Below are 51,057 nucleotides of genomic sequence, written 5' to 3'. Positions count from 1 at the left end.
ACCACCGACAAAGACACCCAGCACCTCAAGCTCACCGAACACCAGACCTACCCCAACGGCCTCCAGAAGCAGATCTTCGACGTCATCCACTGAGCACCGAGCCGGGCGATCCCCTGCGGACGCGGCGCGGCGCGCTCAGCGTGTACGGATGATCACCACAGGTAGGCGCGGTGTTCGGATATCGGACACCGCTCTCACCATGCGAGCGAGTTATCCAGACTTGCCCGCATGCCTCCCACGACTACCGCCCCCTCCCGGCCACCGGAGACCCCGGAACCGGAGCTCTCCAAGGGGCTCAAGCAGCGGCACCTGTCGATGATCGCCCTCGGCGGTGTCATCGGTGCCGGACTCTTCGTCGGCTCCGGCGCTGGCATCGCCGCCGCCGGTCCCTCGATCGTCCTCGCCTACACGGCATCCGGCCTGCTGGTGATGCTGGTCATGCGGATGCTCGGCGAGATGTCGGCGGCCCGTCCGGCCTCCGGCTCCTTCTCCGTCTACGCCGAGCGCGCGATCGGCCCGTGGGCGGGGTTCACCGCCGGATGGTCGTTCTGGCTGATGCTGTGCATGGGCGTCGGCCTGGAGGGCCTCGGCGCCGCGCACATCATGACGGGCTGGCTGCCCGGCACGCCGGAGTGGGCCTGGGTCGCGCTGTTCATGGCGGTGTTCTGCGGCTCGAACCTGGCTGCGGTGAAGAACTTCGGTGAGTTCGAGTTCTGGTTCGCCGCGCTGAAGGTCGGTGCCATCAGCCTCTTCCTGGTGATCGGCGGGCTCGCCATCACCGGTGTGCTGCCCGGTACGGACTCCCCCGGCGCCGGGAACCTCACCGGCGTCGGCGGGTTCATGCCCAACGGCACGGAAGGGCTCATCATCGGCCTGCTGGCCTCGGTCCTCGCGTACGGCGGCCTGGAGACCGTCACGATCGCCGCCGCCGAGTCCGAGAACCCGGTCCAGGGCGTCGCGGGCGCCGTGCGCACCGCCATGTGGCGGATCGCGATCTTCTACATCGGCTCGATGCTGGTCATCGTGACGCTGGTGCCGTGGAACGACAAGGAGGTCGTGGAGAAGGGCCCCTACGTCGCGACCCTCGACCAGCTCGGCATCCCCGGTGCCGGGCAGATCATGAACGTGGTCGTGCTGATCGCGCTGCTGTCCGCGATGAACGCCAACATCTACGGTTCCTCGCGCATGGCACGCTCGCTGGTCTCCCGAGGACAGGGCCCGGCCGCGCTCGGCCGCATCTCGTCCGGCGTGCCGCGCCGCGCGGTCGTCGCGTCGTCGGCCTTCGGGTTCTTCTGCGTGCTGCTCAGCTACTGGCGGCCCGACGACATCTTCCAGTGGCTCCTGAACATGATCGGCGCGGTGATCCTCGTCGTCTGGATGTTCACCGCCGTCTCCCAGCTGATCCTGCGCCGCCGCACCGAACGCGACGAGCCCGAGAAGCTGACGGTGCGGATGTGGTGCTATCCGGTCCTCACGTGGGTGGCGCTGGCCGGTATGACGGCCGTGTTCGTCCTGATGGCGGTGGAGCCGAGCACGCGGGCCCAGCTCGCCTGGACGAGCGGTCTGACCATCGCGCTCGCGGCGGTCGGGTACGTGCGCCAGCGGACGGCGGCGGGCCGGAAGGCCGGGGTCTCCGGCTCGGTCTAGGAGTGGCATGGGCGGGCGGCCGTGGGTCGTTCGCCCGTTCGCCCGGCACCGGGCAGCCGTAATTCGTTCGCCCGGTGCCGGGCGCGCGCGTTATCGTCGGCCCCATGAACGTCACCGGCCCACGCACCACCGCGACCGCGCGAGCGACCAGCTCGCCGGCCGCCGCCTGACGTCTTCTCTTCCAACCATCGGCGACCGGAAACGGTCCGTCGATGGTTTTCTTGGCTCTCCCGCCCTGACTCCGGTGATCGCGCGGATCCGTTGTCCGGCGCCCCGCGCGCCCGCGAAGGAGCCAGCACCCCATGAACACCGAACGCGTCACCCGTACGTTCATCGAGTACTTCGAAGAGCGGGGGCACCGCCGGATCACCGGATCCACCCTGCTGCCGGAGCCCGGCGACCCCGTGCTGTTCACCACCTCCGGCATGCACCCCCTGACCCCCTATCTGGAGGGACGGCCGCATCCGCTCGGCAAACGCCTGGTCAACGTGCAGCGCTGCCTGCGCACCACGGACCTGGAGGAGGTCGGCGACCCCACCCATCTCACCGTCTTCGAGATGCTCGGCACCTGGTCCCTCGGCGACTACGAAGGCCCGCGGAGCCTGCGCTGGGGCTACGAGCTGTTCACCGAGGGGTTCGGCATCGATCCGGGCATGCTGCACGCCACGGTCTTCGGCGGTGACGAGCGGCTCGGGCCGGACACCGCTTCTCTGGAGGTGTGGCAGGACCTGGGCGTTCCCGTGGAGTTCACCGTCGAGGACAACTGGTGGGACAACGGCCCGACCGGCCCCTGCGGCCCCGACTCGGAGTTCTTCCTGTGGACCGGCGACACCCCGCCGCAGTCCACACCCACCCAGGACGACCGCTGGGTGGAGGTGTGGAACCACGTCATGATGCGCCACCGCCGCCTGGACGACGGCTCGCTCGTGCCGCTCCCCCAGCGCAACGTCGACACCGGTCTCGGCCTGGAGCGGCTCGCCTCGCTCCTCCAGGGCCGTCCCTCGGTCTTCGAGTGCGACGTCTTCGACCCGTGGCGCCGGCTCGTACCCGGGCTGTGGCCGCTGGACGAGTCCTCCCTGCGCATCGTCTGCGACCATCTCCGCTCGGCCATGGTGGTCATCGGCGACGGGGTTCGGCCCGGCAACACCGGCCGCGGCTACGTCCTGCGCCGCCTCGTGCGCCGCGCCCTCACCGTGCTGTGGCGCGACGACCCCTCACGCGGCATCGGCGACCTGCCGGACGAGCTGTTCCTGCACACCCGGGACCACTTCCGCCAGGAGACGGACCCGACCGACGTGCGCCGTGTGCTGCACGAGGAGGAGCGCCGGTTCAGGACGCTCCTGGAGCGCGGCCGCCAGGTACTGGCCAAGCCCCGTTTCCAGGGACGGCTGAGCGAGGAGGACCTCCACTACCTCCACGACACGCACGGCCTGCCGCGCGACCTCGTCCTGGGCCTGCGGGAGGGGTGACCCGCGGGCGGCCCGTCAGCCGAAGTCGTCGGGGACGATGCGGAGTTTGTGGGCGATGCGGGCGAGGGCCTTCTGGTCGGCGGTGTTGAGCGAGTCGAGGACCATGTGGCGCACGGCGCGCAGGTGTGTGGGCGCTGCGAGGTCCACGATGTCGAAGCCGGCGTCGGTGAGTTCGGCGAGGGTGTAGCGGCCGTCCGCCGGATCGGGTGTCCGTACGATCCAGCCACGCTGTTCACAGCGTTTGACGACGTTGGACAGGCGGGAGAGCGATCCGCTGGCGAGGAAGGCCAGTTCTCCCATCCGCATCGTGCGCCGCGGGGCCTCGGAGAGGTGGCTGAGCACGAGGTACTCGAACAGGGTGAGGCCGTGTTCCTGCCGCAGCGGCGACTCCAGCTTGCCGGGCAGCAGCAGGACAAGGGAGATCAGCCCCGTCCACGCCGCCTTCTCCTGCTCGTCGAGCCACCGCAGCTCTTCGCCGTCCTCGTGTTCGCCCGTGTCGCTCATGGACTCTCCCGTGCAGCTCATGGATCTTCCCGCCTCGCAGGCGACGTCCGCAGTTACTTTACGCGTGAAGTTACGTAAGGGAAAACGCACCCATATGGGCAGACCGAGGGAGCATCATGAGCACCGGCTTCGAGCCCGCACGGTCCGATCGCGTCATAAGTGATCGTTTTCCCTCTTCCCGTCACGCCGCACGGCGGGACTCGCCAAACTGCCCTTCGTCCCATGCGGTTGGTGATCGAAGACGGGGAGGACGATGGCCACGCGCAAGCCGCGTACCGGGAATCTGCCGGCCGAGACGACGGAGCTGATCGGGCGGCGGAGCGAACTGACGGAGATCCACCGGCTGCTCGCGGAGACGCGGCTCGTGGTGCTGACAGGGGTCGGCGGCGTGGGAAAGACACGGCTCGCGCTGCGGGCCGCGAGCGAGGCGCAGCCCTCCTTCCGGGACGGCGCCTGGTGGGTGGAGCTCTCCCCGGTGCGGCACGGCGTCCTGCTGGCGCACACCATCGCCGAGGCGCTGCCGCTGGTGGACCGCACGACGCGCCCGGTGCTGGACGTGGTGGTCGACTATCTGGCGGACCGCGAGACGCTGCTGGTCCTCGACACCTGTGAGCATCTGGTCGACGAGTGCGCGCTGATGGCCGAGTCGTTGCTCCGCGGGGCGCCGGGGCTGCGGATCCTGGTGACCAGCCGCCGCCCGCTGAACATGATCGCGGAGCAGCCGCTGACCGTCTCGCCGCTCCCCGTCACCGGCGGTCCCGCCGCCGAGGGCGCGCGGGAGTCGGACGCCGTCGCCCTCTTGGCCGCCCGCGCCGCCGAAGCGGTGCCCGGCTTCGGCGTCACCGACGCCAACCGGCCGGAGCTGGTGCGGCTGTGCCACCGACTGGACGGCCTGCCGCTCGCCATCGAGCTGGCCGCCGCCCGGCTGCGCGAGCTGTCGATGGCCGACCTCATCGACCGCCTGGAGGACCGGTACGCCGTCCTCGGCACCCTCGACGACGTGGTGGACGACGCCGCACCGCCCTGGCACCGGGCGCTGCGGACCGCGATCGGCTGGAGCCACGAGCTGTGCACCCCGGCGGAACGGCTGGTCTGGGCGCGGCTCTCCGTCTTCGCGGGCGGTTTCGACGCCGAGGCGGCCCGACAGGTGTGCGCCGACACGCACCTGCCGGGGCACGAGATCCCCGCCCTCCTGGAGGCGCTCACCGAGAAGTCCATCCTGAACTGGCAGCCGACCGCAGCCGGCGAGCGCTTCCGCATGCTCGACACCATCCGTGAGTATGGCGCGGGATGGCTGGGCGGCCTCGACGAGGAGGACGAGCTCCGCCGCAGGCACCTCGATCACTACCTGGGCCTCGCGCGGGCCTGCGGCGCCGCCTGGATCGGGCCGGACCAGTACACCTGGTACGACCGGGCCACCGCCGAGCACGGCAACTTCCGCGCCGCGCTGGAGTACGCCCTCGCCGCGCCGGACGACCCCCACGACCACGCCGCCCTCGAACTGGTCGGCGCCCTGTGGTTCTTCTGGTACGGATGCGGCTTCACCAAGGAGGGCCAGCACTACGTGAACCGGGCCCTGGGCGCCGACCCCGGCCCCAGTCGGCCACGCGTCCAGGCCCTGTACGTCGCCAGCCAGGTGCTGCTCTACCTCGGGGACCTGACCGGCCTCCAGGAGCGGGCCGCCGAATGTTCCGCCCTGGCCGCGCGGTTCGGCGAGACGGAGCGGGCACAGGCCGTGGCCGCCGAACTCCGGGTGGCGGCGATGCGCGGCGACCCGGCGCGAGTGGTGTCCCTGGTCGAGAAGCTGCTCGCCACCCCGTGGCGCCGTCGGCCGCTCACCTTCCTCCCGCTGTTCGCGCTGGTGATGGGCGCTCACGCGCACGTCACCGCGGGCCGTGTCGAGGCGGCCGTGGATCTGCTGGACGAACTGAGCGCCGTCTGCGAACGGCACGGCGAGCGCTGCATGCGGGCCTGGGGCGACCTCGTCCGCTCCCAGGCCGAGCTGGCCCGCGGACGGCCCCACACGGCCTGGGACCACGCCCGCGACGCGCTGCGGGTCAAGCACCGGCTGCGGGACGGCACGGGCAGCGGCATGGCCATCGACGTCCTGGCCCAGGCGATGGACGCCACCGGAAGCAGCCATCAGGCGGGCTGGCTGCTCGGCCTGGCGCAGCAGGTCTGGGACGACCTGGGGCGGCCGCAGGCGGGCATTCCCGCACTCATCTCCGCGCGCCGCGCCTGCGAGGCGCGGACCCGCGCCGCCCTCGGGGACTCCGCCTACGAGGCGGCCTTCCGCACCGGCTACGACACCGACCTCGACCTCGGAACCGCACGCGTGCTCGGCGACATGGCCCTCCTCCCGCCGCCGTCCCCCGCCTCCGCCGACTGAGGGCCGGAGCCCGCAGCCAGGAGCATGAGGGCGTCCTGGGCGCTGGAGCCCTCCTCGGTGGTGACGAGGACCAGGGACTGCTCGGGCGAACGGGCGGGGACGAGGATCTGCTGGGTGACGGTGAGCCCGCCGACCAGGGGATGCCGCAGCCGGTAGGCGTCCGCCTCGCACGGCCGGACCCGGTGGTCGCCCCACAGCGCGGCGAACTCGGGGGACGCCATGGACAGTTCGCTGACCAGTGACGCCAGGAGCGCGTCCTCGGGGTGGCGTCCGGCGACCTGGCGCAGGCTGCCCACCACCGCTCGGGCCTTGCGGTCCCAGTCCACGTACAGGTCTCTGGTGTGCGGGTCGAGGAACAGGATGCGGGTCAGGTTGGGCCGGTCCTCGGGGCGGTCGGGTGCGGCCGGGTCGAGGTGCCCGGCGAGCAGGGCGTGCGCCGGGGGGTTCCAGGCCAGTACGTCGGTGCGACGGCCGAGGAGGAGCGCCGGGGTGGGCCCCACCGATCGCAGCAGGTCACGGGTCAGGGGGTCGACGCGTTCGGCCGGCGGACGCCTCAGGGGCCGCCGCCGTCGCGCGGCGAGCGACCGCAGGTGCTCGTGCTCGTGTTCGTCCAGGCGCAGGGCGTCGGCGAGCGCGTCCAGGACACTGTCGGAGGCGTTGACCGACTCGCCCTGTTCGAGGCGCGTGTAGTACGAGACGCTGACGCCCGCCAGTTGAGAGAGCTCCTCGCGCCGCAGCCCCGTCACCCGCCGGGTGCCCGGCAGCTCGGGCAGGCCCACGTCCGCGGGTCTGACCCGTGCCCGCCGGGCCCGCAGGAACTCGCCGAGCTGCGTGGAAGCCACCATGGCGTCGAGTATGCCCGCGCCCCGGGTCCGCAGCCTGCCCCTGTCATGCCTAGGCACGGGCCGGGACTGGTCCTCGCCGCGCTCCGACGCGAGGTTGGCAGCACCTCAGCCACGTATCGGCCGCGCTTCACCGGGCCGGCGGACAGGAGCAGTCATGCAGCACATCGTTCTCGGCGACGTGTCGGTCACCCGGGTCGTCGAGTACTACGGATCGGTCGGGATGACGCCGGCCACCTTCTTCCCCGAGGCGCCACAGGAGGCGTGGCGGGAGCACGGGAACTGGTTGGAGCCGGACTTCGTCGACCCCGTCTCGAACGTCTGCGTAAGCGCGATCCAGACCTGGCTGCTGCGCAGCGAGGGCAGGACGATCCTCGTCGACACCGGGGTCGGCAATCACAAGGAACGTCCCTACTCGCCGGTCTGGAGCCGTCGCGACGGTGACTTCCTCGGTGCGCTCGCCCGGGCGGGCGTACGGCCGCAGGACGTCGATCTGGTGGTCAACACGCATCTGCACGTCGATCACGTGGGGTGGAACACACGCCTGGAGGGGCGCAGTTGGGTGCCGACCTTCCCCAACGCCACGTATCTGATGCCGCGGCGCGACTTCGACTTCTGGAATCCGGCGAACGGTTACGCGCCGCGGCTGGGGCGCGGCAACCAGAACGTGTTCGAGGACAGCGTGGCGCCGGTGCACGAGGCCGGCCGGACCCTGCTGTGGGACGACGGCCACACCATCGACGGCAACCTGCGGCTCGACCTCGCGCCGGGCCACACGCCGGGCTCCTCGGTGCTGACTCTGGCATCGGGCACGGACCGCGCGCTGTTCGTCGGCGATCTGCTCCATACGCCGCTGCAGTTCGTGGCGCCCGACACCAACAGCTGCTTCTGCGAGGACCCGGCCGAGGCCAGAGCCACCCGGCGCCGGCTGCTGGGCCGGGCCAGCGACACCAACTCGCTCGTGCTGCCCGCGCACCTCGGCGGCTCCGGCGGCGCGGAGGTCGTCCGGGACGGCGACACGTTCGCCATCGCCGCATGGGCACCGTTCGACCGCATCTGAGCGCGTACCGGCCACGCGCGCCCGCCTGCCCCTCCGCAAGAGAACTCGCCTGCCCCCACCCGCAGGAGAACTGGAGTACCCCGTGCCGTCCGATCTGATCGTGACCACCGCCGCGGGCGCCGTCCGCGGCGCGTCGACCGGTCCCGCCGACAGCGAGGTGCGGCGTTTCCTCGCCGTGCCCTACGCCGCGCCGCCCCGGGGCGCCGGACGCTTCGCTCCGCCCCGGCCCCCCGAGCGGTGGACGGGCGTGCGCGACGCCGTGTCCCCGGGGCCCGGCGCGCCGCAGCCGCGCAGGGCCGACGCCTTCGGCTCCCTCGACATGGAGCCGTATTTCGGTCCCGGCTGGGAGCGTGGCGAGGACCATCTCACGGTGAACGTCTGGGCTCCGCGTGCGGCCGGGCGCCGCCCGGTGATGGTGTTCGTGCACGGCGGCGGATTCGTGGCCGGCTCGGCCAACGCCGCCTTGTACGACGGCTCCGCGTTCGCCCGCGACGGTGTGGTCCTGGTGACGCTCAACTACCGCCTCGGCATCGCGGGCTTCCTGGACCTGCCGGACGCTCCCGCCAACCGCGGTCTGCTCGACGTCGTCGCCGCGCTGCGCTGGGTCCGCGCCAACATCGCGGCCTTCGGAGGCGATCCCGGCAACGTCACCTTGTTCGGTCAGTCCGCGGGGGCCACGATCATCGGCGCCGTCCTCGCCACGCCCGCGGCGGCGGGGCTCGTCCGGCGCGCGATCGTGCAGAGCGGCAACGGGCTCGGCGCGTTCTCCCCCGAGCAGGCCGCGCGGGTGACGCGCAGGGCCGCTTCGGTGCTGGGTGTCGCGCCGACGGCCGCCTCCTTCGCTGCCGTGCCCGATGACCGGCTCGTCGAGGTGCTGCCCGAACTGGGCGGTCTCGACCTGCGGACGGCCGACCGGCCGGACCCTCTCCTGGGGCTCAGCCCGTTCGGTCTCGTACTGGAACGGCAGCCGGCCGAGAGCCCTCTGGCGGACGTCGACCTGCTCGTCGGCACCAACACCGAGGAGGGGAACCTGTACCTCGCACCGCAGGGGAAGCCGACGAACCCGACCGCGTCGGCCGCCCTGGGTGACGCACTGTTCGGCGCGGGCAGCCGGCGGCTCGCCGAGGCGCACGGCCGCGCGCACGTCTACGAGTTCGCCTGGCGCTCCCCCGCCGTCGGGGGCCTGCTCGGCGCCGCGCACACGGTGGAGCTTCCGTTCGTGTTCGACCGGCTCGGCCTTCCGGCGCTGCGCGGGCCGCACGGGTTGCTCGGAACCGCCGAACCGCCCGGCGCGCTGGCCGAGGAGATGCATGCCGCGTGGGTCGCGTTCGCGCGGACCGGAGACCCCGGCTGGCCACCGTTCACCGGGAGCGGCGAACGGCAGTACGCCGCATCGCGTCAGCTCTTCTGCTGACCGAGCTTCTGGACGTACTCCTGCGCCTTGTCCACGGCCGTGTCGATCTTGTCGCTGTGCTTGCCGTCGGTCTTGCCGTCGACGAAGTCGCCCAGCTTCTCCAGTCCGCCGGAGACCTTGTCCCCGTGCTCCCCCGCGAGGTCTTCCGCCTTGTCCTTGAGGTTCTTCAGGGCGTCGAACATGCACCGACTCGCTTCCACGTTGAACTGATTCCTGCGCCTCGGACGGCGGTCCTCGCCACTGACGCACCATCCTTATTTGCGGCAAATACTATGTCACCGCGCGTAACTGACGAAACCGCACCAGGCGTCTGTCACGAGGAGGTGCCGCGGCCTCGGGGCGGAGGCCGCGGCACCGGTACGGGGCGGGCCTACTTGGCCGTCGTGTCCAGCGCCGCCAACGCCCTGGCCCAGCGCGCGTACTTGAGGTCGGCCAGGTCGGCGACGGTCTTCACCCCGAACGCCTCGTCGAGCAGTTCCCCGTCACGGTCCGAGACGCCCTTGAGCGCGGCCACCGGAGCGGCCAGAATCTCGGGCAGGCTCTTGTCCGCCCACGCCTTGTCCAGCACCTTGTCGAGGTCGATCGTCGCCATGCGTTCCTCCTGGGAATGACCACCGGACAGCCGGTCGCTCAAGCCGCCGCGGTACGGACATCGAGGAGCGAGCCATCGCGCTTCTACACGTTTGTAGAAGCTTAGAGCGGGGCGCCGCCTCCCGGCGGACCCTTCGGCCCAGCGGTCGCCAGATCGGCCGAAACCCGCTGGGCCACGTCGCGAACTCGCCCTTGACGTCGGGGTTTTGCGGAGTCTTTAACCCCGCTGACACCAGGGTTCACGCGTCCCGCCGCCGGAACGCGGCTGCGGCCGACAGGAGCAGCACCACCGTGTATCCGGCGACCAGGGCGAGTGACGGCCAGGGGCCCAGGCTGCCGACCGCCTCGGCGTTCGCGTCGGAGGTCTGGGTCAGCTTCTCCAGGGCGGCCGTGGGCGACAGGCCGGCGATCCACCGCCGCGCGTCCCCGAACAGCGGACCGAAGAGGGAGGGCAGCAGGAGCAGCCCGATCACGGTGGTGACGGCGCCCGCCGAGTGCCGTACGAGCGTGCCGATCGCGAGCCCGAGCAACGCCGCCACCGAGAACGACGCGGCGATCCCGAACAGGGCGGGCCAGGGCTCGCCGGTGGGGTACTTGCCGGCGGGCAGCAGCGCCCCGCCGACCGCGAACGCGAGCGTGCAGGACAGCAGGGCGAGGCCGTACGTGACGAGCGCGAGGACCGTCGCCTTGGCGGCGAGCACGGTGCCGCGGCGGGGGTTGGCGGCCAGCGTGGTGCGCAGGGTGCCGCTGCCGTACTCGCCGGTGACCACGAGCGCGCCGGTCACGGCGGCGAGCATCTGGGCGACGACGGTGAGGGTGAGACTGCCGCCGAGCACGGTGTCGTCGGCCTGGAGACTGCCGCTCGCCGCCACGAACACCGCGCCGAGGACGGGCACCAGAGCCGTGGCGACCGTCGTCCACACGGTGGAGCGCACGCTCCGGAACTTGATCCACTCGTAGTGGAACTGCTCCGGCAGGGCGGCGCGCGGGCTGCGGCCCGACGGCTGGACGAAGAGGCTGTCGCTCGGGCTCATCGCAGGGCCTCCTTGGTCATGGGGGTGGTGTATTCGGCGGCGTCCTGGGCGAGCGACGTGTAGACCTCCTCCAAGGAGGAGTGGGCGGGGGTCAGTTCGTGGACGGCGAGACCGTGCAGGCGGGCCAGGTCGCCGATCGCGACCGCGTCCGGCCCGGTCACGCGCCAGCCGCCGCGCGGGTCGAGCCGAACGTCCGCTCCCTTGGCCTCCAGCAGGGCCCGCAGCCTGTCCCCCTCGGGCGCCCGTACGTACGTGTGGGCGCGGGAGTGGGAGGCGATGAAGTCGCGGACCGTGGTGTCGGCGAGGAGACGTCCTCTGCCGATCACGACGAGGTGGTCGGCGGTCAGCTCCATCTCGCTCATCAGATGGCTGGAAAGGAAGACCGTGCGGCCCTGCGCGGCCAGGGACTTCATGAGGTCACGGATCCAGCGGATGCCTTCGGTGTCGAGTCCGTTGACGGGCTCGTCGAGAAGGAGGATCTCCGGGTCCCCGATCAACGCGGCGGCGATGCCCAGGCGTTGGCCCATGCCGAGCGAGAAGCCCTTGGTGCGTTTGCGGGCGGTGGCGGGCGGCAGCCCGACCAGGTCGAGGACCTCGTCGACGCGGCGGCGCGGCAGGCCGTTGCTCGCGGCGAGGCCGGCCAGGTGCTGGTAGGCGGTGCGGCCGCCGTGGACGCCCTTCGCGTCCAGCAGGGAGCCGACCGTGCACAGGGGTGCGCGCAGGTCGCCGTAGCGGCGGCCTGCCACGGTGACCCGTCCGCGTGTGGGCGCGTCCAGTCCGAGCACGAGCCGCATGGTGGTGGACTTGCCCGCGCCGTTGGGGCCGAGGAAGCCGGTCACCCGTCCCGGCCGCACGGTGAAGGAGAGTCCGTCGACGGCGGTCCTGCCGCCGTAGCGTTTGGTCAGTTCCGTTGCCTCGATCATGTCCCCGACGCTACGAACGCCGGGCGGATCGGACATCCGCCGACGGGAGTCGGCCGCTACTCCCCCGGGAGCAGGCCCGCCTGCCGCTGTCCGGGCCGTACGAGACCGGCCTCGTACGCGAGGACGACGAGCTGCGCGCGGTCGCGGACCCCGAGCTTCGTCATGGCACGGCTGACGTGTGTCTTCGCGGTCAGCGGACTCATGATCAGCCGCTTGCCGATCTCGTCGTTGCTCAGCCCCGCCGCGACCAGCGCCATGACCTCGCGCTCCCGCTCCGTCAGCGGCGTGAGCCGCTCGGCCCCGGCGGCCTCCGGCGCCTTGAGGCGCGCGAACTCCTCGACGACCGAGCGCGTCACCGCCGGCGCCAGCAGGCTCTGCCCGGCCGCGACCGTGCGGATCGCCTCGCGCAGCTCGTCCGGCTCCAGGTCCTTGATCAGGAAGCCCGCCGCGCCGTGCCGCAGCGCCTCGAAGACGTACTCGTCCACCTGGTAGGTGGTGAGCATGACAACCCGGACCCGGTCGAGGGTGCGGTCGGCGGCGATGCGGCGGGTGGCCTCGATGCCGTCGACGCCCGGCATGCGGATGTCCATCAGGACCACGTCGGGGCGGGTGGTGCGCACCGCCTCGACGGCCTGCGCGCCGTCGGCCGCCTCGGCGACCACCACGAGGTCGTCGGTGAGGTCCAGCAAGGCGCGGAAGCCCGCGCGGACGACCGTCTGGTCGTCGGCGAGCACGACCCGCACGGTCATGGTCGGCCTCCCTCATGGGGTGTCGTGCCGGTCGCTCCCGGTGCCGTACCGGCCCCGTCGGGTGTCGCGTCGACCGGCAGCTCGGCCCGCACCCGGAAGCCTCCGCCGGGCAGGGGGCCGTACTCGATGCTGCCACCGACGGCGGAGGCCCGCTCGCGCATGCCGAGCAGCCCGAACCCTCCCTCGTCGCCGGGGGCATCGCGCCCCCTCTCGTCGTTCGCCTCGCCGTCGTGGCCCTTGGCGTCCTGGCCCCTGCCGTCGTGACCTCTGCCGTCGTCGACCACCTCGACGCACAGGCGCCGCCCCCACAGGCCGACCGAGACGGCCGCGTGCCGCGCGTCCGCGTGCCGCACGACGTTCGTGAGGGCCTCCTGCACGATCCGGTAGGCGGCGAGGTCGACCATGCGCGGCAGGGCCGCCGCTTCCCGGACGTCCTGCCGCAGCACGACGTCGGTCCCGTTGCCCGTGAAACCGGCCACGAGGTCCGGGATCCGGCCGACACCCGGCGCCGGGGCGGTGGGATCGCCGCCCGGCTCGCGCAGCACGGTGACGGTGGCGCGCAGCTCGCGCACCGCCTCCTTGCCCGCGTCGCGCACCGTGCGCATCGCCTCGCGCGCCACGTCGGGCCTGCGGTCCAGCGCGTCCAGGGCGAGCCCTGCCTGCACCGTCATGGCCGCCACCGTGTGGGCCACCACGTCGTGGAGCTCGCGGGCGATGCGGGCGCGCTCCTCGTGCACACGGCGTGCCGCCTCGCGCTCCCGGTCGGCCTCCGCGCGCTCGGCCCGCGCCGCGTACGCGGCCAGCAACTGCCGCCGCGTACGCACCACTTCGCCCAGCAGCAGCGGGACGAGCGGCCACACCATCTCCAGGACGGGGAGCCCCTGCGGATTGACGACGTCCTTGCCCACCGCGAGGGCGACGGTCCCGGACGCGGCAGCGGCGATCAGCGCCACCCAGGCGGTACGGCGTCGGCTGCCCTGGACGGCGACGGTGTACAGCGCGACGATCACCGGCAGGTTCAGCAGCTCTCCGATGTGCCCGTACAGTGCCCAGCCCGCGCAGGCGGCGCCCGTCACCGACGCCACGGCGACGGGCCACCGCCTGCGCCCCATCAGCGCGCACAAGGAGAGGGCGAACAGCAGCCAGGACCACTGGTCCGCCTGCCGGTACCCGGGCTCGTTCACCGCCAGGTCGGCCCCCGCGAAGAGCCCGACGACCACCACGACCAGGAGGTCCGCCGACGGGGGCGGCAGCGTCCGCGCACGGGCCAGGAGGCGGTCGAAGGTCATCACGCCCTCACCGTAGGCGCCCCGCATCGGTCCCGCATACGACCACGGGAGTAGCTCGGCGCGGATCACACGGGAGGAGACCGTACGGCTCAGCGGCGGCCCTTGAGGCGCTCCACCCCCACGACGCCGAGCGCGGCGAGGCCGACCTGGATGGCCAGTTCGATCCAGTCGATGCCCTTGGTGTCGGCGACGTCGAGTGCGGCGGCGACGGCCGTGCCGACGAGTGCCGCCGCGATGCCGACCAGGATCGTCCACGCGACGCCGATGCGCTGGCGCCCCGGGATGACCAGGCGGCCCAGGATTCCGATCACTATGCCGATCACGATCGCGGTGAAGATGCCGGAGATCTCCATGCCGGTCCGCCTCTCCTTGTTTCGAATCGTCCGTCTGCTTCTGCGCTGCGTCCGATTGTTTCTACGCCTCTGTCGATCTACGTGTTCCCCGGCATCGGCGTCGCACTCTCCTCGGCGCCGGACGGACGGGGCGCGGCGAAGGCCGCGAGGCTGTCCTCCAGATCGTCGAGCGCCCGGCGCGCGACGGCGATCCGGACCCGCACCTCTTCCTCCGACACGGAAACGGGTGCGGGCGCGGGAGGCAGCGCCTCCCGCTCCTCCCGCTCCTCCATCGTGCGGGCCTCGTCGAGCGAGGTGATCACGACGCCGATGAGGACGTTGACCAGGACGAACGACGCGATGAGGACGTACGAGGCGTAGTAGAAGATGCTCCAGCGGGAGATCTCCAGGCCCGAACGCACCGCGTCGCCGAGTCCGTCGAGGGTCATCAGGAGGAACAGGGTGAGCACGGCGCGGCCGATGGAGCCGAAGTGCCCGGGGTCGGCGTCGCCGAAGAAGACCCAGCCCACCATCGCGTACACGTAGAGCAGCAGCCCGCCGACGAGCAGGAAGCTGACCGTTCCCGGCAGGCTGCGGCCCACCGCGACCAGGACGATGCGCAGTTGGGGCAGGAAGCGGGCGGCGCGCAGCACCCGGGCCAGGCGCAGCAGACGCAGCACGGTGGCGTTCTCCCGGACGACGGGCAGGAACGCGCACACCACGACGGCCAGGTCGAAGAGGTTCCACGGGTCGCGCCAGAAGTCGCGCGGACGGTCCGCGTGGGCGGCGACCCGGACGAGCATCTCCGCGGTGAAGACCGCCAGGAAGCAGTGCTCCAGCAGCTTCAGCTCGCCGTCGAAGCGGTCGGTGACACCGCTGTACGTCTCGACGCCGAGCACGGCGGCGTTGGTGAGGATCAGGGCGAAGACGGTGACGGCGAACCAGCGCGCCTCGACGACGGCACGGCATCGGGTGGCCAGGGCGGCGCGGCGGGTGCTCTCGGGTAACGGGATTGTGTTGCTGTTCACGGGACTTGGATCTTACGTGGGTGGCGTCCTCACCAGCCCGTTGCCGTCCGGCGGTGGACGAGGGAATCGAGGGGGCCCAGGGAACCGATGAGCGCAGGACCGTGGTCTTCTATGACGTGTCTTCCCTTCCACCACAGTTACAACAGCCCCCGCCCACCGGCCACATGATCGTGTGCGGCGACGACGCGCTCGCCGAGCGGCTGGCCGCGGAGCTCCACGCGGTCTACCGCGAGACGGTCACCGTCGTCGTGCCGTCCGCGCGGACGGGCGACACGGCGCGGGCGGGGTCGGCCGGCCGGGCCGCCACCGCCCTCCTCGGCCGGTTGCAGGCGGTCATGGCCAGGGCGACGCGTGCGGCCGCGGACGGGAACGCGCCGGCTCCGCGAGTCCTCGAAGCCGCGGCCCCCGACGAGGCGACCCTGGTCGAGGCGGGCGTGGGCGAGGCCGCCGCGCTCGCCCTCGTCCATGACGACGACGAGACGAACATCCATGCCGCGCTGGCCGCCCGCCGGCTCAACCCGCGCCTTCGCCTGGTGATCCGGCTCTACAACCGCAAGCTCGGCCAGCACATCGAGGAGCTGCTCGACCAGGCCTCCGCGGTCGCCGCGCCCGGACTCGGCCTGTCGGCGGCGGACACCTCCACCACCGTCCTGTCCGACGCCGACACCGCCGCCCCGGCCCTCGCGGCCACCGCGGTCGCGGGCACCAGCAAGGTCGTCCACGCCGACGGCCTCCTGCTGCGCGCCGTGGAACGCACCCCGCCGGCCCGGGGGCGGGTCGCCGACCCCGGACTGTGCACGCTCGCCCTGCTGTCGGCCACCACCAACGACCCGGCGGGCGCGGAGGGTTCGGACGACGACGACCAGGAAGAGGGGCCGCGGCTGCTGCCCGACGCCCGCACGGTCGCCGCCGCGACGGGCCGCGGCACCGTCGTCCTGGAGACCGTCTCGCACGCCGGGCCCGCACCGGCGCCGGGCCGTCTCACCCGGCGCGGCCTCCCGTTCGGCTCGTTCTTCTCGCCCCGCCTGCGCTGGTCGCTGGCCGGGCTCAGCGGCTGCGTCCTCGGCCTGGCGGTGGCGAACTGGCTGGCGGTGCCCGGCGCCCACCCCCTGCACGCCGGTTACCTCACGCTGCTCGACCTCTTCGCCATCGACGAACCCGCCCTCGCCGAACCCGCCTCCCGTCAGATCCTCCAACTCCTGTCCGGACTGGCCGGGTTGCTGTTCCTGCCCGTCCTTCTGGCGGCCGTCCTGGAGGCTCTGGGCACGTTCCGCAACGCGGCCGCCCTGCGTCGACCGCCGCGCGGCCTCTCCGGCCACGTCGTCCTCCTCGGCCTCGGCAAGATCGGCACCCGCGTGCTCGCCCGGCTGCGCGAGATGGACATCCCCGTGGTGTGCGTGGAGGAGGACCCCGACGCGCGCGGCGTCCCGCTCGCCCGTCGTCTGCGCGTGCCCACGGTCATCGGGGACGTCACCGACGAGGGCGTCCTGGAATCCGCGAAGGTGCACCGCGCCCACGCCCTGATGGCGCTGACGAACAGTGACACCACCAACCTCGAAGCGGCTCTGTACGCACGCTCCCTCAAGCCCGGCCTCCGTGCCGTGCTGCGCCTGTACGACGACGCGTTCGCCACCGCGGTCTACCGGACCCTGCGGGCCGCCCATCCGGCGGCACTCACCCGCAGCCGCAGCGTCTCCACGCTCGCCGCGCCCGCGTTCGCCGTCGCGATGATGGGCCGTCACGTCCTCGGTGCGATCCCCGTGGAGCGCCGGGTCCTGCTCTTCGCCGCCCTCGATGTCGCGGGTCATCCGCAGCTGGACGGCCGCACCATCGAGGAGTCGTTCCGCGCCGGTTCCTGGCGCGTGCTCGCCCTCGACTGCGCGGCTCCGGACGACCGCCAGCCCGACCTGGCCTTCGCTCCGGCCGAGGACGGCGACGAGCACCCCGCCGGCCTGGTGTGGGACCTGCACCCGGGCTATGTCCTGCGCCCGGAGGACCGGGTCGTCCTGGCCGCCACCCGCCAAGGCCTCGCCGAGCTCCTCGGGCGACGGCCCCGCGTACGGACCGGCGCTTCAGGGGCGTAGGCCGTCCCGGAGACGTGGCGCCCGCCCTGTGGCGCTAGGGGGCCGGCGGCACGTAGAAGTTCGTGGTGGCCGCCGTCATCGCCACGGCGGTCTCCGCGGGTGTGCCGTAGGCCTCGTTCGCCCGTCCCCAGGCCTCGCTGCTCGCGGTCAGGTAGGCCCGCGCCTCCTCGGACTCGCTCCACGCCTGCGTCGCCTCGCGGTCGAACGCCGCGCCCTCGGCGAGGTACTTCTCGAGCCCGACCAGGCCCAGGTCCCACCCCACACCGGTGGCTCCGGGGCCGTAGGTGTCCCAGAACGTCGGGTCGACGACGGCCACGTGCTCCAGCTCGAAGAGGGTGCGCTCCTCGCCCTCGGGCGTCAGACGCACCTCGACCTCGCTGAGATCGCCCTCCTTGGGCTCCCCGAGGATCCAGCTGACCCGCAGCAGTCGCGGCGGCTCGCAGCGCAGCACCTCGCCGCCCGCGTTGCCGTCCAGCTGGTAGTGGCCGCCGGGCTTCAGCTCGCCCGTGACGGGCAGGAACCAGCGGCCGAGGCGCTCCGCGTCGGTGCAGGCCTCCCAGACGTCGTGGACACCGGCGTCGTAGACGCGGCGCATGACGATGCCGCGTCCGGTGCCCTTGGGGGTCTCGGCGTCCCGCACCTGGCGGTGCATGGCGTTGATCCGGTCCACGATGTCACCCATCGGAGGTCTCCTCGCTCTCGCTTCTGGCAGTACGACGCTCCGTACCGCGGTCACCGCCCCCTTGCGTGCCGTCGCGCGGCCGCCGCGTGCTCTCGTGCGGCCGCCTGGCACGCTTGCCGCGGGCCAGTTCCGTGCCCAGCGCGTCGAGGCGCTGTTCCCAGAAGCCGCGGAAGCGCTCCAGCCAGACGTCCACCTCGCGCAGCGGCGCCGCGTCGACGGCGTACAGCCGCCGCGCCCCCTCCGCGCGCACCGTCGCGAAGCCGCTCTCGCGCAGCACCCGCAAGTGCTGGGAGACGGCGGGCTGGGAGATCGCGAACTCCTCGCGGATCACGGCGGTCACCACCCCGGAGGTCTGCTCGCCCTCGGCCAGCAGTTCCAGGATGCGCCGCCGGACGGGATCGCCCAGCACATCGAATGCGTGCACGCCCTCAGCATGCCAGCGACCCCTTATATAAGTCAACACTTATATAAGGGGTCGGCCTGCCGCCGGAGAGGTCACCCGGCGATCAGACGCCTGTGCGCTCCACCGGAATCCACAGCTCGGCGTCCGCCCGCGCCCCGTCCGGCGACAGGCGGGTGCTCAGGATCTCCGGACCCGGACGGCTCTGGTACGGGTTCGACGGGAACCACTGCGTGAACACGTCCCGCCACAGGTACTGGAGCGCCTGCGGGAACGGGCCGGAGTTCTCGAAGACGGCCCAGGTGCCCGCCGGAACGGTGAGGGCGTCCAGGTCCTCGGGGACCGCCGCCCGGGTGACCACCCCGTGGTAGTAGTCGAGTTCGGTGCCCTCCGCCCGGCTCGGGTCGAGGTCGTCGCTCACCGCGACGATCCCCTTGGGCTCCTGGTCGGACAGATCGGTGATGCGTCGCAACGTCTCCTTGTCGATGCTCCGGATGAAGTCGGCGATCGCGGGGTTCATCCCTTCGTGGACGAGCGGAACGCGGGCCTTCTTGCCGGCCACACGGAACTCCTCCTTCTCCACGACCCGGTATCGCATGCTGCTGCTCCCTTCGACGATGAGACGGAAGGACATGCGTGGCTGGGAGTGCAGAGCGGCGCCGGTGCGCCGGGCCTCGCCCGGCCCCACGCCGTGCATGGCGCGGAACGCACGTGCGAACGCCTCGCCCGAGGTGTAGCCGTAGCGCACCGCGATCTCCAGCAGCGTCCGCTCGCCGGCCAGCACCTCGGCGCCCGCGACGGTCAGCCGCCTGCGCCGGATGTACTCCGAGAGCGGGACCCCGGCCAGCGCGGAGAACATCCGCCGGAAGTGGTACTCCGACGTCACCGCGATCCGCGCCAGCTCGGCCACCTCGATCCGCCGGTCCAGATGCGACTCGATGTGTTCCAGGGCCCGGTTCAGCTGCTCCAGCACTCCTGCCTCCTTCCCTTGTGTCCATCACGTTAGGAAGGGACCACTGTGCCGGACCCGACATCCTGTGCCCGTTGTGGTCGGGGGTCAGGCGCCGCCGAGTTCCCTCTCGCAGTCCTGCCGCGCCGCGGCGCTCAGCCAGGGGCCGAGCTTGGTGAACAGGCTCCTCAGGTCGGCGCCCCACCGCTCGCGGAAGGCGCTGTCGACACCGGCGATGTCCAGCTCGTTCGCCGCCGTCAGCTCCGCGAAGTCCCGGAGCCGGGACGGGGCGGGGAGCCACGTGCGGCCGGTGAAGCGGTCGTGGAAGCGGATCGCGGGCCCGGCGCACGCCGCCCGGCGGTCGGCGGTCGTGGTGGCGATGCTCGCGTACGTGGGGCGGCGGTCGCAGCTCGCGTAGAGGAACACGAGCGCCTCGGCCTCCGGCCCGATGGCGTCGCGCAGTCGGCTCCGGTCGGCGGGGTGCAGCAGCACGGGTGCGAAGCCGCCGGTGCCGTACGTCGCGTGGCACAGGCCCGCGCGTTGCAGCGCCGGGCGGGCACCCCAGCCGGCGAGCCGGTCCCGGACCCGGTCGAGGTGGGCCAGGAGGGTTCCGCCGGGGTGGTCGAGCCGCGCCGCTCCCAGCTCGGTCAGGAGGCGGCGTGCCGTCTGGTCCGGGGTGTCGGTGGGCTGGTCCGGGGCGTCGATCGGCTGGTCCGGGGTGTCGATCGGCTGGTCCGGGGGGTGGTTCGGCTGGTCCGGAGTGGCGGTCGGCGCCATCGGCGCAGCTCCTTCGTGGAGGGCCTGTCGGGGGCGCGCCCCCTGGGGTTCATGGGTGCCTTTCGGGCTCGCGCTCCGGGGAGAGGTCGGCACCCGGCGTACGCCCGACGCGCCGTCCGGAGCGGGACGCCGGGCCCTGCCGGGTTGCCGCCCCGGGCCCGAGGGGATCGTCCCGCCCGCCCAACCGCCAAGTCAATCCTCGGGTTTACTGCCCTCCCCCAAGCCTGGACTAGGACCATCCCGACTCGCGTGACTCCACGGCCGGTACGAAGGGGCGGTTGAGGTGAGCCGTCGCGAGGACCGCACGGGAGCGGCGGGCCTCCGCGAGCAGGCGCTCCCTGCTCCGCCGGGCGGCCTCCTTGTCCCGCTCGAAGCCGTAGGACACGGCCGGGTTCACGAGCTGCACCGCGTGGACGAGCACGTCACCCGTGACCATGATCCGCCGCGCACCGCCCTCGACGAGGACCGACTGGTGTCCGGGCGTGTGGCCGGGCGTCGGCACGAGCGTGACGGCACCGCCGTGCCCTCGCCCCGGACCAGTGCCGCCGGGCCCGCCCAAGAGCCGTGCCCGGCCGTCGACTTCGTGCAGCAGCCCGGCCGCGCGCAGGGGCCGGACGACGTACGACATCGCGCTGTCGTTCTCCCCCAGCGCGGCGATCTCCACACGCTGGACGACGTGCCGGGCCGCCGGGAACATCGGCGTCCCGTCCGGCCCGACGGCCCAGCCGTAGTGGTCCTCGTGCAGATGGGTCAGGACGACCGAGTCCACGTCGGCCGCGTCGATGCCCGCTGTCCCGAGCACCTCCGGCAGCCGGCCCGGCACGGGCGCCCACCCCGACGCGGGGCTGCCGACGGGCCCGATCCCGGTGTCGACGAGCGTGACGCGCCCACCGGGCCTGCGGATCGCATGGCAGTGGAAGTCCAGCTCCCAGGTGTCGCCCGGTCCGAACGCGGCCGGGTCGATCCGTTCGGCCCGCCGCCAGTCCGCCGCCGTCGCTCCGGCGAAGTGGTCCTGCCGCCTGCCGGGGAACGGCCCGTGCGCGTCCAGGAGCGCCAGCACCTCGAACGCCCCGGCCCGCCGCGCGACCACTCCCGACGTCCGGCCGCCCGCCGCGCGTGCCGCGCCGCCGTCCGCCAGGACCTGTCCCCATCCCGCGAGGGCGGCGGCCCCCGCGACACCCCGCAGCACATGCCGTCGTTCCAGCCCGCTCATCGGTGTCCTCCTCGTCCTGCCGCCATGGGTTCTCCGCACGAGAGACTGCCGGGCAACGCCCCTGCGCGGCTTGTACGTTCTTGCTCGGCCCGCCTTGCCGGAGGCAAGACGCCGAACGCGCCAGTCGGGGCCGGAAGGGACGCACATGCCGGTCGACCGCAGGACCCTGCTCCGCACCGACGACCTCCTGCTGGCCGACGTCCTGTGCGCCGCCGCGCCGCGCGGCTGGACACCGGTCCGCCCCGCGACGGTGTTCGGACTCGTCATGGTGCGTCGCGGCCTGGTGCGCGGGCGGGTCCAGGGGGTGGAGCAGCTCCTCGACCCGGCCAGCGTGTACGTGGAACGCCTGGGCAGCGAGCAGCAGTTCGCGCATCCGTGCGGTGACGACGTCTACACGGAGATCGTCCTGTCCGAGCCGCAGGTCGCCGCTCTCCTGGGCGGTGACCCGACGGTCCCCGAGGGCCTGGTGTTCACCACACCCGAACTCGCCCTGTCCCACCGGCTGTTGCTCAGCCGAGCGCGTACGGGGGCCGATGCCTTCGAAGTGGCCGAACGCACCACCGCGGTCGCCGCCCGCATCCTCGCCCAGCTGGCCCCGGCCCGCGTCGCGAGCGGGCTCCCCCGTTCGGTCCGGGCGCGGCGCCGTCTGGTCGACGACGCCCGCGCCGCGCTGGGTACCGACGGCGCCCCCGGCCTCGGCTCCCTCGCCCGCGCCGTCGGCTGTTCACCGCACCACCTCAGCCGCGTCTTCCGTACGGAGACCGGCACCACCCTCACCCGTTACCGCACCGGGCTCCGTGTCACCCGTGCCCTGGACCGCCTCGCCGAAGGCGAACGCGACCTGGCCCTCCTCGCCCACGACCTGGGCTTCAGCGACCAGTCCCACCTCACCCACGCCCTCCGCCGCGCGACCGGGCATCCTCCGGGCCGCCTGCGCGCCCTGCTGCGCGACCCGCGGTAGTTCCTGCCCCACCGCCTCTGTTCTTCTGCCGCCTCCGCCCGCACAATCACCTCCGTACCCGCGCGTAACCCCCGTGTCGTGTCAGCGTCGTGCCGGATGAGGTGATGGCCGTGTCGATGGCCGGAACAGCCCGTGCCCGTGTGGGCGCGCAACTGCTCGTAGCCCTGCTCGTGGCGGCGATGACGGCACTCGTCGCGCCCGCCCCCTCCTCCGCGGCCCCGCGCGCCGCGCACACCCCGGTCGTCTTCGTGCACGGCTACAACGCCGACCCGGGCGTGTGGGGTTCGCTGCGCGAGGACATGAAGGCCGCCGGCTACACCGACGACGAACTCTTCTCCTGGGGGTACGACACCGACGCGTCGGTGAACGAGACGCTCTCCGGACAGCTCGCCGCGTACGTCGCCGAGGTGCGCGTCCGCACCGGCGCCGACCGTGTCGACCTGGTGGCGCACTCCTTCGGCAGCCTGGTCACGCGCTGGTACGTGAAGTTCGGCGGCGGCGCGCCCTTCGTGTCCCACTGGGCCTCGATCGCCGGGCCCAACCACGGCACCGCCACGGCCTGGGCGTGTGCGGCCTGGTCGCAGGGGTGCCGTGACATGACTCCGGGTTCGTACGTCGCCAAGCAGCTGGCCGCGGGCGACGAGACGCCGGGCACGGTGTCGTACGCGACGTGGTGGTCGAACTGCGACGAGGTCATCAACCCGGACAGCAGCGTCCCGCTCACCGGGGCGACCAACCATCCGGCAGGCTGCGTCGCGCACAACGACCTGCTGACGGACGACGGGGTGTCAGAGGGCGTGCGGGCCTTCCTGGCGTCCTGACCCGCCCGTCCGCGGGACCCGACCGCACCCCTCCGGGTGCCGGCCGTCGGGCGCGGGGGCCCGGAGGTTGCCTCAGAAGATCGAAAGGCCCGTGTGCGTCGTGAAGCGGTCGAGCGCGGCGACGCCCGCGACCGAGTTGCCCCGCTGGTCGAGGCCGGGGCTCCAGACGCAGATCGTGCAGTGGCCCGGGACGACCGCGATGATGCCGCCGCCGACACCGCTCTTGCCGGGCAGCCCCACGCGGTGGGCGAAGTCGCCGGCCGCGTCGTAGGTGCCGCACGTCAGCATCACGGCGTTGACCTGCTTGGCGCGGCTGCGCGAGAGCAGCGTCGAGCCGTCGGCCCTTATCCCGTGCCGCGCCAGGAACCCGGCGGCCAGCGCGAGGTCGGCGCAGGACGCGGCGACGGAGCACTGGCGGATGTACTGGTCGAGGAGTTCGGGCACCGGGTTGGAGATGTTGCCGTACGACGCCATGAAGTGGGCCAGTGCGGCGTTGCGGTCACCGTGGGCGGCCTCGGAGGCGGCGATCTGCCGGTCGAAGGTGAGTCCCGGGTTGCCGGACTCGGCGCGCAGGAAGTCGCGCAGGGCGCCGGAGGCGTCGCCGGTCAGGGAGTGGAGGCGGTCGGTGACGACGAGCGCGCCCGCGTTGATGAACGGATTGCGCGGGATGCCGTGCTCGTACTCCAGCTGCACCAGGGAGTTGAAGGGGTTGCCGGAGGGCTCGCGGCCGACGTGCTCCCAGAGCTCGTCGTCCTCCAGGGAGAGCGCGAGGGCGAGGGTGAAGACCTTGGTGATGGACTGGGTCGAGAAGGGGTGCTGCCAGTCGCCGACGCCGTACACCGTCCCGTCGAGTTCCGCGACGGCCATCGCGAAGCGGTTCGGGTCGGCGCAGGCGAGTGCGGGGATGTAGTCGGCGGGGCGCCCGCGTCCCGGGGTGGCCGCGATCTCGGTGGCGATGCGGTCCAGGACCGGCTGGAAGGTGGTGGACACGCTGACTCGCTTTGACTTCGTACGGTGATGCTTGTGCCACACCCTAACGCCCTGTAGGCGCGGCTCGGCCGCACCCGGCGCGGCGTCGGCCCCGTGTCCGGCCGTCAGCCCCGTGTCAGCGGCCTGGGGGACCCTGATCCGCGATGACTCGCCAGGGATTCGTAAGATCAGGGGAGAGTATGCGGACATCCCGACCCAGGACGGCCGCCGGTACGCGAGCGCCTTGCCACCAGCGGGGACGCCGTGCCGACTCCTGCCCTCCTGCCGCCGCCGTCCGGGTCTCCCGCCGGCTCCTCACCGGAACACCTCTGTCTTGAGCACCGACGAAGCCGTCGAGGCGCCGCCCGCGCCTGTCCGCACCAGCCAGCGCTCCCGTCCCCGCTCCCGGGTCCTCGGCCGTCTCGCGGGGAGCGCGCCCGCCCCGCCGCCGCCCGGCACCATCCTGCACAACGCCGGTGTCGCCACCGCCGTCATGCTGGCCCTGGCCGCCATCGGCTCCCTGATCCACGAGCCCCTCCTGATACCGCCGCTGGCCGCGTCCGCCGCGATCATCTACGGCGTCCCCCAGTTGCCGCTCGCCCAGCCGCGCAGCGTGATGGCGGGTCACATGCTGTGCGCCGCCGTCGGATTCGGGGTCCTCGCCGTCCTGGGCAGTTCGTCCTGGGCCGCCGCGCTGGCGGCGGGGATCGGTCTGGCCGTGATGACGGCGGCGCGCGCCGCGCACTCACCGGCGGCGGCGACGTCCGTGGTCATCGTCCTGCACTCCCCGCACCCCGCGACGTTCGTCCCCCTCCTCGCGGGCTCCGCCGCCCTGCTGGTACTCGGCGGCTGCGCCTCCGCGTACGTCCGCCGGGGCGCGGCGCGTTATCCCGTGTACTGGTGGTGAGGCGCGGTCTCCGGCACGGAGCGGCACGATCTCGCGGAGACCGGCCGCGTGTGCGGGAGTTCCGCCTGCCGGGACAGGATGACGGATCCGGATGACCGATCGGGATGACCGATCCGCGGACCTATGCGTACAGAAGTGCGATCCTGTGATCATGACGACACCCCGACGCAGCCAGGCCCAGCGGGACGAGATCACCGTGGAGATCGGGTACGCGCTCTTCAGCGCGGCCTTCCTCGCCCTGCTCGTCTTCGGCGTGGTCGCCGGGCCTGTGGCCGTGTGGTCCCTGCCCCATGAGGTCGACAAGGTCCTCGTCATGGCGGGAGCCTCGCTGGCCGGAGCGCTCGCGCTGGTCCGTGTCGTTCATGTGCTCCGGCGATTCGCGAGGCAGCAGCGGGCCGCGCTCACCCCTCCCCGTGAGCTGCCGGGCGGGTCCGCTCGCTGAGGTCTCCCGCCGACGGGCGGTCGACGCGCCCTCGGCATCTCCGGCTGGGGGACAGCGCCGCCCTCCGCGGCCGTCATTGCTCCACAGCGTCAGGACGTACGACACGGAGTGGTGGATCCGCCGCGCCCTTCACGCGACCTTCAGCCGATGAGACCGCGCAGCGTCGGCACGCTCACCCCTGCCCCGGTGAGCCCCGCGAGGACCGCGCCCGCCGCCGTGGCGCCCGAGAGGAACGTCAGTCCTCCGACGACGAGGCCGATGACCGTGGCCATCAGGAGAACGACGGCGGTGTGCACCGTCAGGAAGGGGCCTGAAGAACTCACGTGACTCTTCTCCTGGTCGTTCCGAAGGTCGTGACGCCCCGCTCATACGTCGCCGACGCCCGCCCGCCCCACGGCCCGCGCCCCTCTCCCGGCACCCCGCGCCGGTCCCGGAGAAATCCCGGAACCCACCCGTGGGGTCCCGGGGCGCGCCGAACGTACAAGGGGACATGCGCGCAAGCGAGGACGCCGGAGCCGGGCGCCGCCGGACACCGGGGACCGCGGCCGGAGGGGACGACCATGCGGGGCGAGGATGAGACCACGGGCGGGGCGTCCGCGGCCGCGCGCGCCCGGCGCCGGTCACCCCGCCCCGACCCCGGCGAACGGCACAAGGACCGGCTCGGCGCGCCCGTCTCCTCGGGGGCGCTGGGCGCGATGGATGCCCGGCACGGCCGGGAGGCGCGCCGTTTCCAGGAGGACGTCGAACGGTGCGCGGCCGACGCGGAGTTGGTGCGGATGCTGCGCGCGGACGACTTCGCCGGGCCCCGCTACGACCGCTTCGAGGAGGAACTCGCACGCTACGGAATCTCCGTACTGCGCGGCTGGCTGCACTCAGGTTTCGTGTTCACGCTCGTCGCCGCGCGCGGATTCGGGCTCAGCCCGCGGGAGAGCGAGCTCAGCGAACTGGCCAGGGACAGCGACCTGCGGGAGGAGCTGGCGACGATGACCGTGGCCCGCACCCTGCCCCGCTTCCGCCGCCAGGCACTGGAGCAGGGCGGCTGGCGCCCCGACGGGGGCGCGGGCATCGCCACGTACTTCATGGGGGCGTGCGCGTACGAGTTCCCCAACGAGTACCGGCGCCACCGCAGCGACGAGGAGCGCTGGCGCCGGGGCATGGACCGGGCCGAGGCCACGGCCGGGACCGCCGCGGTGGCCGGTGTCTCCGCCGAGGTCCTCGGCAGACTGCAGGTCCTGGAGGACCTCACCGACATCGACGACCCGCGCATGCGGGCGGCCGTCGCACTGACCCTGGACGGCTACGCACAGGACGAGATCAGGCAGATCCTCGGCGCGCCGTCCGTGCGCGCCGTCGAGGGACTGCTCTACCGATGGAGGGCGAGAGCCAAGCGCGACGAGCGGAAAAGGGGTGAGCGCCATGGGTGACCTCGACGAGGAGTTCGACGCACTGCTCGCGCGGTCGTCCCTCGGCACCGAGGGCGCCGGGCGGCTGCGGGACCGCACCCCGCTGGACACGGCCCGCGCGGTCCGCAGGATCGCGGACCTGCGCTACCTGATCGCGAGCCCGGCAGCTGGCAGGGACGAACGGCGCGAAGCCGTCCGTGAACTGCGGGCGCTGCTCAAGGATCTGGGGCACGACGCGCGGGGCCTCGTACCCACGACCGTGCCGCCCTCCTCGGCGCACGAGGACGCCGCGCCGCGCCCCGATTCCCCGGACGACCAGACGGTCCGGGCCTCCACCGAGGCCGCCGCGGACGGGACCGGAGCCGTGACGCTCTGGCATGTTTTCCTGACCGTCGCCGGTCCCCCGCTGCCGACAGCCGACGTCCGCCGCACCCTCGAACGGTTCGCGGCCGCCCACCCCTTCGCCCTGACCGCCCGCTACGCCGCCGACCACGCCGAAGTGCGCTACTGGGAAGAGGCCCACGACCTGCGGGACGCGGCAGCGACCGCGCTGCGGCTCTGGCAGGGGCACGGCGCCTCCACAGAGCTGACCGGCTGGATCGTGACCGGACTCGAGATCATCGACCGCGCCACCTACCACCAGCGCACGGCCTCGGGCGCCGCGCTCCACCGCCCCGAAGCCGGCGGCTACGGGAAGGAGCCCGCCGTCTCGGGCACCGGCCAGGACATGCTGCGCGAACGCCGTGGCCGCCGGCCCGGGTCGTGAGGAGGATGCCGTACGGGTGGGCACGGTCCGCACGGCGGGCGCACTGCCGCGCCGGCTAGGCGTCGTCCGCCGCGGCGGCGTCGAAACGCTGGAGCCGCTCCCGCAGCGTGCCCGCGAACTCCTCCGCCCGTGCCAGCTGGGTCCGCAGATTGACCACGCGCTCCTGCGCGGCGTCCTCGAAAGCCCGCACGCGTCGCACGAGTTGGTCGCGCTCCCCCTCGGAGACGTCCTCGCCCGAGTCGAGGACATCCGTCGCCGCGAGCAGTTCCCGCATCTCCTCCAGGGTGAAGCCGAGGGGCTTCATGCGGCGGATCACCATCAGGCGGGCCACGTCGGCCTCGGTGTAGAGGCGGAAGCCGCCCTGGGAGCGGGCGGAGGGGACGACCAGTCCGCTCTCCTCGTAGTGCCGAATGGTGCGCAGGGAGAGTTCGGTGCGCGCGGCGACTTCGCCGATCTGCATGTGCTTGTCGTCCACGCCCCTGGCCTGGCCCTTCTCGTCCTCGCGGGCCGGTGTACGCACGACCCGTCGAACTCTACCCTTACGTTAGGGTAGAGTTGCTCCTGTTCGGGTGCCCTGAGGGCTCCCTCCTTCGTCACGCCGCGGCCGATGGCCGCGGCGAGTCACCGATTCTTGCAGGAGAGGAGCGTGCACGAGACCATGACGCCCGAGGCCATCGCCTGTCCGCCGTGACGCGGGACGCCATCCCGCGCCGTCTCATCCGCCGCCACGCCCCGACCCACCCCAGGGCGCTTCCCAGCACGACAGGTCTCTGCTCTCTTGCCCTCCTCCGTCTTTTCGACCGCTTCCCGACTGAGCGGCCTGCGCCCCGACTGGCTGTCCGATCCGAAGATCTGGCGCACCGAGGTCCTCGGCGGGCTCGTGGTCGCGATCGCGCTCATCCCCGAGGCGATCTCGTTCTCGATCATCGCCGGGGTGGACCCGGCGATCGGTCTGTTCGCGTCGTTCACGATGGCCGTCACGATCGCCGTCGTCGGCGGGCGACCCGCGATGATCTCCGCGGCGACCGGCGCGGTGGCCCTGGTCATCGCACCGCTCAACCGCGAGCACGGCCTCGGTTATCTCGTCGCCGCGGTCATCCTGGCCGGTGTCTTCCAGATCGCGCTCGGCGCCCTCGGGGTGGCCAGGCTGATGCGGTTCGTGCCGCGCAGCGTCATGGTCGGCTTCGTCAACTCCCTGGCCGTCCTCATCTTCATGGCGCAGGTGCCGGAGATGCGGGACGTACCGTGGCCCGTCTACCCGCTGATCGCCGGCGGGCTCGCCCTCATGGTGCTCTTCCCCCAGATCACCAAGGCGGTCCCGGCTCCGCTCGTCTCGATCGCCGCCCTGACCGTGCTGACGGTCGCGGCCGGCATCGCGGTGCCGACCGTGGGAGACAAGGGAGATCTGCCGTCGGCGCTGCCCGTGCCGGGCCTGCCGGACGTGCCGTTCACCATGGACACGCTCACCACCATCGCGCCGTACGCACTCGCCATGGCACTGGTCGGACTGATGGAGTCCCTGATGACCGCGAAGCTCGTGGACGACATCACCGACACCCGCTCCTCCAAGACCCGCGAGTCCATCGGCCAGGGCATCGCCAACATCGTCACCGGCTTCTTCGGCGGCATGGGCGGCTGCGCCATGATCGGCCAGACGATGATCAACGTACGCGTCTCCGGCGCCCGTACCCGTCTGTCGACCTTCCTCGCGGGCGCGTTCCTGATGGTGCTGTGCGTCGTCTTCGGCCCGGTCGTCTCCGACATCCCGATGGCCGCGCTGGTCGCCGTGATGGTGATGGTGTCGTTCGCGACCTTCGACTGGCACTCCATCGCGCCCGCCACGCTCCGGCGCATGCCCGCGGGCGAGATCGCCGTCATGGCGATCACCGTCGCCGTCGTGATCGCCACGCACAACCTGGCCATCGGCGTGGTCGTCGGCACCGTCACCGCCATGGTCGTCTTCGCCAAGCGGGTCGCCCACCTCACCCATGTCACCGCGGTCACCGACCCCGAGGGCACCGAGATCGTCTACGTCGTCACCGGAGAACTCTTCTTCGCCTCCTCCAACGACCTCGTCGGTCAATTCAGTTATGCCACCGACCCGGACAAGGTCGTCATCGACCTGAGCGCGGCCCATATCTGGGACGCCTCTTCCGTCGCGGTACTGGACGCCATCGAGAAGAAGTACGCAGAACGCGGAAAAGAGGTCCGCATCATCGGCCTGAACGATCCGAGTGCGCGGATTCACGAGCAGTTGACCGGTGAACTCAGCGGCAGTCATTGATCTGTCCATACTTTGCCACAGCAATTTCACACGAGCCCGACGTAACGCCTTTCAGCTCTTGAGCTTCAGGTTTCTCGCGTCACCATTCGAGACGGCCCGGGGCGAACGAGTCACGCCGTTCTCCCGCGGCTCCCGATCCCAGTCCCCGAGAAAGTCGATCTCGGCGGTCAGCCGAACGCCCGTATGCCGATGCACGCGCCTGCGAACGATGTCCACGGCCGCCGCGAAACCGGCGGCCGTGGCGCTTCCCGCCGGCTCTTCCACGACCAGGGTGTAGTGCAGGGAGGACACCCGCACACCCGCGACGATCGAGCGGCCCAGGTCGAATCCCGCCTCGCGGATGAGCCAGCTCGCGCTGACCCTGGTCGAGCCGTCCGGGAAACGGTTCACCGGCGCGTCGCGCGTGCGCAGTTCGGCGGCCCGGGCCGGGGAGATCTCCGGGCTGAGGAAGACGCTGCCCACCGAGCGTTCGCCGCGCGGCGCGCACTCCAGCACCATGCCTTTGCCGCGGCGGACCGCGTGGACGGCCCGGGCGGCCTCAGCCGGCGGGACCCGCGCGCCGAGGTCCACGCCGAGTTCGGCGGCGACCTGCCGGTATTCGATCGGTGCGCCGAGCGCGGAGCGGCGCAGGGCGAAGACCAGACTGAGCAGGGTCCAGCGTCCGGAACCCTTGAACCGGCTCGTGCGATGGCCGAGCCCGCACTCCGCAGCCGACAACGTGACCCTGCGGCGGCCGTGCCAGTCCCAGGCCCGCACGGCGACGAGGATGCCGGAGGTCTCCTGGCCGTACGCACCGACGTTCTGCACCGGCATGGCCCCCACCGTGCCCGGGATGCCGGTGAGCATCTCCATGCCCGTGAGGCCCTCGGCGATGGTGGTGCCGACCAGGTCGGCCAGTGAGTGCCCGGCCTCCACCTCGACCAGCACCCTCTCCTCGTCGGCGCGTCCGAGGGGGCGTATGCCGCGCGTGGCCATGCGCAGGACCGGGGTGGAGCAGCCGGAGTCGTGCACGAGGGTGTTGCTGCCCGCGCCAAGAGTCGCTGGTGGACACCCTCCCTCGGCCGCCATGGACTCGGCGAACTCCGTGAAGTCCGCGGGGTCGGTCAGCTCGACCAGCGTCGCGGCCGGCCCGCCGAGCCCCAGGGTGGTCAGGGGGGCGAGCGGTGCGTCATGGGTGACGTGCATGCGATCGGGTGCTCCTTGTCTGCCGCGTGGACCGGATTCTCCTGCGGCCCACGGGGCCGAGTACGGGGACTCAGCTCGCGCAGCGCAGACCGCTCGGCCCGAGCAAGTAGTCCATGCGCTCCAGTACCTGACGCGCCGACGCGCTGTCCTGATGGAGCCGCAGGCGTCGGCGCAGACCTGCCAGCCGCACCCGGGCCCGGATCGAGGTGAGGTTCTCGGCCAGGTCCAGCGCGGCCGTCACCGCCTCGGCCGCACCGTCGAGCTCCTCGCGCGCCAGCCGCGCCTCGGCCAGCGACGCCGAGTGGAGCAGCCGGTTGCGCGGCTGGGCCTCGCCGAGCATCTCCAGTCCGCACTGGAGATGCCACTCCGCGCGGTCGGGCCTGCCGAGTTCGAGCCACGCCCGGCCCGCGTCGGCCACCATGACGGCCGGCGTCAGCCAGTACGCCCAGGGCGTGTCGTCGTCCCCGGCGCCCTGGCTGAGCTCCGCCGCCTGCTCGAGATGGTGCTGACAGCTCGTCTGGTCGCCGACGGCCGCATGGGCCCGCGCCTCACGGGTGGCGAGCAGCGCCTGCCGGATGCCGGCGGGCGCGCCTGCCGTGCCCTTGCGGGCCATGCGGATCAGACGGAGCGCGTCGTGGCCCTGTCCGGACCACAGGGCCCGATAGCTCATACAGGACACGATGTACGCGCCCAGTTCCCGGTCGCCGGCGCTCCGGGCCGCCCGCAGCGCCTCCAGGAAGTGCCGTCTGCTCTCCCCTTCGAGGCCCAGGTCCGCGGCCAGCCACCCGGCGAGCTGGCCCAGTTCGGCGATCGCCCGGTGAAGCCGGACTCCGACCTGCGCGTCGTAGGCGTATTCGACGGCGAGGCGCTGCGCCCACCTCAGGTCCTGGACGGTCCAGTCCAGGACCATCCGGCCGCCGCGGTCGTCGTCCATCTGCCGCAGCTGCCGGATGCGCAGGGCCAGCAGGTCGATGTCGACGGGCGCGACCTCTTCCCCACGAGAGCGCGAAGGAGCGGTGACCTCGTCGGCCACCAGCCAGTCGACCGCCCCCGACACCAGGGCCTGATCCGTCAAGGGAGGCTCCCGCGGGCGGGCGGGTGTCCGTGCGGAGGGCGTCGCACGCGCGGCACGTGCTCCCGTCGCGAAGTGCCGGGGCCAGAGCGCCTCCACCGAGACGCCCTCGCTCAGTCTCGCCGAGAGGATCTTCGCGACCACGTGCGGGAGTTGGCGCCGGGGGCACGAGCCGCGCAACCAGTTGTACGGCGCCTTCTCGCTGATCGTCCCCGGCCCGCACACGTGGTTGATCTCGCGGGCGAGCCGTTCCGGCGACCAGCCCAGGCGGGACAGGCAAGCGGCTAAAACCGACGCATCTCTCATCGACTGGCGACCTTGATCTCAGCAATGTCCAACGGAACACCGACGGGCGAAGACAGCGGCGCCGATGCCGTGCGCGCAGGCCATCAGAGAAAACCTCCCCATGAAGAATGAACTGCCCATGAATAATTTCTGCAAATCTGTGATCAGGAACACACGGGATCTACATGCGATGTCCTATTCGGGTACCTGACGAAGCTTCTCGCAGATGTTCCACCGAGAGCCACCGACCTTCCCGTCCCGATGTTGCATCAAACGTCAACTGACCGAACTGACCATGCTCACCCAACTGACGCAGCTGACGTCCGACATGACTTTCTCGGGCGATCGTTCCTGTGCTGAAGTTGTCCACCGCGCCGGAAGAACCCCCACTGACTGTCAGGCCTCTTCGGCCGATCGCATGAGGAGTTCCATGGAAGTCGAAGTACTCGGACACGTGTCGCTGTCGGCCGGCGGGAAGCGCGTCACCCCCAGCGCCGCCAAGACCAAGCAGGTCCTGACCCTTCTGCTGGTCAATGCGAACCACTTGGTCACCACGCCCACCCTCATCGAGGAGCTCTGGGACGAGCGGCCGCCGGCCACCGCCCTGAGCACGCTGCAGACTTATGTGTTCCAGTTGCGCAGGCTGCTCGCCCATCTGCTGCCGAAGGAGTCCCCCAAGGAGATCCTGACGACCACGCCGAACGGCTACGCGATCCACGTCCGGCCCTGCGATCTGGATCTGCACCGCTACGAGAACCTCGTGAGCGATGGCCGGCGGGCGTTCTCGGCGGGTGAACACGAGAGGGCCGTCGACCGTCTGCGGGCCGCCGAGCGGCTCTTCCAGGGCCCGGCGCTGGCGGACATCCGCCCCGGACGCCACCTGGAGGCGGAGATCGTCCGGCTGGAAGCGGCGCGGCTCGGCGCGCTCGAGACACGCATCGAGGCGGAGCTGGCCCTGGGCCGGCACCATGAACTCCTCGGCGAACTGCACGGACTGGCCTCGCGGCACGCCCAGCACGAGAGTTTCCACCGCCAGCTCATGCTGGCCCTCTACCGGTGCGGCCAGCGCCCCGGTGCGCTCAATGCCTTCAACCGGCTGCGCCGCAGGCTCGTCGAGGACCTGGGGCTCGAACCCTCCGCCGAGCTCCAGCAGTTGCAGCGGGCGATCCTCGCCGCCGACCCGGAGCTCTCCCGTACGGGTGAGCACTCGCCGCAGGCCGTGGCGGGCGGGGTCCGCCTGTCCGGGGCGTCCTGACCCGGCACCTCGGTGACCGGCCCGAGCGGGGTGGGCGGGCCCGGGCCCCGCTCACCCGCGTCAGCCCTTCGGCAGGTCCTCGCGGTGAACCTGGCGGCGCCTGATGAGGAGCCGCCCGCCCACACGCACGAACGTGTCCTCGCACGTGCAGAACAGCTCCAGTTCGGACACGCCGCCCTTCGGGGTCCTGACGAGCTGGGCGTAGGACCTGGCGACGACGGTGCCGTCCGACGCCTCCTCCACGTGCAGCGTGCTCAGGCAGTGTCGCCTCAGCACCCCGTCCGCCACCAGCTTGTCCGCGGCCGCGGCGGCTCCGGCCTCGATCTCGGCCCGGCCGACGTGCGGCTCGGGCCGGGCGTTGGTCAGGGACACCGCGTCCTCGGTGAAGTCACTCGTCCAGTCCGCCACACGGCACTCGTCCATGGCCCGCATGTGGCGGCCGTAGAACTGCTGGATCTCCACGTACAGCATGAGGGATTCCGTGCCGCCGGGCAGGCTCTCGACCGATGTCATGCTTTCTCGTCCTCCCGTCGAATTCTGCTCCCGAACCTTCCCGCAGAGGCTGGCACCGACCGGTCCAGCGGCGGTAAAGAGCGGATCTCGCGCACATTCGAGGCCCACTTGCTCCGCCCTCGACCGCGCCGTGGTGCAGTGTGCAGCCGAAAGGTCCGCTGCACATCAGGAAACCGAGGTGACGGAGGCATTCTCGTGAACCATTCCCATGCCGGGGGCGCGGTCTTGTTCGACCGCGCGCGATCCGGTTCACGGCCGCGGTGGAGAACCATCGGCGAGCTGCTGGGGGACGCCGCCGAGCGTTATGGCGACTGGGAGTTCCTCCGCTTTCCCGAGAGATCCATCAGTTTCGCCGAGGCCGACGGATACGCGAGCCGGCTGGCCCGGGTCCTGCGGGCGCACGGGGTGGGCCGAGGCGACCGCGTCGCCCTCATGATGGGGAACGTGCCCGAGTGGCCGCTGAGCTGGCTCGCCGTCACCAGGGCGGGAGCCATCGCGGTGCCGGTCAACGCGCGCAGTGGCTCCGCCGATCTCGCGTACGTCCTCAAGGACTCCGGCAGCGTCCTCGCTCTGGCCTCCCAGGAATGCGTCGAAGGCGTACGGAAGGCCGCCGTCGATGTCGGCTCCCTCAAGGAAGTGCATACGCTTGACGCTCTGGCCGAGGAGTTGGCGGAAGCCTCTTCCTTCGATCCGGGAATTCCCGTGGGGCCGTCGGACATCGCCAATTTCCAGTACACGTCGGGCACCACGGGGTTTCCCAAGGCGTGCCTGCTGTCCCACGATTATTGGCTCAGGACCGCCTGGCTGATCGCGGTCGGCGCCGAACTCCACGCGGACGACGTCGTGCTGACCGCGCAGGCCTTCTCCTACATGGATCCGCAATGGAATGCGGTGATGTGCCTCATGGGCGGTGTCCCTCTTGTCGTGCTGCCCAGATTCTCCGCTTCCGGATTCTGGAATTCGGTGCGCGAAAGCGGCGCGACGCTGACCTACGTACTGGGAACCATGCCTCTGCTGATGTTCAAGCAGGCCCGGCATGCGGGAGACAGCGACCACTCGATGCGGCTCGTGCTCTGCTCGGGCATCGCCCCCGACCGGCACCGCGCCTTCGAGGAGCGCTGGGGAGCGCCGTGGCGGGAGGTCTACGGCTCGACCGAGAGCGGGCTCGACCTGATCGTCGCGCCCGGTGCCGCCGACACGGTGGGCAGCGGCGCCATGGGCCATCCCCCCGAGGGCAAGGACGTCCTCGTCGTCGACGAACGGGGAGCAGCTCTCCCGCACGGGGAGACAGGGGAGATCGTGGTCCGCGGGGAGCCGATGATGGACGGCTACTGGAACCACCCGGAAACCACGGCCCACGCCTTCAGAGGCGGCTGGTACCACACGGGAGACCTCGGCCACCGCGACGCCGCGGGCCGCATCCATCACGCGGGGCGCCTCAAGGACATGATCCGGCGGGGCGGCGAGAACATCTCCTGCGTCGAGGTGGAGAGCGTGCTGGAGAGCCACACCGCCGTCCTCGCCGCCGCCGTCGTCGCGATTCCGGACGAGCTGTTCGAGGAGCTGCCGAAGGCGTTCGTGCGGCTTCGCCCGGGCCACTCCCCCGGGACCGACGTGGCCCGCAGTGTGCTCGACCATGCCCGTCGGCTCCTGGCCCGGTTCAAGGTGCCGGCGTATCTGGAATTCGTCGACTCGTTCCCGATGACGCCCTCGGCGCGGATCCAGAAGCGGAAGCTGGTGGAGCCGGAGAGGGATCAGCGCACGGGGTCCTTCGACGCGGCGCGCGGCACCTGGGCATGACCCGGCGGACAGACGAGAGAGGGGAGATCACCATGGACGTCCTGGAGTCCCGATCCGGGCACATCGACGTGTCCGTGCGCGACGAGGTGGCTGTCGTCACGCTCGACCGGCCGGACCGGCTCAACGCGCTCACCGCGGACATGCGCCGTGAACTGGCCGCTGTGCTGCGCCGCTTCGGGGACGGCGCTCTCGTGCGGGGCATCGTCCTCACGGGCAAGGGGCGGGCCTTCTGCGCCGGGGAGGATCTGCGCGAGGCCGCCGCGGCCCCCGCGAACGGGCTGGTCGCCGAGGCCGAGCTGTTCCACGACATCACCCGCGCGGCACTGGAGACGCGGATCCCCACCGTCGCCGCCCTCAACGGAGTCGCCGTCGGCGGCGCGGGCGAGCTGACGCTCTGCTTCGACTACCGCCTGGGCACCACTGATGCCGCCTACTTCCTGCCGGAGAACGACCTCGGTCTGACCGTCTCCAACGCGGCGAGCGTCCTGCTGCCCCGGCTGATCGGCAACCGTTCCCTGCGGCTCGTCCTGGAAAGCACCAGGCTCGACGCCCGGCAGGCCCTGGACATCGGCCTCCTCGACGAGATCGTGGCCCCCTCGGCGCTCCTCCCGGCCGCGCTCCGCCTGATCCACCGATGGACGCGGCCCGGCGCGGCGACCGCCGAACACCTCGCCCTCCTGCGCCCGCGACGGGAGGTCGTCGAGGCAGCCATGGCCCGCGAGACCGAGGCGGTGCGGCGGACCGAGGAGACCGGTGGCGCGCGAGCGGGCATCGACCGGTTCCTGGCACGGCGCGGCGCCGAGCGCTAGCCGGCCCGATCCGTCCCGGGAAACCCACGCGTCACGGGCGTCGGCCGCGGGAGGACGGCCGACGCCCGTGACGTGTCCAGAGGACGGATCAGTCGGTCACCTCGACGACCAGGGCGGCGGCGGTGTCACCGGCCGCGCACCCCGCGAACAGTCCGAGGCCCCCGCCCCGCATCCGCAGCTCCTCGACCAGCTCGGCGAGGGAACGCATGCCCGTCGGTCCCTGTGGATGGCCGAAGACGAGACTGCAGCCGTAGGCGTTCATCGACTCCCAAGGCACCCCCGTCTCCCGGGCGAAGTACAGGTCATTGACCGCGAAGGGGTTGTGCGTGGTGACCGCGGCGACGGACCCGATGTCCAGGTCCGCGGCCTGCAGCGCGGCGCGCGCCGCCGGCACCAGGGCCCGCGGCATGTGCACGGGAGCCACCCGGGCGAATCCGGCGGCCAGCAGACGTACGTGGCCCCGCCCGCCGGACAGTTCCCTGGCCCGCGCACCCGTGGTGACGAGCGCGCCCGCCGCCCCGTCCGCGGGGTGGGTCTGCGAGGCCGCGGTGTGGGCCCCGCCCGGCCGGACCGTCGGCAGGCGGCCGGCGCGCACGGGCTCCACCGCCCGCACCCCTTCGTCCGCCGTCAGGAGGACCGGACCGCCGTCTCCTTCCGGGACGACGACGTCGACCATGTACCGGCGCTGGAAGGCCCGGTCGTCGGCCAGCGACCGCTCGTACTGCTGGGAGCGCAGCACGGCGAGCTCGTCGGTGTCGCCACGCGTGAATCCGCACTCCGCCGCCACGTTCTCCGCGGTGGCCAGCATGTCCTCGCCGGTGCTGGGGTCGCGGGCGAAGCTGTCCCGCACCCAGTCCTCGTGGACCGGCTCCCGATCGGGCGCCGACGGGTTGGGCCACTCCAGCCTCGGCCCGTTGCTCGTGCGGTCCGTCACCACCACGAGCTGCGGTCCCGCGCCGCTCTCCACGAAGCCCGCGGCCTGGTGCAGGGCCGCCACGGATGTCGCGCAGGCCTGGCTGATCATGGGGCCGGAGGCCGCGGGCATGCCGAGACGGGTGGCGACGGTCGGGCCGCCGTAGAAGATGGCGGGCTGCGGCACCGTCCAGCCGAGCACCAGACCGTCCACCTCACCGCGGTCGACGTGCCGTGCGTCCAGTGCCCGGTCCGTGACGGCCACGGCGACGTCGAGGCTGGAGTGCCCGGCGAGTGTGCCGCCCCACCGCGCGAAGGGCGACGACCAGATCCCGCCCAGCGGGACCGACACGTCGCGGTAGACCACACCGAAGGCCATGTGCCCGCCTCAGCTGTCGAGGGTCCGCGAGGAGCGGCCACCCGGGTCGGGGTCCTGGCCCTTGGCCGCTTTCGCCACGAACAGCGCGACACTGCCCCGGACCTCGATCCAGTGCCAGTCGAAGTACCGCTCCAGGGCGTCGTGCAGCATCGGCACGCTGTCCCGTTCGTTGTGGAAGGAGCCCTGGCGCTGGTACAGCCGGTTGAAGGCACCCGAGACTGGGGTGTGGCGCACACCGCGGGTCAGTACGGTGCTGCCGAACAGCACACCGCCGGGCGCCAGCGCCTGCCGGAGGTGCCGGAACACCAGTTGCTTGCCCTCGGGGGGATTCGGCACGCAGTGCAGCACGTAGTTGAACGCGATCGAGTCGAACCCGGGACCGCCGAGGTCCGGGAGCGGTTCGAGCACGTCGGCGCGCACGGTCCGCGGCGCGAAGCGGCTCAGCCGGTGTGCGACGAACCGCAGCGGGTCGGGGTTGAGGTCGAGCAGCGTGATGTCCGGTGACGCCGTCGGGAACCGGCAGTGGTCGAGGTAGTAGCCCGATCCGGGTCCCACCTCCAGGTGCGACGAGCTCACCCAGGAGTTGTAGTGGCCGATGAGACGGGCCTTGGGGCAGCGCCACAGCAGCCGGTTCGACGCCTTCACCACCACGGCGTCGTAGAGTTTGAGGCGCCTTTCCTCGTAGTAGGGCTGTCCGTCGGTCTCCTCCGAGGAGGAGACCGGTTCCGGTACCTGAACGGTCATGGTTGCTTACCCCTTGGGACGGTCATGGAGATCAGTGGCCGGGACGGTCGTGGAGTTCAGTAACTGCCGAGCCCGCCGCAGACGTTGAGCGCCTGGGCCGTCACCGAGGCCGCCAGCGGGCCGACCAGGTAGCGCACCATCGCGGCGACTTCCTCCGGGGTCGAGTACCGGCCGAGCGGGATCTTCGCCTCGAAGTTCGCGAGCACCTGCTCCTCGGTCACGTCGTTGAGCTGCGCGTAGCTCCTGCGGATGTCCTGCGCCATCGGGGTCTCCACGTAGCCCGGGCAGACCGCGTTCACCGTGGGCCCGCCCGCCGCGTACTCCTTGGCCAGGGCCTTGGTGAAGCCGATGACGCCGGCCTTGGAGGCGGAGTAGGGCGCACCGAACGGCACGCCCTGCTTGCCGCCCGTGGAGGCGATGTTGATGATGCGGCCGGTGGGCTGCCGGATCGGCTCGCTGGCGGCGACCACCGCGCGGGTCACCCAGAAGACGCTGTTGAGGTTCGTCTCGATGACGTCGAGCCAGAGGTCGTCGGAGAGTTCGGCGGTGACGCCCCCGCCGCCGCGTCCCGCGTTGTTGACCAGGACACGCGGCGCGCCGTGGTCGCGCACCAGCTCCTCGACCATGATCCGTACCGCCTCGCGGTCGCGGACGTCGCAGGTGTACCCGTCGACGTCGAAGGAGTCGTCCTCCGCGCGCAGCGAGTTCAGCGCGAGGTGGAGCCGGCCCGCGTCGCGGCCCACGATGATCACTTTGCAGCCGTCCGTCACCAGGGCGTGGGCGATCGCGAAGCCGATCCCGCTCGTGCCGCCGGTGACCAAGGCGATGTCCTGGGGACTGCTCCCCGCTGTCGTAGGCATCAGGACCCTTCTTCCGGAGCTCTGCGCTGCGTGGCAGCCTGCTCGGCCCCGCGACGGATGCGCCCGGGGCCGACACCGAGGGTCGTGTCCGGCGATGCAGCGGCGGTCCAGCGGCACTCGTGCCCCTCGCAAGCGCTCCTGGCTGCTTGCTCCGGCCCGGACTCCGCCTGGACCGTGGCTCCAGCGCGGCCCGGCAGGGTCTCGCATCGTGAGCCGACAAGTTGTCATTACGGGCCTGAGTGTCCTCGCCCCTGGCTCGACGGACACCACGGGCTTCTGGGAAATGATCACGGCGGGCCGGAGTGCGATTCGCAGGATCACTGCGTTCGACCCCGCGGCCTTCCGTTCACAAGTGGCCGGTGAGATCGACTTCGACCCGCTGGCGTCCGGCTTCAGCCGCAGGGAGGTGCGGCGTCTGGACCGGGCGAGCCTGTTCTCGGTGGCGTGCGCCAGACGCGCGGCCGCCGAGGCCGGTATCCGTGCGGGCGAGGGCGTCGATCCGGCGCGATGGGGGGTGAGCGTGGGAACCGCGGTGGGCTCCGCCACCAGCATCGAGCGGGAGTACGTGGTGCTCTCCGACGAGGGCAAGGAGTGGCTCGTCGACGAGAAGTACGCGTCTCCGCACCTGTTCGACTACTTCGTGCCCGGCTCGATGGCGCGGGAGACGGCCTGGGCGGTGGGTGCCGAAGGGCCCGTCTCGATCGTCTCGGCCGGCTGCACCTCGGGCATCGACGCGATCGGGCACGCCTTCCACCTCATCCAGGAGGGCAGTACGGACGTCATGCTGGCCGGGGCGACGGACGCCCCGATCACGCCGATCGCCGTGTCGTGCTTCGACGCCATCAAGGCGACGACGCGCCGCAACGACGATCCCGCGCACGCGCCCCGGCCCTTCGACCGCACCCGCGACGGCTTCGCGATCGCGGAGGGCGCGGCGATGCTCGTCCTGGAGGAGCGCGAGCGGGCCGAGCGCAGGGGCGCGGACATCTACGGCGAGATCACGGGCTACGCGTCGCACTCCAACGCGTACCACATGACGGGTCTGACGCCGCACGGCACGGAGATGTCGCGCGCCATCGACACGGTTCTGGCCGAGGCCCGCACGGACGCGTCGGCGGTCGACTACGTCAACGCGCACGGCTCCGGCACCCGACAGAACGACCTGCACGAAACCGGTGCCATCAAGAGGAGCCTCGGCGCGCACGCGTACGACATCCCGGTCAGCTCGATCAAGTCGATGATCGGGCACTCGCTGGGCGCGATCGGGGCGATCGAGGTCGCCACGTGCGCGCTGGCGATGCGCCACAGCACCGTGCCGCCCACGGCGAACCTGCACGAGAGCGACCCGCAGTGCGACCTGGACTACGTCCCTCTGGAGGCGCGGGACGCGGAGCTCGACACCGTCCTCACCGTGGGCAGCGGATTCGGCGGATTCCAGAGCGCGATGCTCCTGGAGAAACGACCTGGGAGGCACCGATGACCGTGGACACCGTCGTGACGGGCCTCGGGGTGGTCGCCCCCAACGGCCTCGGCGTCGACGACTTCTGGAAGGCGACCCTCGACGGCACGTCAGGCATCGGGGAGGTGGCCGACTGCGACGCCGCCGGGTACTCCGCGCGGCTGGCGGGCCGGATCAGCGGATTCTCGGCGCGTGAGCACCTGCCCGCGCGGCTGCTGCCACAGACCGACCGGGTCACGCGCCTTGCCCTGGTCGCCGCGGACTGGGCCCTGTCCGACGCCGATGTGACGATGACGGAGCTGGACGAGTTCGCCTGCGGGGTCGTGACGTCCAACGCGACGGGCGGGTTCGAGTTCTCGCACCGCGAGATGCAAAAGCTGTGGACGCTCGGGCCCGACCACGTCAGCGTGTACCAGTGCTTCGCCTGGTTCTACGCCGTCAACACCGGGCAGATCTCCATCCGCCACAAGATGCGCGGCCCCGGCGGCGTCGTCGTCGCCGAGCAGGCGGGCGGGCTCGACGCGATCGGTCATGCACGCCGGCTCATTCGCCGGGGTCGCGGCGAACTGATGCTGACCGGCGGCGTGGAGTCGTCCTTCGACCCGTGGGGCTGGGTCTCGCACCAGGCGTCCGGCACGGTCAGCAAGGCCGCCAACCCCACGGACGCGTACCTTCCGTTCGCGCCGCGCGCCAACGGCTACGTCCCGGGTGAGGGCGGCGCGATCCTCACCCTCGAGGACGCGGACGCCGCCCGCAGGCGCACGGACCGGCTTCCCTACGGCCGGATCACCGGCTACGCGGCCACCTTCGACCCGCCGCCGGGCTCGGACCGGCCCGGCGGGCTGCGCAGGGCGGCGGAGTCGGCGCTCGCCGACGCGGGCCTGCTGCCGGAACAGATCGACCTGGTGGTCGCCGACGCGGCCGGTGTGCCCGAGCTGGACGCCGAGGAGGCGGCCGTGCTGCGCGCGGTGTTCGGTCCCCGCGGTGTGCCGGTCTGCGCGCCGAAGTCCATGGTGGGCCGGTTGATGGCCGGTGGCGGCCCGCTGGACGTGGTGTACGCGCTGCTCGCCCTGCGGGACGACGTCATTCCCCCGGCCGTGCACGTCGACCGCGCCGCGGATGCCCACGACATGGACCTGGTCCTCGGCGAACCGCGCCCGTGCGAGCTCTCCTCGGTTCTCGTACTCGCCCGTGGGCACGGCGGATTCAACTCGGCCCTGGTGGTCCAGGACGTGCGCTGACCCTCATTCCCCAGACGGCGGTGCCGCAGCCGCGCGGCCCGCCCCCGAACAGGAAGGCCTCAGATGCTGACGCTCGAAGACCTGCGCCTCATCCTCGCGGAGTGCGCCGGAGAGGACCCGCAGGAGCTGTCCGGCGAGGACATCAGCGACCGTCCCTTCGAGGAACTCGGATACGACTCCTTGGTGCTGCTGGAGACTTCGGCGCAGCTCAAGCACCGGCACGGGGTCGACATCCCGGAGGACGTGGTCCGTGAGCTGAAGACGGCGCGCGCCATTCTGGAGTACGCCAACGCCCCGACCGGCTCCTCCGCCGCTACCGCGGACTGATCTCGGCATGGCGTCGGATGCGACCGAGCCACAGCCCAGGAAGGTCGCGTTCCTCTTCCCGGGGCAAGGAGCCCAGCACCCCCGGATGGGAGCGGACCTCTACGGCGTCTCGGAGAGCTTCACCACGACCATGGACCGGGCGTTCGACGCCTTCGGGCCGTCGGGCCGGACCCTTCGGGAGGAGTGGCTCGCGGCCTCGCCGTCCGCCGCGTACGACGACATCTCCCGCGCGCAACCCCTCCTGTACGCGGTCAACTGCGCGCTGGGCGGCCTGCTCATGGCCTCGGGGGTCCGGCCGGACGCCCTGCTGGGCCACAGCGTCGGTGAGCTCGCGGCGGGGACGCTCGGCGGAGTCATCGACTTCGAGAGCGGGCTGCGGTACCTGCACGACTTCGTGCGGATCTACCGCCACGCCCCGGCCGGCGGCATGCTGGCGGTGGCCGCCACGGAGGAGCAGATCGCCCCGTATCTGCGGGACGAGGTGGTCGTGGGCGCCGTCAACGGCCCGCGGCAACTGCTGCTCGCCGGCGTCGATCCCGCGCTGCACGACGTACAACTCGCTCTGTCCGAAGACGGGTTCACCTGCGCGCGGGCCCGTGCCCGCCAGCCGTTCCACAGCCCGGTCATGCGGGCCGTGCTCGAAGCGCACGGGCACGGCGCGACCGGGCCTCCGCTGAAACCCCCGCACACGGTGGTCTTCTCCGCCTGCACGGGCGACGTCTTGACGGACGCGGAAGCGACCGACCCGGCGTTCTGGTCGGGGCAGGCCGCCCGGCCCGTCCTGTTCGCCCCCGCGCTGCGGCGACTGCTCGCCTCCGGCGACCACGTCCTCGTCGAGGCGGGGCCCGGGCAGAGTCTGACCACGCTGGCCAGGCGTACCACCGCCGTGTCCTCGGGACGCTCGATCGCCCTCCCGACCCTGCCGCCCCGCCGCGCGGAGGACGGCGCCGATCTGCACACATTCACCACGGCACTGGAACAGCTGAGGAGCCACGGGCACGCGTCAGGCGCCGCGGTCCCGCTCGGCTGACACAGGCCACTCCCGCCGAGCGCGGCGACGAGCCCAGGAGGAAACGTACGAGATGCCGTCCACGACGATCGACGAATCGGCTCTGTCCGACTTCACCAGTGCGTTCCGCGGGGAGGTGGTCCTGCCCGGTGACCCCGACTACGACGAGGCCCGCAGGATCTGGAACGGCGCCATCGACAAGTACCCCGCGCTCGTCGCCCGGTGCACGGGGACGGACGACGTCGTCACCGCGGTGAACTTCGCCCGCACGCAGGGCCTGCTCGTCGCGGTGCGCGGCGGCGGGCACAGCATGGCGGGGCATTCGACCTGCGACGGCGGGATCGTCATCGATCTCTCGCCGATGAGCTCGGTGAGGGTGAGCCGCGCGGCGCGGCGCGCCAGGGCGCAAGGAGGCTGCCTGCTCGGGGCCTTCGACACGGCGACGCAGGCCCACATGCTGGCGACCCCGGCCGGCGTGGTGTCCCACACGGGCCTCGGCGGCCTGGTGCTCGGCGGCGGGTTCGGCTGGCTGAGCCGCACATACGGCCTGTCCATCGACAATCTGCTCTCCGTCGAGCTCGTGACCGCCGACGGACGGGTGCTCACCGCGTCCGAGACGGAACACCCCGAGCTGTTCTGGGGGCTGCGCGGCGGAGGCGGGAACTTCGGCGTCGTCACCGAGTTCGAGTTCAAGCTCCACAAGGTGGGCCCGGTCCGCTTCGCCAGCGCGTACTTCTCCCTCGACGAGGGTCAACAGGTGCTGCGGGCCTGGCGGGACCACATGGCCGAAGCCCCCGACGAGCTGACGTGGGCGTGCTATCTGCGTCTTGCCCCGCCGCTGCCCGAACTGCCCGAGGAGCTGCGGGGCAAGCCCGTGATCTGCGCGATGGGCTGCTGGGTGGGCGATCCCCATGAGGGCGAGCGGCGGATCGAGTCCTTCCTCGCCTGCGGCAAGGCGTACGGGGTGACCAAGGCGACGCTGCCGTACCGCAGTCTCCAGGCGTACTCGTTCCCGGGCGCCGTCGTGCCCGACCGCATCTACACCAAGAGCGGCTACCTGGCGGAGCTGACGGACGAGGCGATCGACGTGGCCCTCGCCAGTGCCGCCCGGCTGACCTCGCCGTTCTCCCAGCTGGAGCTGCTGTATCTGGCGGGCGCGGTGGCCAGGGTGCCGGACGACGCCACCGCCTACAACAACCGCCGTTCGCCGTTCGTCCTCAACTTCGCCGCGGCCTGGATGAAGCCCACCGACGACGCGGAGCACACCCGATGGGCCCGCGAGGGGTTCGAGGCGTTCGGCCCACACCTGAGCAGGGGCGGATACGTCAACTTCATGAACCCGACCGAGGGCGGGCGCACCGAGGACTCCTACGGCCGGGCCAAGTTCGCCCGCCTCCAGGCGCTCAAGGCCGAGTACGACCCGGCCAACCTGTTCCGTCTCAACCCCAACATCACGCCTGCCACGCGCTAGCGCGTCAGGAGCCCCCGTCGCCCCGGGCCCGCCGGAGATCCCCGCTCTCCGTGGCCCGGGGCGGCCTCACGTCGTCGATTCCGAGGAGCAGCCATGCCGTTGGAGCGCTTCAACCTCTCCACCCTCGTCGACCGGAACCTCGACGACGGCCGCGGCGACAAGGTCGCGTTCCGCTGCGGTGACGAGGGGGTCACCTACGCCGAGCTGTTCGGCCGCATGTGCGCGATGGGCCGCGCGCTCGGCGCACTGGGCGTCCGACGCGAGGAGCGGGTGCTGCTCGCGCTCGACGACTCGCCGGACTTCGTCGTCGCCTTTCTCGGCGCGATCAGGATCGGTGCCGTGCCGGTGCCGGTCAATCCGCGCTCCCGCGTCGGGGACTTCCGCTTCTTCGTCGACGACAGTTACGCGAAGGTCGTCGTCGCCGACGCGCCGCTGAGCGACGCCCTGTCCTCGGTGCTGGCCGGCACGGACGTCACGGTCGTCACCACGGGTGCCGCCACGAAGGCCCTGTCCCTGCGGGAACTGCTCGACACCGACGGCGGCGAACTCGCTCCGGCGGACACCCATGGCGAGGACGTGGCGTTCTGGCTCTACAGCTCCGGTTCGACGGGGCGCCCCAAGGGGGCGGTGCATCTCCAGCGGAGTGTCGTGGCGACCTGCCGGCAGTACGCCGGGCAGGTCCTCGCGGCCTCGCACCACGACGTGCACTTCTCCTCCACGAAGCTCTTCCACGCCTACGGTCTGGGCAACGGCCTGACCTTTCCCCTCTGGTTCGGGGGTTCGTCCGTGCTGATGCGCGGCCGACCGACGCCGGACGCCGTGCTGGACACCGTCGAGCGGTTCCGGCCCACGCTCTTCTTCTCCGTACCGACGCTCTACAACGCGATGCTCCACGCGCCGGGCGCGGCCGGGCGGGACCTGTCGTCGGTACGGCTGTGCGTCTCGGCCGCCGAGTCGCTGCCGGCACCCATCTGGCGTTCCTGGCACGACATGTACGGGCTGTCCGTCCTCGACGGCGTGGGATCGACGGAGATGCTGCACATCTACTGCAGCAACACCCCGGGCGCGGAGCGGCCCGGCTCGTCCGGCAAGGCCGTGCCGGGTTACGAGATCAAGCTCGTGGACGCCGACGGCAGCAGCCCGGGGCCGGGCGGCAGCGGGGTGATGTACGTACGCGGCGCCAGTGCGCTGTCGGGCTACTGGCACCGCACGGAGAGCACCAGGGCCGCCCTGTACGGGGACTGGTACCGCACGGGTGACCGCTACCGGGTGGACGCGGACGGCTTCCACTGGTTCCAGGGGCGGGACGACGACATGATCAAGGTCGGTGGGCTGTGGGTCGCGCCGACGGAGATCGAGGACGTGCTCCTGGACCACCCGCGTGTCCTGGAGGCGGCCGTCGTCGGAGTGCGGCGGGCCGACGGGCTCAGTCGCATCAAGGCGTACGTCGTGCCGCTGGACGCCGCCCCCGTGGAACAGCTGGCCCCGCAGCTCCAGCGGTGGTGCAAGGAGCATCTGCAGCGCTACCAGTTCCCCCACGCCGTCGAGTTCGTCGGTGAGCTGCCCAAGACGGCCACGGGCAAGGTCCGCCGGTTCGAGCTGCGCGCCTGGGGACTGGACCGCGGGATCGTCTGAGGGCCTTGCCGGTACGGCCCGCCCGTGACGCGGCCGTACCGCCCGCGCCGAGGAGGCGGGCGGTACGGGGCAGGGCGCACACCGGCTATGAGGCCGCGGCGTCGGGGCTCACGTGCAGCCCCGCCAGGCGCCACCGGTCCTCGGCGCGCACGGCGACGAGCGTGAAGCGGAACGCGCCGCTCGCGTCGTCGCCGTTGTTGGTGCTCCGCTGTGTCTGGGCCACGAGCACGACCGCGGTGTCCCCGTAGTGGCGCACCTGCGCCTCCCCGATCGCGAAGGCGGTGGTGCGCACGGCACCGGAACGGTGGCGCGCCGTCCACTGGTCCCGGGTGCGCAGGTAGCCCTTGGGTCCGACGCCGATGAAGTCGTCGGTGAGCAGGTCGCCCAGGGCCGCCCAGTCACCCGCCAGTTCGGCCGCCCGCCACTCCTCGACGAGGTTCAGCACAGCTTGTTCGGACGTGGTGGTTGCCATAGAGGCTCCTTCGACGCTGAGGGGTGTCGGGGCGGTTCACCGGCCGGCCGGTGTCGCACCCGCCGGATCCGCGGCGAGCAGGTCGGCCGCCAGGGCCTCCACGTAGTCCGTGATCGTCTCGTCGTGGTCGAGGAAGGGGACGATCTTCCGGGTCCGCTCGTAGAGGGGCCGGGTCCAGGAGGAGAGCCGGTCCGCGCCCCGGATGTCCACGGCCTGGCAGGCGCAGAGCAGTTCGAAGGCCACCACGTACGCCGTGTTGGTCAGCACCTCGCGGGCCCGGCGTGCCGCGACGAAGCCGAAGGACACGATGTCCTGGAAGTCCGCGGTGGTGGTCAGCGACTGCACGGACATCGGCACGGTGAGGGCACGGGTCTCCGCGGTGAGGGACGCCGTCATGAACTGACCGCCCATCAGCCCGAGCCGCAGGCCCGGGTCGACGCTGCACAGGAACGCGGGCAGACCGTTGCTGTTGCTCTTGTCGAGGAAGCGGTCCACGCGGCGGTTGGCGAGGTTCGTGACCGTGGTCAGGGCGATCGAGAGGTGGTCCATGGCCATGGACACGTACTGTCCGTGGAAATGGCCGTTGTGGAAGACCTCTGCCTCCTCCGGCAGCACGATGGGGTTGTCGTTGGACGAGTTGAGCTCGTCCTCCAGCGTTTCGGCGATCCGGGCGAGGCAGTCCACCACGGGCCCCAGGATCTGGGGGGTGCAGCGGATCGAGTACGCGTCCTCGATGGCCAGGGAACCCGCCTTGGCCGCCGTGCCCATCTCCCCGGCGAGCGTACGCTCGGTCTCCTGCTCGTTGACCGCAAGGCCGGAGTCGGCGAGCCCCTCCCACAGGCGCCGCGCGACCTCGCGCTGCCCCTGGTGCGGCTTGACGGTGTGCACGCGCGGGTCGAAGGGCTTCATCATGCCCGCGAGGCCCTCGACGGAGAGTGCCGAGACCATCTGGTAAGTGTCCACGAGCCGTTGGGCCGCCCGGTACACCATCGTGCCGAGGCCGACCATCCCGGACGTGCCGTTGATGAGTGCCAGTCCGTCCTTGTAGCCGAGCTCCATCGGCTCGATGCCCGCCTCGGCCAGCGCCTGGGCCCCGGGCAGGGTACGGCCGCCGAGGCGCGCCTTCCACTGTCCGGCGCAGACGAGCGCGATCGCCGCCAGCGGACCGAGGTCGCCGCTGGTGCCCAGGGACCCCTTCTGCGGCACGCACGGCACGATGCCCGCGTTGAGCACGTCGACCAGCGTGTCCAGGTTCGCGGGCGTGACCGCGGAGTTGCCGCGGGCCAGGGAGACGATGCGGGAGAGCATGACGGCGCGGACCGTGGTGTCGTCGAGGTACTCCCCGACGTTGGTCGCGACCGCGTTGATCAGGTTCTCCTGGAGGCGGCGGGCGTGCGTCACGGGGACGAGGTGGTCGACGAAGCCGCCCATGCTGGTGTTGACCCCGTAGATGACCCGCTCGTCCTCGACGAACTTCTCCAGGATCTCGCGCGAGGAATGGACCCGCGCCCGGACCGGAGCGGCGAGTTCGACGGGAGTGCGCTGCGCGGCGACGCTCTCGACCTGGTGAAGCCGGACACGTTCTCCTGACTCTACGACGAATGTCACGTTGCGTCCTTTGAGTTGCCGTGAAGACCTGTTGCAGGGATGCCGATCTGCTTGCGTCTCACGGCAATGTGTCGGCACGCGGTCCAGTCCTGCTCCAGGCGTGAGCAAGCGGGTCCCAAGGGACGGCACGGTTCGCGTCGCTTCGCGTCAAGGGGGCCCGGCGGGTGCTCACCACCGCACGGGCAGCCGCAGCGGTCCGCGTACCTGGCCCCCCGACTTCCACTGGATGTCGTCCGCCTCGGCGGCGGGCCGCAGCGCGGGGAACCGCGCCAGCAGCGCCGTCATGGCCACGTTCAGCTCCATCCTGGCCAGCTGGGCGCCCACACAGTGGTGCATCCCGTATCCGAAGCCGAGGTGCGCGTTGCGTCTGCGGCCGAGGTCCAGGCGCGCGGGATCGTCGAACGCCCCGGGATCGCGGTTGGCGGAGACGGTCGGCGCGAACACCGTCTCCCCCGGCCCGATCCGTACGCCGCAGAGCTCCACCTCTTCCACGGCGACCCTGGCCCGGAAGGCCCCGGGGCCCAGGGGGACGTACCGCAGCAGTTCCTCCACGGCGGCGGGCATCAGCTCCGGCCGCGCACGCAACTCGGCCAGCTGTTCGGGGTGGTGGAGCAGCACGTGGGTGAAGTTGGTGATCTGGGCAGCGGTGGTCTCGTGGCCCGCGATGAGCAGGTCCCGCGCGAGGGCCACCACTTCGCCGTCGTCGAGCCGGCCGTCCTCGGCGTCCCGTGCTCTCACCAGCTCCCCGAGCAGTCCGTCCGACGGCTCGCCGCGCAGGCGGGCCACCAGGCCGGTGAAGTAGCGCGTCAACGCCGTGTCGGCCTCCGCCATCGCCCTCTCGTCGCAGGCCGTGGTGGACAGCAGGGTGTGCGACCAGCGCAGCAGATCCGCGTGGTCCGCGTACGGGATTCCGAGCAGTGCGCAGATCACGCGGACCGGCAGCGGCAGCGCGAAGGCGCCGACCAGGTCCGCGGGCGGCCCCGGAGCCTCCATCGCGTCCAGCAGTTCATGGGCGATCACCTCGGTCGCGGGCCGCAGTCCGTTCATGCGGCGTACGGTGAACGCGCCCAGGACCGTCCGGCGCAGCCGGGTGTGGTCGGGAGGGTCGAGGGACATGAGGAGTCCCTCGCCCGCGGGGACCGGCTGCAGCCGCGGCACGTGGGGGTGGGTCGTCTCCGCGCGGCTGAAACGCGGGTCGCCGAGCACCCGCTTCACGTCCTCGTACCGCGTGACCAGCCAGGCGTCGCCGCCGTACGGCAGTCGCACCCTGCACAGGGGCTCGCTCGCCCGCAGAGCGGCGAACTGGGGTTCTTCGTCGAGGCCGGGGGCCGGCGCGAAGGGGAAGGGCCGGGGAGCCGCGTCACCGAGGGCCATGGGAACCCCTTCCGCCCGCGGCCGGAGCCGCCGTCCGCGTGGTCGAGGTCTCCGCCTGCCCGGTCGGACCGAAGACGCGGTCGAGGTGGTAGGTGAGCACGTTCCTGGCGTCCTCGGCGGTGCGTTGGCCGACCAGCACACTCGTGCCGAGACCGTGGTTGAGGCTGAGCAGCCGGGCCGCCTCGGCAGCGACGTCGAGGTCCGGAACCAACTCCCCTTCGGCCTGGGCCTGTTCCAGAACCTCCGCGAGTTGCCGCTCGAACCGGTTGGGGCCCTCGACGAACGGCTTGGCCGCCAGGTCCGGGTCGGTCATCGCCAGCACCGCGTACGAGGTCCACACGAGCCGGAAGGCACGGCTCTGCTCGGTCGTCGGGAACGATTCGGCGAGCAGCTCCTCCACATAGGCGCGCGTCGTCGCGGGGCGCGGCGAGCGGGCCATGCGGTCCGCCCAGCGTGCGCTGCTCTGCCGCTCCAGGTGCTGCAGCGCCGCGTGCATCAACTCGGCCTTGCCGTCGAAGTAGTACTGCACCACGCGGAGCGACACGCCCGCCTCGGCGGCCACCGATCTCATCGTCACCGCGTGCAGTCCTTCCCGGCCCGCGAGCCGCACGAGCCCTTCGATGATCAGGACGCGGCGCTCCGCGTGGTCGACGATCTTCGGCACGGTCTTCCTCCTGGGCCCGGGTACTTTTAGGATACGCACGTATCCAAAAAAGCT

General features: G+C 71.9%; 50 protein-coding genes. 22 read left to right on the top strand and 28 right to left on the bottom strand.

Translation table 11 applies throughout. From position 1 onward, the window contains the following. The first annotated feature begins 228 nt into the window (after positions 1 to 228). Together AB0L89_RS33540 and AB0L89_RS33535 are read left to right on the top strand one after the other, a co-directional pair. Positions 229 to 1,647, top strand: a complete 1,419-nt coding sequence (locus tag AB0L89_RS33540; protein ID WP_365149635.1) for an amino acid permease — start codon at positions 229 to 231, stop codon at positions 1,645 to 1,647. A 302-nt stretch (positions 1,648 to 1,949) separates the two neighbouring features. After that, positions 1,950 to 3,116, top strand: coding sequence for an alanine--tRNA ligase-related protein (locus AB0L89_RS33535; RefSeq protein WP_365149632.1), 1,167 nt, complete (start codon positions 1,950 to 1,952; stop codon positions 3,114 to 3,116). 15 nt (positions 3,117 to 3,131) lie between these two features. Here AB0L89_RS33535 and AB0L89_RS33530 read toward each other — a convergent pair whose 3' ends face one another. Next, positions 3,132 to 3,620 (bottom strand): MarR family transcriptional regulator, encoded by a 489-nt coding sequence (locus tag AB0L89_RS33530; RefSeq protein WP_365149629.1) that lies wholly within the window; start codon positions 3,618 to 3,620, stop codon positions 3,132 to 3,134. 253 nt (positions 3,621 to 3,873) lie between these two features. Between AB0L89_RS33530 and AB0L89_RS33525 the strand changes: the two genes are divergently transcribed. Further along, a complete protein-coding gene (locus AB0L89_RS33525) occupies positions 3,874 to 6,009 on the top strand; it encodes an NB-ARC domain-containing protein (protein ID WP_365149626.1) in 2,136 nt (711 codons plus the stop codon). Here the strand turns inward: AB0L89_RS33525 and AB0L89_RS33520 are convergent. After that, the gene (locus AB0L89_RS33520) at positions 5,922 to 6,854 is read right to left on the bottom strand and encodes a helix-turn-helix transcriptional regulator (RefSeq protein ID WP_365149623.1); all 933 of its coding nucleotides are present in this window, start codon (positions 6,852 to 6,854) and stop codon (positions 5,922 to 5,924) included. The genes AB0L89_RS33525 and AB0L89_RS33520 overlap by 88 nt on opposite strands. 154 nt (positions 6,855 to 7,008) lie before the next feature. On the opposite strand from AB0L89_RS33520, the gene AB0L89_RS33515 reads away from it, so the two are divergent. Together AB0L89_RS33515 and AB0L89_RS33510 are read left to right on the top strand one after the other, a co-directional pair. Further along, positions 7,009 to 7,911, top strand: a complete 903-nt coding sequence (locus AB0L89_RS33515) for an MBL fold metallo-hydrolase (RefSeq protein WP_365149620.1) — start codon at positions 7,009 to 7,011, stop codon at positions 7,909 to 7,911. Between the two features lie 82 nt (positions 7,912 to 7,993). Beyond that, entirely contained in the window at positions 7,994 to 9,325 is a 1,332-nt protein-coding gene (locus tag AB0L89_RS33510) for a carboxylesterase family protein (protein WP_365149617.1), read from the top strand. On the opposite strand, the gene AB0L89_RS33505 is transcribed toward AB0L89_RS33510, so the two are convergent. The 8 genes from AB0L89_RS33505 to AB0L89_RS33470 all read right to left on the bottom strand — a co-directional run bounded on the left by AB0L89_RS33505 (position 9,310) and on the right by AB0L89_RS33470 (position 15,271). Beyond that, on the bottom strand, positions 9,310 to 9,507 hold the full coding sequence (locus AB0L89_RS33505) for an antitoxin (RefSeq protein ID WP_365149614.1): 198 nt from the start codon (positions 9,505 to 9,507) through the stop codon (positions 9,310 to 9,312). The two genes, AB0L89_RS33510 and AB0L89_RS33505, sit on opposite strands and share 16 nt — an antisense overlap. A 188-nt stretch (positions 9,508 to 9,695) precedes the next feature. Then, a complete protein-coding gene (locus AB0L89_RS33500; RefSeq protein ID WP_365149611.1) occupies positions 9,696 to 9,917 on the bottom strand; it encodes a hypothetical protein in 222 nt (73 codons plus the stop codon). 238 nt (positions 9,918 to 10,155) lie between these two features. Continuing rightward, positions 10,156 to 10,950, bottom strand: coding sequence for an ABC transporter permease subunit (locus AB0L89_RS33495; RefSeq protein ID WP_365149608.1), 795 nt, complete (start codon positions 10,948 to 10,950; stop codon positions 10,156 to 10,158). Further along, a complete protein-coding gene (locus AB0L89_RS33490; protein ID WP_365149605.1) occupies positions 10,947 to 11,873 on the bottom strand; it encodes an ATP-binding cassette domain-containing protein in 927 nt (308 codons plus the stop codon). The genes AB0L89_RS33495 and AB0L89_RS33490 overlap by 4 nt, the downstream gene beginning before the upstream one ends. A 56-nt stretch (positions 11,874 to 11,929) precedes the next feature. Beyond that, positions 11,930 to 12,622: a response regulator transcription factor gene (locus tag AB0L89_RS33485; RefSeq protein WP_365149602.1), complete on the bottom strand. Its 693-nt coding sequence runs from the start codon at positions 12,620 to 12,622 to the stop codon at positions 11,930 to 11,932. Next, positions 12,619 to 13,911 carry a sensor histidine kinase gene (locus tag AB0L89_RS33480; RefSeq protein ID WP_365149647.1) on the bottom strand — a complete coding sequence of 431 codons (1,293 nt, stop codon included), beginning with the start codon at positions 13,909 to 13,911 and terminating at the stop codon, positions 12,619 to 12,621. Before AB0L89_RS33480 ends, AB0L89_RS33485 begins: the two co-directional genes overlap by 4 nt. 89 nt (positions 13,912 to 14,000) lie before the next feature. Further along, complete coding sequence (locus AB0L89_RS33475; protein ID WP_365149599.1) at positions 14,001 to 14,264, bottom strand: GlsB/YeaQ/YmgE family stress response membrane protein; 264 nt, start codon at positions 14,262 to 14,264, stop codon at positions 14,001 to 14,003. A 77-nt stretch (positions 14,265 to 14,341) separates the two neighbouring features. Then, a complete protein-coding gene (locus AB0L89_RS33470) occupies positions 14,342 to 15,271 on the bottom strand; it encodes an ion transporter (protein ID WP_365149596.1) in 930 nt (309 codons plus the stop codon). Positions 15,272 to 15,435: 164 nt separating this feature from the next. On the opposite strand from AB0L89_RS33470, the gene AB0L89_RS33465 reads away from it, so the two are divergent. Continuing rightward, positions 15,436 to 17,355, top strand: a complete 1,920-nt coding sequence (locus AB0L89_RS33465) for an NAD-binding protein (protein ID WP_365149594.1) — start codon at positions 15,436 to 15,438, stop codon at positions 17,353 to 17,355. Between the two features lie 34 nt (positions 17,356 to 17,389). On the opposite strand, the gene AB0L89_RS33460 is transcribed toward AB0L89_RS33465, so the two are convergent. From AB0L89_RS33460 to AB0L89_RS33440, 5 genes are all read right to left on the bottom strand, one after another. Beyond that, positions 17,390 to 18,037: an SRPBCC family protein gene (locus AB0L89_RS33460; RefSeq protein ID WP_365149591.1), complete on the bottom strand. Its 648-nt coding sequence runs from the start codon at positions 18,035 to 18,037 to the stop codon at positions 17,390 to 17,392. Next, positions 18,030 to 18,461, bottom strand: a complete 432-nt coding sequence (locus AB0L89_RS33455; protein ID WP_365149588.1) for a metalloregulator ArsR/SmtB family transcription factor — start codon at positions 18,459 to 18,461, stop codon at positions 18,030 to 18,032. The genes AB0L89_RS33460 and AB0L89_RS33455 overlap by 8 nt, the downstream gene beginning before the upstream one ends. A gap of 82 nt (positions 18,462 to 18,543) precedes the next feature. Further along, on the bottom strand, positions 18,544 to 19,410 hold the full coding sequence (locus AB0L89_RS33450; protein WP_365149585.1) for an AraC family transcriptional regulator: 867 nt from the start codon (positions 19,408 to 19,410) through the stop codon (positions 18,544 to 18,546). 84 nt (positions 19,411 to 19,494) lie between these two features. Then, positions 19,495 to 20,163 carry a DUF6817 domain-containing protein gene (locus AB0L89_RS33445; RefSeq protein ID WP_365149582.1) on the bottom strand — a complete coding sequence of 223 codons (669 nt, stop codon included), beginning with the start codon at positions 20,161 to 20,163 and terminating at the stop codon, positions 19,495 to 19,497. Between the two features lie 229 nt (positions 20,164 to 20,392). Next, a complete protein-coding gene (locus tag AB0L89_RS33440; RefSeq protein WP_365149579.1) occupies positions 20,393 to 21,376 on the bottom strand; it encodes an MBL fold metallo-hydrolase in 984 nt (327 codons plus the stop codon). Positions 21,377 to 21,521: 145 nt separating this feature from the next. Between AB0L89_RS33440 and AB0L89_RS33435 the strand changes: the two genes are divergently transcribed. Next, positions 21,522 to 22,337, top strand: a complete 816-nt coding sequence (locus tag AB0L89_RS33435) for an AraC family transcriptional regulator (RefSeq protein WP_365149576.1) — start codon at positions 21,522 to 21,524, stop codon at positions 22,335 to 22,337. 89 nt (positions 22,338 to 22,426) lie between these two features. Beyond that, positions 22,427 to 23,158, top strand: a complete 732-nt coding sequence (locus tag AB0L89_RS33430) for a triacylglycerol lipase (protein ID WP_365149574.1) — start codon at positions 22,427 to 22,429, stop codon at positions 23,156 to 23,158. A 72-nt stretch (positions 23,159 to 23,230) separates the two neighbouring features. Here AB0L89_RS33430 and AB0L89_RS33425 read toward each other — a convergent pair whose 3' ends face one another. After that, positions 23,231 to 24,148 (bottom strand): glutaminase, encoded by a 918-nt coding sequence (locus AB0L89_RS33425; protein ID WP_365149571.1) that lies wholly within the window; start codon positions 24,146 to 24,148, stop codon positions 23,231 to 23,233. Between the two features lie 313 nt (positions 24,149 to 24,461). On the opposite strand from AB0L89_RS33425, the gene AB0L89_RS33420 reads away from it, so the two are divergent. Both AB0L89_RS33420 and AB0L89_RS33415 read left to right on the top strand, forming a co-directional pair. Further along, positions 24,462 to 25,034 carry an HPP family protein gene (locus tag AB0L89_RS33420; protein ID WP_365149568.1) on the top strand — a complete coding sequence of 191 codons (573 nt, stop codon included), beginning with the start codon at positions 24,462 to 24,464 and terminating at the stop codon, positions 25,032 to 25,034. A gap of 151 nt (positions 25,035 to 25,185) precedes the next feature. Further along, positions 25,186 to 25,476: a DUF6332 family protein gene (locus AB0L89_RS33415; protein ID WP_365149565.1), complete on the top strand. Its 291-nt coding sequence runs from the start codon at positions 25,186 to 25,188 to the stop codon at positions 25,474 to 25,476. Between the two features lie 140 nt (positions 25,477 to 25,616). Here AB0L89_RS33415 and AB0L89_RS33410 read toward each other — a convergent pair whose 3' ends face one another. Further along, entirely contained in the window at positions 25,617 to 25,799 is a 183-nt protein-coding gene (locus tag AB0L89_RS33410) for a hypothetical protein (protein ID WP_365149563.1), read from the bottom strand. 237 nt (positions 25,800 to 26,036) lie between these two features. Here AB0L89_RS33410 and AB0L89_RS33405 point away from each other — a divergent pair, with 237 nt between their 5' ends. Together AB0L89_RS33405 and AB0L89_RS33400 are read left to right on the top strand one after the other, a co-directional pair. Then, on the top strand, positions 26,037 to 26,900 hold the full coding sequence (locus AB0L89_RS33405; RefSeq protein WP_365149560.1) for a hypothetical protein: 864 nt from the start codon (positions 26,037 to 26,039) through the stop codon (positions 26,898 to 26,900). A 343-nt stretch (positions 26,901 to 27,243) separates the two neighbouring features. Continuing rightward, complete coding sequence (locus AB0L89_RS33400; protein WP_365149644.1) at positions 27,244 to 27,645, top strand: hypothetical protein; 402 nt, start codon at positions 27,244 to 27,246, stop codon at positions 27,643 to 27,645. A gap of 55 nt (positions 27,646 to 27,700) precedes the next feature. Here AB0L89_RS33400 and AB0L89_RS33395 read toward each other — a convergent pair whose 3' ends face one another. Continuing rightward, positions 27,701 to 28,120, bottom strand: coding sequence for a MerR family transcriptional regulator (locus AB0L89_RS33395; protein ID WP_365149641.1), 420 nt, complete (start codon positions 28,118 to 28,120; stop codon positions 27,701 to 27,703). A gap of 303 nt (positions 28,121 to 28,423) precedes the next feature. Here AB0L89_RS33395 and AB0L89_RS33390 point away from each other — a divergent pair, with 303 nt between their 5' ends. Then, positions 28,424 to 29,929 (top strand): SulP family inorganic anion transporter, encoded by a 1,506-nt coding sequence (locus tag AB0L89_RS33390; RefSeq protein ID WP_365149557.1) that lies wholly within the window; start codon positions 28,424 to 28,426, stop codon positions 29,927 to 29,929. A gap of 51 nt (positions 29,930 to 29,980) precedes the next feature. Here the strand turns inward: AB0L89_RS33390 and AB0L89_RS33385 are convergent, their stop codons facing one another. Beyond that, entirely contained in the window at positions 29,981 to 31,114 is a 1,134-nt protein-coding gene (locus AB0L89_RS33385) for a UDP-N-acetylmuramate dehydrogenase (RefSeq protein ID WP_365149554.1), read from the bottom strand. A gap of 70 nt (positions 31,115 to 31,184) precedes the next feature. Then, entirely contained in the window at positions 31,185 to 32,492 is a 1,308-nt protein-coding gene (locus tag AB0L89_RS33380) for a hypothetical protein (protein WP_365149551.1), read from the bottom strand. Between the two features lie 409 nt (positions 32,493 to 32,901). Here AB0L89_RS33380 and AB0L89_RS33375 point away from each other — a divergent pair, with 409 nt between their 5' ends. Beyond that, positions 32,902 to 33,726, top strand: a complete 825-nt coding sequence (locus tag AB0L89_RS33375) for an AfsR/SARP family transcriptional regulator (RefSeq protein WP_365149548.1) — start codon at positions 32,902 to 32,904, stop codon at positions 33,724 to 33,726. A gap of 60 nt (positions 33,727 to 33,786) precedes the next feature. Here AB0L89_RS33375 and AB0L89_RS33370 read toward each other — a convergent pair whose 3' ends face one another. After that, the gene (locus AB0L89_RS33370; RefSeq protein ID WP_365149546.1) at positions 33,787 to 34,239 is read right to left on the bottom strand and encodes a nuclear transport factor 2 family protein; all 453 of its coding nucleotides are present in this window, start codon (positions 34,237 to 34,239) and stop codon (positions 33,787 to 33,789) included. 195 nt (positions 34,240 to 34,434) lie between these two features. Here AB0L89_RS33370 and AB0L89_RS33365 point away from each other — a divergent pair, with 195 nt between their 5' ends. Together AB0L89_RS33365 and AB0L89_RS33360 are read left to right on the top strand one after the other, a co-directional pair. Continuing rightward, on the top strand, positions 34,435 to 36,039 hold the full coding sequence (locus AB0L89_RS33365; protein ID WP_365149543.1) for an AMP-binding protein: 1,605 nt from the start codon (positions 34,435 to 34,437) through the stop codon (positions 36,037 to 36,039). Positions 36,040 to 36,071: 32 nt separating this feature from the next. Continuing rightward, entirely contained in the window at positions 36,072 to 36,848 is a 777-nt protein-coding gene (locus AB0L89_RS33360) for an enoyl-CoA hydratase/isomerase family protein (protein ID WP_365149540.1), read from the top strand. A gap of 88 nt (positions 36,849 to 36,936) precedes the next feature. Here the strand turns inward: AB0L89_RS33360 and AB0L89_RS33355 are convergent, their stop codons facing one another. Genes AB0L89_RS33355 through AB0L89_RS33345 form a run of 3 tightly spaced genes read right to left on the bottom strand, consistent with a single transcriptional unit; the run spans position 36,937 to position 39,743 of the window. Next, a complete protein-coding gene (locus tag AB0L89_RS33355) occupies positions 36,937 to 38,139 on the bottom strand; it encodes a thiolase family protein (protein WP_365149537.1) in 1,203 nt (400 codons plus the stop codon). A 9-nt stretch (positions 38,140 to 38,148) separates the two neighbouring features. Next, positions 38,149 to 38,883, bottom strand: coding sequence for a class I SAM-dependent methyltransferase (locus AB0L89_RS33350; RefSeq protein WP_365149534.1), 735 nt, complete (start codon positions 38,881 to 38,883; stop codon positions 38,149 to 38,151). Between the two features lie 56 nt (positions 38,884 to 38,939). Next, entirely contained in the window at positions 38,940 to 39,743 is an 804-nt protein-coding gene (locus AB0L89_RS33345; protein ID WP_365149531.1) for an SDR family NAD(P)-dependent oxidoreductase, read from the bottom strand. Positions 39,744 to 39,951: 208 nt separating this feature from the next. On the opposite strand from AB0L89_RS33345, the gene AB0L89_RS33340 reads away from it, so the two are divergent. The 6 genes from AB0L89_RS33340 (at position 39,952) to AB0L89_RS33315 (ending at position 46,885) form a co-directional block, all read left to right on the top strand. Next, positions 39,952 to 41,223 (top strand): beta-ketoacyl-[acyl-carrier-protein] synthase family protein, encoded by a 1,272-nt coding sequence (locus tag AB0L89_RS33340; protein ID WP_365149528.1) that lies wholly within the window; start codon positions 39,952 to 39,954, stop codon positions 41,221 to 41,223. Next, entirely contained in the window at positions 41,220 to 42,443 is a 1,224-nt protein-coding gene (locus tag AB0L89_RS33335; RefSeq protein WP_365149525.1) for a ketosynthase chain-length factor, read from the top strand. Before AB0L89_RS33340 ends, AB0L89_RS33335 begins: the two co-directional genes overlap by 4 nt. 63 nt (positions 42,444 to 42,506) lie before the next feature. After that, entirely contained in the window at positions 42,507 to 42,770 is a 264-nt protein-coding gene (locus AB0L89_RS33330) for an acyl carrier protein (RefSeq protein ID WP_365149522.1), read from the top strand. A 7-nt stretch (positions 42,771 to 42,777) separates the two neighbouring features. After that, positions 42,778 to 43,800 carry an acyltransferase domain-containing protein gene (locus tag AB0L89_RS33325; protein WP_365149519.1) on the top strand — a complete coding sequence of 341 codons (1,023 nt, stop codon included), beginning with the start codon at positions 42,778 to 42,780 and terminating at the stop codon, positions 43,798 to 43,800. Positions 43,801 to 43,852: 52 nt separating this feature from the next. Continuing rightward, complete coding sequence (locus AB0L89_RS33320; protein ID WP_365149516.1) at positions 43,853 to 45,250, top strand: FAD-binding oxidoreductase; 1,398 nt, start codon at positions 43,853 to 43,855, stop codon at positions 45,248 to 45,250. 93 nt (positions 45,251 to 45,343) lie between these two features. Further along, positions 45,344 to 46,885 carry a benzoate-CoA ligase family protein gene (locus tag AB0L89_RS33315; protein ID WP_365149513.1) on the top strand — a complete coding sequence of 514 codons (1,542 nt, stop codon included), beginning with the start codon at positions 45,344 to 45,346 and terminating at the stop codon, positions 46,883 to 46,885. 85 nt (positions 46,886 to 46,970) lie between these two features. Here AB0L89_RS33315 and AB0L89_RS33310 read toward each other — a convergent pair whose 3' ends face one another. The 4 genes from AB0L89_RS33310 to AB0L89_RS33295 all read right to left on the bottom strand — a co-directional run bounded on the left by AB0L89_RS33310 (position 46,971) and on the right by AB0L89_RS33295 (position 51,003). Next, complete coding sequence (locus tag AB0L89_RS33310; RefSeq protein WP_365149510.1) at positions 46,971 to 47,357, bottom strand: nuclear transport factor 2 family protein; 387 nt, start codon at positions 47,355 to 47,357, stop codon at positions 46,971 to 46,973. A 36-nt stretch (positions 47,358 to 47,393) separates the two neighbouring features. After that, a complete protein-coding gene (locus AB0L89_RS33305; protein ID WP_365149507.1) occupies positions 47,394 to 48,965 on the bottom strand; it encodes a phenylalanine aminomutase (D-beta-phenylalanine forming) in 1,572 nt (523 codons plus the stop codon). A 168-nt stretch (positions 48,966 to 49,133) separates the two neighbouring features. Beyond that, on the bottom strand, positions 49,134 to 50,339 hold the full coding sequence (locus AB0L89_RS33300) for a cytochrome P450 (RefSeq protein ID WP_365149504.1): 1,206 nt from the start codon (positions 50,337 to 50,339) through the stop codon (positions 49,134 to 49,136). Further along, positions 50,326 to 51,003: a TetR family transcriptional regulator C-terminal domain-containing protein gene (locus AB0L89_RS33295; protein WP_365149501.1), complete on the bottom strand. Its 678-nt coding sequence runs from the start codon at positions 51,001 to 51,003 to the stop codon at positions 50,326 to 50,328. The genes AB0L89_RS33300 and AB0L89_RS33295 overlap by 14 nt, the downstream gene beginning before the upstream one ends. Positions 51,004 to 51,057 lie beyond the last annotated feature (54 nt).

The sequence above is a fragment of the Streptomyces sp. NPDC052114 genome (assembly GCF_040680155.1).
Lineage (GTDB): Bacteria > Actinomycetota > Actinomycetes > Streptomycetales > Streptomycetaceae > Streptomyces.
The sequence above is the reverse complement of the archived record's forward strand: the minus strand, read 5'-3'. Positions and strand labels throughout refer to the sequence as shown.

What these genes read in the sequence shown, in the direction of transcription:
- AB0L89_RS33480 (WP_365149647.1), bottom strand. Translation starts at nt 13,911, where the DNA reads ATGACCTTCGACCGCCTCCTGGCCCGTGCGCGGACGCTGCCGCCCCCG.
- AB0L89_RS33360 (WP_365149540.1), top strand. Translation starts at nt 36,072, where the DNA reads ATGGACGTCCTGGAGTCCCGATCCGGGCACATCGACGTGTCCGTGCGC.
- AB0L89_RS33330 (WP_365149522.1), top strand. Translation starts at nt 42,507, where the DNA reads ATGCTGACGCTCGAAGACCTGCGCCTCATCCTCGCGGAGTGCGCCGGA.
- AB0L89_RS33465 (WP_365149594.1), top strand. Translation starts at nt 15,436, where the DNA reads ATGATCGTGTGCGGCGACGACGCGCTCGCCGAGCGGCTGGCCGCGGAG.
- AB0L89_RS33445 (WP_365149582.1), bottom strand. Translation starts at nt 20,163, where the DNA reads ATGGCGCCGACCGCCACTCCGGACCAGCCGAACCACCCCCCGGACCAG.
- AB0L89_RS33385 (WP_365149554.1), bottom strand. Translation starts at nt 31,114, where the DNA reads ATGCACGTCACCCATGACGCACCGCTCGCCCCCCTGACCACCCTGGGG.
- AB0L89_RS33370 (WP_365149546.1), bottom strand. Translation starts at nt 34,239, where the DNA reads ATGACATCGGTCGAGAGCCTGCCCGGCGGCACGGAATCCCTCATGCTG.
- AB0L89_RS33530 (WP_365149629.1), bottom strand. Translation starts at nt 3,620, where the DNA reads ATGAGCGACACGGGCGAACACGAGGACGGCGAAGAGCTGCGGTGGCTC.
- AB0L89_RS33405 (WP_365149560.1), top strand. Translation starts at nt 26,037, where the DNA reads ATGCGGGGCGAGGATGAGACCACGGGCGGGGCGTCCGCGGCCGCGCGC.
- AB0L89_RS33325 (WP_365149519.1), top strand. Translation starts at nt 42,778, where the DNA reads ATGGCGTCGGATGCGACCGAGCCACAGCCCAGGAAGGTCGCGTTCCTC.
- AB0L89_RS33310 (WP_365149510.1), bottom strand. Translation starts at nt 47,357, where the DNA reads ATGGCAACCACCACGTCCGAACAAGCTGTGCTGAACCTCGTCGAGGAG.
- AB0L89_RS33490 (WP_365149605.1), bottom strand. Translation starts at nt 11,873, where the DNA reads ATGATCGAGGCAACGGAACTGACCAAACGCTACGGCGGCAGGACCGCC.
- AB0L89_RS33440 (WP_365149579.1), bottom strand. Translation starts at nt 21,376, where the DNA reads ATGAGCGGGCTGGAACGACGGCATGTGCTGCGGGGTGTCGCGGGGGCC.
- AB0L89_RS33345 (WP_365149531.1), bottom strand. Translation starts at nt 39,743, where the DNA reads ATGCCTACGACAGCGGGGAGCAGTCCCCAGGACATCGCCTTGGTCACC.
- AB0L89_RS33350 (WP_365149534.1), bottom strand. Translation starts at nt 38,883, where the DNA reads ATGACCGTTCAGGTACCGGAACCGGTCTCCTCCTCGGAGGAGACCGAC.
- AB0L89_RS33500 (WP_365149611.1), bottom strand. Translation starts at nt 9,917, where the DNA reads ATGGCGACGATCGACCTCGACAAGGTGCTGGACAAGGCGTGGGCGGAC.
- AB0L89_RS33525 (WP_365149626.1), top strand. Translation starts at nt 3,874, where the DNA reads ATGGCCACGCGCAAGCCGCGTACCGGGAATCTGCCGGCCGAGACGACG.
- AB0L89_RS33485 (WP_365149602.1), bottom strand. Translation starts at nt 12,622, where the DNA reads ATGACCGTGCGGGTCGTGCTCGCCGACGACCAGACGGTCGTCCGCGCG.
- AB0L89_RS33300 (WP_365149504.1), bottom strand. Translation starts at nt 50,339, where the DNA reads ATGGCCCTCGGTGACGCGGCTCCCCGGCCCTTCCCCTTCGCGCCGGCC.
- AB0L89_RS33375 (WP_365149548.1), top strand. Translation starts at nt 32,902, where the DNA reads ATGGAAGTCGAAGTACTCGGACACGTGTCGCTGTCGGCCGGCGGGAAG.
- AB0L89_RS33535 (WP_365149632.1), top strand. Translation starts at nt 1,950, where the DNA reads ATGAACACCGAACGCGTCACCCGTACGTTCATCGAGTACTTCGAAGAG.
- AB0L89_RS33515 (WP_365149620.1), top strand. Translation starts at nt 7,009, where the DNA reads ATGCAGCACATCGTTCTCGGCGACGTGTCGGTCACCCGGGTCGTCGAG.
- AB0L89_RS33380 (WP_365149551.1), bottom strand. Translation starts at nt 32,492, where the DNA reads ATGAGAGATGCGTCGGTTTTAGCCGCTTGCCTGTCCCGCCTGGGCTGG.
- AB0L89_RS33320 (WP_365149516.1), top strand. Translation starts at nt 43,853, where the DNA reads ATGCCGTCCACGACGATCGACGAATCGGCTCTGTCCGACTTCACCAGT.
- AB0L89_RS33460 (WP_365149591.1), bottom strand. Translation starts at nt 18,037, where the DNA reads ATGGGTGACATCGTGGACCGGATCAACGCCATGCACCGCCAGGTGCGG.
- AB0L89_RS33495 (WP_365149608.1), bottom strand. Translation starts at nt 10,950, where the DNA reads ATGAGCCCGAGCGACAGCCTCTTCGTCCAGCCGTCGGGCCGCAGCCCG.
- AB0L89_RS33435 (WP_365149576.1), top strand. Translation starts at nt 21,522, where the DNA reads ATGCCGGTCGACCGCAGGACCCTGCTCCGCACCGACGACCTCCTGCTG.
- AB0L89_RS33540 (WP_365149635.1), top strand. Translation starts at nt 229, where the DNA reads ATGCCTCCCACGACTACCGCCCCCTCCCGGCCACCGGAGACCCCGGAA.
- AB0L89_RS33335 (WP_365149525.1), top strand. Translation starts at nt 41,220, where the DNA reads ATGACCGTGGACACCGTCGTGACGGGCCTCGGGGTGGTCGCCCCCAAC.
- AB0L89_RS33315 (WP_365149513.1), top strand. Translation starts at nt 45,344, where the DNA reads ATGCCGTTGGAGCGCTTCAACCTCTCCACCCTCGTCGACCGGAACCTC.
- AB0L89_RS33520 (WP_365149623.1), bottom strand. Translation starts at nt 6,854, where the DNA reads ATGGTGGCTTCCACGCAGCTCGGCGAGTTCCTGCGGGCCCGGCGGGCA.
- AB0L89_RS33475 (WP_365149599.1), bottom strand. Translation starts at nt 14,264, where the DNA reads ATGGAGATCTCCGGCATCTTCACCGCGATCGTGATCGGCATAGTGATC.
- AB0L89_RS33505 (WP_365149614.1), bottom strand. Translation starts at nt 9,507, where the DNA reads ATGTTCGACGCCCTGAAGAACCTCAAGGACAAGGCGGAAGACCTCGCG.
- AB0L89_RS33355 (WP_365149537.1), bottom strand. Translation starts at nt 38,139, where the DNA reads ATGGCCTTCGGTGTGGTCTACCGCGACGTGTCGGTCCCGCTGGGCGGG.
- AB0L89_RS33415 (WP_365149565.1), top strand. Translation starts at nt 25,186, where the DNA reads ATGACGACACCCCGACGCAGCCAGGCCCAGCGGGACGAGATCACCGTG.